Genomic DNA, 57671 nt, shown 5'->3' with positions numbered 1-57671 from the left:
ATTCCAGCCGGAAATCCCGCCTAATACAGGCAATGTGATCCGTTTATGTGCCAATACCGGCTGTGAACTGCATCTGGTCAAACCGCTGGGCTTCCCGCTGGACGACGCTAAGTTGCGTCGGGCGGGCCTGGATTATCACGAGTACGCTCGACTTGTCGTACACGAGAACTGGGACAGTTGCCTGGCGAACCTAAAGGGGCGTCGAATATTCGCCGCCACCACCAAAGGCGCGATGCGCCATGACCAGATGGTTTACCGAGCCGGGGATGTATTCCTGTTCGGACCCGAATCTCGCGGTTTACCCGGTGACGTACTTGCCGGATTCCCGCACGAGAGGCGGATTCGTCTGCCGATGCAACCCGAGTCACGCAGCATGAACTTGTCGAATGCTGTGGCCGTTACCGTTTATGAGGCGTGGCGGCAAATTGATTTTCTCGGAGGCGTTTAACAGTTCACAACCGTTGGCCAAACAGCATAAGGGAGGTATATGAAGCCTGCACTCCGATGGCTGTGGCTTGTGTTAGTCAGTCTAGTGCTTGTGGCCTGCTCCACCGTCAAGACAGCAAGTGCCACCAGTCAATCGTCGGCCTCGCCGATGAAGAAGTCGATGGCCAGAAACGGGGCTTATTTCCAGAATGATGGTCCGGCAGACCACATTCCGGTCAACCTGGATCTGGTTCCCAACGCGGTTCCGCAAGACGAACCGCTGATTAAGGCAGCCAATCTGCCGTACTCGGCAATGGGCATGAGTTTCCGCCCCGACACCAGCAACACCCCCTATAAGGTACGGGGGACGGCGTCCTGGTATGGCAAGCAGTTCCACGGCCGGCGCACCACGTCGGGCGAACGTTACGACATGTTCGCCATGACCGCGGCGCATCCGACCTTGCCGATCCCGAGCTATATCCGGGTGACCAACCTGAAAAACGGCAAGGCGGTGGTGGTTCGCATCAACGACCGTGGTCCGTTCCACCGGGGGCGCATCCTCGACCTGTCGTATGCCGCAGCGCATAAGCTGGGCTTCGTGGGTCAGGGCAGCGCCAAGGTTCTGATCGAACGCGTATGGCCGACTGTCGAGACCGCATCCAACCCACCGGCCAAGCCGATCGATGCGTCGCTCAAGCAGGAAGATGGACCGAGGTATCTGCAGCTAGGGGCCTTCGACCAGCTCTCGAATGCCGAGGCGCTGTTGAAGAAGCTGGTCGACAAGCTCGATACCAGCTACGACCCGAAGCTTGGGATCGTGAACCAGAAGGGTACATACATGGTTCGCCTCGGGCCGTTCGACTCCGCGGCAGCAGTACGCAATGCGGCGGAATCTCTGAACGTGGAAAACATCGTGATGAATTAATCGCGAACAGCTGACTGACACAGCCACCAAGGCGAAGGACTCCGGTCCTTCGCCTTTATTTTTGTGTGTCGCCGCGGCTATAGCACCAAATAAAAACCCCGGCAGCAAGGCGCTGCCGGGGGAAAATGCCTTTAGGTATCAGCAAAAGGCCCCGCTCAGGGAGGGAAGCGGGAGGCGTTGACAAGCGCCATGACTTTTTAGTCCGGGTCCTGTTGGCAAAGTTCCTGGCCATCCGTACAGGCATCGAACCACCCCACCACGACCTGCTCCACTTCGTCGGTACCGGTTTTCTTCAGGCTGGAGAACATCTGCACCGAAACGCCCGGATAATCCGCCAGCGCCTGCTTCACGGCGGCGAGCGTCTTATGCTGGTCTTGGCGGCTCAACTTGTCGGCTTTGGACAACAGGATATGCACCGGTTTCCCGGTCATCCGGAAATACTCGAGCATGTTATGGTCGAGCTCCTTGAGCGGGTGGCGCGCGTCCATGATCATCAGTAGCCCGATCAGGCTCGACCGGGTCTGCAGATAACGTCCCAGCAATTCGACCCAATGGCGGCGTACCGCTTCCGGCACCTCGGCGTAACCGTAGCCCGGCAGATCGACCAAGTAGCGCTCATCGCCCAAATCGAAGAAATTGATATGCTGCGTGCGGCCCGGCGTCTTGGAAACGAAGGCCAGTCGCGTGCGGTTGGCCAATGTGTTGATCGCGCTCGATTTGCCAGAATTCGAACGCCCGACGAAGGCCACTTCGGCACGCGTGGCCGGCAGGTCCTTCATGTGATTGACTGTAGTGAAAAAGCGCGCGTTCTGAAAAATCGTCATAGTAGTAGGGTCAATGCATTTGGTATAGAATAACAGATTCAAATTGCCGCGATTATAGGTTAATTAAACCAATACACGACGAGGAGCGACCATGAGACAAAAGGTGCTGTTGGCACTGGCCGCAGCCACACTGGCTGGCGGCGTATCGGCCCAAACCCAGGGAGACCCTGCAAAAGGGCAGGTGATCGTCCAACAGGTTTGCGCCGCCTGCCACGGGATCGACGGCAACAGCGTAGCGTCGACCAACCCGACGTTGGCAGGCCAGCACCCGGCTTATATCGTCAGCCAACTCAAGGCCTTCAAGAGCAGTCAGCGCAAGAATCCGATCATGCTCGGCATGGCAAGCGCCCTGTCCGATCAGGACATGCAAAACGTCGCCGCTTATTTCAGCCAGCAAAAGCCGAAAGAGCAACAAGCCGCCGACAAAACGCTGCTGAAGGCGGGCGAGACACTATACCGCGCCGGCAACCCCGTCACTCACGTTCCGGCCTGTATGGCATGCCACGGCCCGACTGGTGCCGGTATGCCCGATCAGTTCCCGCGCCTCGGCAGCCAACAATCGGCCTACATGCTCAAGCAGCTGAACGATTTCAAGGCGAACACCGACCGCAAGAATCCGGTCATGAACGACATCGCCAGCCGACTGTCGGACGCCGAAATGAAGGCCGTCGCGGAATATATTTCCGGATTGCGCTGATTTCTCGCCTTGCGCGCAATTCGAGTCCGCTATGATACGCGTATTTTAGCGTGACTCGATAACAGTATCTGGCAGCGCCCGCTGGGCGATGCCAGTTGCGCCCGGCGCCGCTTTGGCGCGCGCCTCCAGACAGCATTTTATGAAGACACACCGCCGATCCCCCGCCACACTGCGTGCGCTGCATGAGCTATTGAGCTCCATGCGATTTGCCATCGGGCTCTTGACCATCCTCGCCATCGCCTCGGTCATCGGCACCGTGCTCAAGCAAAACGAGCCTTACCCGAACTACGCATTCGAATTCGGCCAGTACTGGTTCCAGGTGTTCGCCAGCCTCGGCCTGTACGACGTCTACCATGCCGGTTGGTTTATCGCCATCCTGGCCTTTCTGATGCTGTCGACCACGCTGTGCATTATCCGCAATGCACCGGGCTTCCTGCGCGACATGCGCTCTTTCCGTAGCCGGGCGGGCGAACGCTCGCTGGCGGCGATGAAGCATACGGTGTCGATCGAGGGACAGGCCGACCTCGGTGCATTGAGCGGCTACCTGAAGCGCCAAGGCTTTCGTTTCAAGACCATTGCACGGGATGACGGTACGACGCTGATTGCCGCCAAGAAGGGTAGCGCGAGCCGGCTGGGTTATTTCTTCGCCCACGGCGCCATGCTCGTCATCTGCATTGGCGGTCTGATCGACGGCAATCTACCGTTGAAGGTCGGCGAATTGCTGGGCAGCGTGGCGGCGGAAACCCGCGATCTGCCGCAATCGCAGATTCCCGCCATAAGCCGCCTGACGGCAGGCAACCTGTCGTTCCGCGGCGATGTGACGATTGCCGAAAACAAAAGCGCGGACGTGGTATTCATCAATAGCGGGCCGGGCTACCTGGTGCAGGATCTGCCGTTCATCGTCACGCTCAGGCGCTTCAACGTCGATTATTACAGCAACGGCATGCCCAAGTTATTCGCCAGCGACATCGAAGTGACCGATAAGGCCAGCGGCAAAGTCACCCGTGCCCGGGTCGAGGTCAACCATCCGCTCGTCGTCGACGGCGTCGCCATCTACCAAGCCAGTTTCGGCGACGGCGGCTCGCCGTTGAAACTCAAGGCCTGGAACCTCGACAGCCCGCAGATGCCGCCGGTGGTCATCGATGGCCTGTCCAAGGCCAGCCAACCGCTGCGCGTCAACGGTCGCGATTACCGGCTCGAATTCAACGATCTGCGCGTGTTCAACATCGAAGACATGGGCAATGGCGGCAAAACCGACGCGAGCCTCGGCCAACGCATGAAAGATGCGCGCGAAGTCACGCGTCCGCACCAATTGAAGAACGTCGGCCCGTCCATCGACTTCAAGATCCGCGACAGTGCCGGCCAGGCACGCGAATACCTGACCTATATGGCGCCGATCCAGCAAGACGGCGCCAGCTATCTGATCAGTGCCGTGCGCCGCGAAGTCTCGCAACCCTTCGACTACCTGCGCATCCCGCTCGACGATCAGATGTCGATCGACACCTTCATGCGCCTGCGCGCCGCGCTGAACAACCCGGCACTGTATGGCGAGATCGCGGCGCTAAGCGGTGCCAAGGCCATGCAGGGCAACGCCATCAGCCCGGCCATGCGCCAGGAGTTCGAAGCCAGCGTGAAGTGGATCCTGGCGCGCTTCGCCGAGGGCGGTTTCGAAGGTCTGCAGACCTTCCTCGAACAGCACGTGCCGGCCGACAAGCGCGCCGAAGTCGCCCAGACCTATATCAAGATCCTGCAAGGCGCGGTGATCGACGTCATGACGGTGGCCAACCGCCACGCAGGCCTCGCGCCGATGGCACAGGATGCCGCCCACTACCGCTTCCTGCTCGACAGTCTGGTGGCGGTGGGAGCGCTCAAGAGCTATGGCGCCCCGGTCTTCCTACAGCTCGACAGCTTCCAGCAAATCCAGGCCTCCGGCCTGCAGATGACCCGCTCGCCCGGCAAGACCTTGGTCTACCTGGGCTCCCTGCTGCTGGTCGTCGGTATTCTGTTGATGTTCTACATTCAGGAGAGACGGCTGTGGTTGCTCGTCAAACCGGGCAGCCTGCGCCTGGCGATGAGCGCCAACCGCCATAACCCGGATCTCGATCGTGATTTCGCGCGTCATCAGGACGCGATTAAACAGCTAGCACGAGGTGAAGATGGACATCGCCCAACCGCATGAATTCCGCCGCCCGCATTTGAGCCTGAGCGGCTGGCTCTACACCCTGTTCATCATTGCGGCCGCGGCCATCGCGCTCGGCCGGTTCAGCCAGTATATGGATGTCTACGAACACGGCATCCTGGTGGGCGCCGCCATCGGCCTAACCGCCTTCGGCTGGTTCTGGCCGGCCTGGCGCCGCTTCTTTCCGCTGGTGGGGGCCATTGCGCTCGTCGCCATCAATCTGTACCACGGCGACCTCGCCCGCGGCCAAACGGCGTTCTGGCTCAAATACCTGCTATCCAGCCAGTCGTCGATCATGTGGATGTGCGTCTTGTTCTTCCTGGCGACCGGCTGTTATTGGTACGGGCTGTTGGCCCGCTCGGCCACGGGCGTCGCCCTGGGCAGCTGGTTGACCTGGTCGGCGGCGGCCATGGGCTTCGCCGGCCTGTTCATCCGCTGGTACGAGAGCTACCTGATCGGGCGCGACATCGGCCACATCCCGGTCTCCAACCTCTATGAAGTCTTCATCCTGTTCTGCCTGATCACGGCACTGATGTACCTGTACTACGAAGCCGGCTACCAGGTGCGACAATTGGGCGCCTTCGTGCTGCTGGTGATCAGCGCCGCCGTCGGCTTCATTATCTGGTACACCTTCGACCGCCAAGCCCACGAGATCCAGCCGTTGATCCCGGCGTTGCAGTCGTGGTGGATGAAGATTCACGTACCGGCCAATTTCATTGGCTACGGCGCATTCTCGATGGCCGCCATGCTCGGCGTGGCCGAACTGGTGGCGATGAAAGGCTGGCTGGCCGGCCGGCTGCCGAAGCCCGAGGTGCTGGACGAAATCATGTACCGGGCGATCACCGTCGGTTTCTTGTTCTTCACCATCGCCACCATTCTCGGCGCCATGTGGGCCGCCGACGCCTGGGGCGGCTACTGGTCATGGGATCCGAAGGAAACCTGGGCGCTGATCGTCTGGCTCAACTACGCCGCCTGGCTACACGTTCGCCTGGTCAAAGGCTGGCGCGGCAAGCCGCTGGCCTGGTGGGCGGTGATCGGCATCTTCGTCACCAGCTTCGCCTTCCTCGGCGTCAATATGTTCCTGTCCGGTCTGCACTCCTACGGTGGACTGTAGCCCGCCAAACGGCCGCCCCTGGTTCTTGTATGTCATCGCCTGCCGGGGCGGCAGCTTATACACCGGGATCAGCACCGACGTGGCGCGCCGCTTTGCCGTGCACCAAGCAGGCAAGGGCGCGCGCTACACCAAGAGCCACCCGCCGGAAAAACTCCTGCTCACCGTCGAGTTTCCCAATCGCTCGCACGCGTTGCAGGCCGAGTATGCGTTCAAGCAGCTGAGCGCAGCGGAAAAAAGAGCTTTCTGTATGCGACATGAAAATGTCAGTGACTAGGCCACTGGTTTCCGCTATGCAACAATAAACTATCCACCACTACCCCTGGTTCTGCATCATGGCTCTCCATTATCACGTCATTCCGGTCACGCCGTTCGCGCAGAACTGCTCGATCCTGTGGTGCGACGAAACGCAACGCGCCGCCGTCGTCGATGCCGGCGGCGACCTGAAGCGTATCCTGGACTTTGTTCAGACAAACGGATTGAAAATCGAAAAGCTGCTGCTGACGCACGGCCATATCGACCATGCCGGCGGCGCCGCCGAATTGGCGGACCAGCTGGGCGTCGAGATCGAAGGCCCGCAGGCGGAAGACGCCTTCTGGCTCGATCAACTGCCGCAACAAAGCCAGGCCTTCGGCTTTCCGGCGAGCACGGCACTCACGCCGCAGCGTTGGCTCAACGATGGCGACACCGTTAGCGTCGGCAAGCAGACCCTGCGCGTCATCCACTGCCCAGGCCATACCCCGGGCCACGTGGTGTTCTATAGCAGCGACGCCGGTTTGCTGGTCGCCGGCGACGTGCTGTTCCAGGGATCCATCGGCCGCACCGACTTCCCGCGCGGCAACCATCGCGACCTGCTCGACGCCATCCACAGCAAGCTGTTCATTCTGCCGGACGATACCACGGTGATTACCGGCCACGGCCCGTTCACCACCTTGGGCGACGAAAAGCGCAGCAACCCGTTCGTGATGAACGCCGGCTACCGCTAAGCGCTTCGAGGAGCGGTTTCAACCGCGATTGCGTGAGGCCGCTCCTACGATCTACCGCGACGGCAACGCCGTGCGATCCTCGTGCTGCTTTTGATGCGTCACGCCCAATGGCACTTTGCCCGCCATGACATCGCCGACCACTTGGCTCGGCAGCGTCGATAGCGTGCCACCGAAGTTGGCGCCATAGCGCTCCGAATCGAACTGCCCCGGCACCGGTTGCGCGACCACCGCCCCACCCGTTGCCACTGGGCCTTGCCCGCTGTGCAGTTGCCCACCCGTTAGCACCGTCTGACCACCGACCTGCGCGGCCAGCAGCTCGTGGCCATACAAGCCGCTGGCTTGACCCACCGCATCGAGCCGGCTCTGTTCGTACTGTGCGTTGACCCGCACGGCGTCCGCGCCGCTGATGAGCTGCCCCAGGTTCGGCGTCGTGAGGTTCGCCTCAAACGTGCCTTGGCGCAAGCGGTTATCGTCTTTGAGACTCTCGACGCGCATGTCGCCCCCCACTTGCGCCGCAACCGTTTCGCCGCTCACACGCGCACCGTGCAAGTGCAGCTCGCCCCGGCTTTCCAGAGAGACCTGTCGTGCATCGATCGTGCTCGGCAGGCCGCCATGGCGCGACTCGGCTCGCATCTGGCCCTTCAGCTCGGCCTGCCCCCCGGGGAGCTGCACACCGACAGATCCCTCGCCTTGGATCGTGCCGCTGATGCGCCAGCTTTCCTGCCGAGACGAAGTCTCCGCGGCCGCCAGGTCGATCGCTCCTCCGGAGGTAAGCGACACCGTCGCCGGGCGCTCTCGACCTTCGGCGGCGCCGATCTGCACCCCCGTCAGCGCCATGCCGTCGCCGGCTCGCAGTGCCACGCCGGCATCGGCGGACCAGTGCGCCGGCAGCGCTTCCTGGCGATTTTCCTGCTGCCGGGCCACGTCCACGCCGAGCTTGCCTTGACCGCCCATGCCCTGCGTACCAAGCGTCGGGTTCTGGGCAAGCTCTCCCGCAGCTTGGGGCAGGGTACGCACGCTGAGCACCAGAGAGCCGCCTTGACGCCCCTCGACCACAGACGCCGTCTGCTGGATCGCGTCGCCTCGCAGCACGCCACCGGCAGCCACCGCCAGTTGTCCCCGACCGCCGTCGAGCAGCGTGCCGCGGTAACTGGCGTCCCCCGCCACCGCGATATTCACCCCGCCGGCCCCATGGATCGCCCCGCTCTCTGCCTGCGCATCACGTTGCTGCCGCCATTGCATGCTGCCGTTGCCCGCGCCCTTGAGCTGCAGGTCGTGACCGGTGAGCGTGGTCGCTTCCACCATGGCACCGCCGCTGCCGCCGTCGCTGGCGTGCACGGCCTGGATCGCGGCGGCATCGAAGCGGTGCTCGCCGGCGGCAATCTCCACCTTGCCGCGAGAGGCGCGATACTGCGTTGCCTCGTCATGCAAGACGCCCGTGCTCTTCACATTCACTTCCGCCGCCTCGAAACGGCTGCCGGCCGCCGACTGGCTCGACGCCGACTCCTTCTGGCGCCGGCCGGCTATGTCGACCACCCCGCCGGCGCTGGGGGAGGCGACCTGCGTCACCACATCGCGCACGCCGGTCCAGTCGCCCTGCGCCGCCTTGTCCAGGCCGTCTTGCACCTTGTCCTTGATCTTGGCGGCTTCCCGCGCCGCTTCAAGCCACTGTCCGTTGCGCACCTTGTCGAGCACGGCCTCGACCGGTTTGAGCAGGCCGTTCAATTCCGCCACGCCCGCCACCTCACCGCTACCGCCGCCGCTCTGGCGCGACGTCACGCTCGACCCGAAGGCGGCGCGGTTATCGATCGTGTCGGCCTGTGCCGATAGCCGGCCGCCAGCGCCCAGTTGCGCGCCTTCGGTCTTCAACGTCCCTGCCGGGGCGTGCAAAACCAGATCGCCGCCGGCGCTCACCTGGCTTACCTTGGGCATGCGCACATCGGCGGCGGTGCGCTCGCTCGATTGGTCGTATGCGTCGCCGGCCCGTAGCTGATCGATGCTGGCCGCCACGAAAATGCCGCCGCCGGTACGGCTGGTCTGCTGCGCATCCTGCCGAGTTTCATAGGCGGCATCGAATGCCAGGTTGCTGCCATTCAATACGGCATCGCCTTGCCGAGCCGTCACCTCGCTGCCTTGCACCGACACGTCGCCGCCGGCATCCACCTGCACGCTGCCACCGGCCAATATCGCGCCGGTTTGCGTGGTGTGCGCCTGCGTGGTGCCCTCGGCGGTCTGCGCTAGGCCAGCACCGGCGCGATAGGCACCGGGGCGGCGGGCATCGGCAGCGGCCGTTGCTTCCCACGCCAGCCGGCTCTCATTGTGCTGTCGCCGCTGCTCGGTCGTGGCCGCGCCGACGCGAATGTCCCCGCTCGCCGACACCGTCAACGCACCGCCGGCCTCGACCTGGCTGCCATCGACCGCGACATCGGCGCCGCTGGCCAGCGTCAGGTTGGTATCGGACGTCAGTTGCGCACTATGCGCCACCTGCTGTGTCTCGCTGCCGTATCGGCGCTGTGTCTGGATATCGAACACGCCCCCGCGCCGCTCATCGATCTGCGATTGCGTCAGGTCGGTGGCATGCGCCACTTGAACGCTGCCTCGACGCGTGACGGCATACGCGCCGTGCTCGCCCTTCACCGTACTGCCGACAATCTGGATGTCCTGCCCAGCCTCCACACGTAATGCCCCTTGCGCCCTCACCTCGGAGGGCACGTTGAGCGCCTGCTGATCGCGGTCGTTGGCACGATTGCTGCCGCCGATGCCGCCCCAGTGGGAGGTTGCCGCAACATCGAGCGACGACTGGTTCACCACCTGCGTGCCGATATCGACGCGGTCCTCGCTATTGAGTACGAAGTCGCCGCCAGCCTGCAGTTTGCTCGACCGCAGCGCAATCGCGCCGGCGGCGCGCAACAGCAGATTGCCGCCGGCGTCCACCTCGCTCTGCCTGAGCTGTTGCCTTTCGCTGACGTTATTCCAATTGCCGCTCGATAGCGTTGCCCCCTCCAGATAGCGGTCGCCTCGATCCACCGACACGGTCTTTTCCGCGAGCCCGGATAGGACGATCTCTTTGCCTGCCGTCGCGCGCACCTCGTTCTTCGCGCTCAGCACCGCGCCTTGCGCTTCGATACGCCCTTGCGCGTTCAGTTCGAGATTGCGCTCGGCGGCCAAGACCACCCCTTGCTGGTCATAATGGCCGTTCTCGGTGTATTGATTGCGCCGCCACGAATTCAGCCACGCCACATGCTCGGTGCTGTAGCCATCGTGCGTTTCGATGCCGGTCAGCGCGATATCGCCGGCGTCCAACCGGATATCGCCACCGCGTACCTCGGCGGCTTTCAAATGCAGCCCTTCCTGGGCGCGCAGACTAACCTGGTCGCCTTCCAGCAGCGTGCGATCGACATAAGTCGTTCTCGTACGCTCGACCGCATCGGTTTCCCCGGTCTTCCAGATAAACCAGCTCTCGTCGTGCTGGCGTTGCGTCTGATCGTCGAAATACACCAGCGGTGTGGCGTCGATCGTTTTGGCGGCGAGCGCCAGCTGTTCGCCTTGCAGGTGAACGTTGGCCAGACCGAGCGGGCCTTGCGTATCCACCTCGATCCGGCCATCGCTGCGGATCGCGCCCACCAGGTTCACCCCCGCGCCGTCGTCGGTGCTGACAATGCTGATCCGCCCGGCTTGCATGCCGCCGAGAAAAGCACTGTCCAACCGTTCCGCTTGCGGTTCGCGTCGCACCGTCAACTCGCCCGTGTCGTCGTTGAGCAGTGCCTGGCCGATCACGGCGCGGATGCCGCTAGTAGCCACCAGCGCCCCCTGCGCATCGATACGCGGGGCAATCAGATCGAGCGCCGAATTCGCCGAGATCCCTCCCGCGCCAACCGTCAAGCGTGACGCGGCGGCCGCACTCGACAGCGCCTGCAGTCGACCGTCCTGCAGTTGCGGCGTGCCGACCAGCAAGGTGGCATGGCGGCTGTTGATGAAGCCGCAACCGTTGCAGGTAATGCCGTTCGGATTGGCCAACACCAAGTTCGCCGCCTGGCCGAAGACTTCCATTTGCCCAAGCAGCAGCGAGGGATTGCGGCTGATGACTTCATTGAGAATCACCGTCGCCGCGCGGCCGCCCAACTTGGGGTTCGCCGCCAACGGGCCCGCCAGTTGCGATTGGCCGGATTGCACCGCGTTGTTGTACACCGCGCCGGCGGGGCCGACATCGTGCGCGTTATAGCGGTTATGCGACAGCCCGTGTGGATTGGCGCCGACGATCTGCACCACCTCCGCGCCGCCGCCCGCCTCGCGTACCTCGACGTTCGAACCGGGGGCCGGCACGATGCCTCCTGCCCACAGATGCGGTGAATAAATTAAAGACAGCGCCAGTGCCGCGGACACATGGCCGTGGCACGACAATCGGAATCGATTTTTCATTTTGTGATCTCTTTGTTGAGTGAGGTTGCAGTGTTCCGCGCTAAATGCGCGTGTCGTTGTCGGTCACGGGGGTCCGGGCCCTTAAAATTGCCAAGCGAACCGCAGCAAGAGTTGATGAGATTCGCCGGCGAACGCGTTGGGTTGCTTGAGGGGGCGGTTGTATTCGGCATCCAGCGAGAGCGGGCCACGCCCGACCTTCAGGCCCACCCCCCAGCCGGAGAGCCACTGATAGCCGCCCTCCTCTTGCGCTTGCCAAATACCGCCGGCGTCAAGCGCCAGGCGCGGCTGCCAAAGCCAATCGCCGGTGCTGGCAAGGTACTGCAGCGTATTGCGCCAGCCCCAGCCTTTTTCACCCGCGAGCGAGTTATGGCGGAAGCCGCGCACCACGCTACTATCGGCCAGCTCCAGTTGCTCGACCGCCGGCAAACGCGCTGGACTGGTCTGCGCACTCAGACGGCTGTCCAGCTGCCAACCCGCCGCCGGCAGGGCATGGCGCAGCGTGGCGCCGAACTGCCACTTGCCGAAACAAGACTGCGGCATGCCGCCTGGCGCACAGGCGGCGCCGAGCCAAGGCCGGCCCTGCTCCCGCGTCGCTTCCAACGTCAGCGTCCCCGCCGACAGCAGGCGCATATAGTCAACGCCGAGTCCGACAACGGTCAGGGTCGGGCTGCTGACGGTCTGTAAGCTGCCGAGAAAGTAGTTTTCCACCCGCTTGTGCGCCAGTTGGCCATGCATGCTCCAGATACCGGCATGATCGCGGGCCAACACCCGATCGACGCGCAGCCCGGCCTGCGACGAGCGGCCGCGCAGGTCGACCGTGGCGTATGGCAATCGCAGGGTATTCAAGTACTCGGATTGGCCGCCGAACAGGCTGTAACTCCAATAACCGTTCGGCAGCGAATAGAACAACGAATGTCGCCGGCTGAAACGCGCGCGTTCGAGGCTGTGCTCCATCGACAGGCTGAGGTAGTCGTAACGCCCGCTTAAGTTGTCGCGCGCCACGCTAAGCCCGGCCACGCGCCGCCCGGTGGCGGCATAACCCCAGTTATCCAGCGACAGGCGGCCATGCCAGCCTTCATTCGCGTCGGTCAGCAGGCGAATGGTCGACCCGCCAAGCAGGCTGCCCGGCAGAACCTCGGCCCGCATCGACGACGACTGCAGCCGATTGGCCTGATCCAACCCCTGCTCCAAATCGCGGATATTCAGCGCTTTGCCCTCCATGCCGGGGAACAACCAGCGAACCGCCGGACTGGCGCCTTCGATCCTCTCCACCCGCCCTTCCAACACATGCAAGGTCATCACGCCGTCCTGAGCGATCTCCGGTAGTACGCGTGCAGCGATATAGCCACGTTGTACATACAGCCCGGTCAGGCGTTGCAAAAGGCGCTGCAGCCGGGTGCCGTCCAAGCAGCCCGCATGCCGTTCGAGCAGCGGCGCCAGTTCATGCGCGCTCAGCAACGTCACGCCAGCCAAGCGCAGCGCATGGATCGGCAGACAATCGCTTGGAGCGATGCGGCTGACGGCCGGTGATTGGCGGATCTCGCCGCCGCGTTGCAACTGCCGCAGGCGTAACGCCTCATACTCTTCGCGCAAGTGCGTTTTGTTGTCCTGCAGGAAAAACCGGCCGTCGCTGCCCGGCAGGGCGATCGGCTCCGCCAAGACAAACCCAGGTTGCAAGCCAAAACCGATCGCGGCACACCAGCGGCGAGCCCGCACGAGTACTGTTCGCGTAGCCATTTCTTCTCAAATCGTTTTGTCGAATTGTCTGACAAAATACATAAATGAAGAAATGGTACCAATGTGCCTAAAGGCCATCGACCATTGGGATGGTGGATAGGGAAAATGCCAAGAGAATTGGCAAAAATAGCCAAAAAATTCGCAAGTAAGGCGCTGATAGCGGCAGATCCTGCGCCTGGGCGTCGCCGCGCCGGACTGCGCGCGCTTAACCACATCCCGCCCATTCTTTAATACAGTGTCATTGCGAATAACGATGTACTAACGCAAACAACTTACCCGCTTGCCAATGCAACAAGGCCCCGCAGGGCCTTGTTGTCGTACCAGACAAGCGCTCAGTTCTGGTTGTACTGGCGGTAGCGCTCGATCAGACGCGTGGTCGAGCTGTCGTGCGTGGCCTTGATCTTCTTGCCGGAGAGTTCGGCATGGATGGTCTTGGCCAACTGCTTGCCGAGTTCCACGCCCCACTGGTCGAAGCTGTTGATGTTCCAGATCACGCCTTGTACGAAGATCTTGTGTTCGTACAGCGCAATCAGCGACCCCAGGTTGCGCGGATCGAGTCGAGACATCAAAAGCGTGTTGGTCGGCCGGTTACCGCCGAATACCTTGTGCGGCACCAACTGCTCCAGCGCCTCGCCCTGCAGCCCCTGGGCCGTCAGTTCGGCACGGGCCTCATCCGCCGTCTTGCCGCGCATGAAGGCTTCGGCCTGGGCGAACACATTGGCCAACAGGATTTCATGGTGCCCCGGCAGCGACGAGCGGCGCTCCAAGGAGGCGATCAGATCGATCGGCGAAATATGCGTCCCCTGATGCAGCAGTTGGAAGAACGCATGTTGACCGTTGATGCCGGTCTCGCCCCAGATGATCGGCGCGGTCTCGAAGTCCACCGCGGTGCCGTCCAGCATCACCTGCTTACCGTTGGACTCCATATCCAGTTGCTGGATGAAAGCCGGGAAACGGTGCAGATATTGGTCGTATGGCGCGATCACATGGCTACCGCCGCCGTAGAAGTTGATGTACCAGATGCCGATCATGGCGAGCAGCACCGGCATGTTGGCGTCCAGCGGCGCATTGCGGAAATGCTGATCCATGATGTGCGCGCCGTTGAGCAACTCGGCGAAATTCTCCTCGCCGAGGTAGAGCATGATCGGCAAACCGATGGCCGACCACAGGCTGTAGCGTCCGCCCACCCAGTCCCAGAACTCGAACATATTGGCCGGGTCGATGCCGAAATCGGCGACCGCCTTCATATTGGTCGATACCGCCACGAAATGCTTGGCCACCGCCGCTTCGTCGCGGGCGCGCGCCACGAACCATTCGCGTGCGGTCAGGGCGTTGGTCAGCGTTTCCTGAGTCGTGAAGGTTTTGGATTCGATGACGAACAAGGTGGTCTCGGAGTGCACCTTCTTCAGGGTCTCCTTCAACTGCGCGCCGTCCACGTTGGAGACGAAGTGCATGTTCATGCGCGGATGGCCGTAGGGCTTGAGCGCGCTACAGACCATCAGCGAGCCCAGGTCGGAACCGCCGATGCCGATGTTGACGATATCGGTGATCGGTTGATTGGTGTAGCCCAGCCATTCGCCGGAACGCACCGCATGGCAGAAACGCCCCATGCGCTCCAGTACGTTGTTGATCTGCGGCATCACGTCCACGCCGTCGACCAGGATCGGCGAATTGGTGCGATTTCTCAGCGCCACGTGCAGTACGGCACGGTTTTCGGTGGTATTGATCTTCTCGCCCTTGAACATTGACTTGATGCGGGCGGGCAGGCCGGCCTGGCGCGCCAGATCCATCAATAGCGGCAGGGTTTCCTCGGTAATACGATTCTTGGAATAGTCGAGAAACAGATCGCCGACTTCCAGCGAGAAATGTTCGGCGCGTTCGGGGTCCGCGGCGAACAGGTCGCGCATATGCTTCAGACGCGACAGCGAATAATGCTGCTCCAGCGCCTGCCAGGCAGGCAGTTGGGTGAGGGCACTCATCGTTATTCTTCCTCTTGTTCCTGCATGCGCAATCGCTTGCCACGCAGGCTCTGTTTGGATTTCTCCAGCTGCGCGATCAACGCCGGACCCTGACGCAAGGCCACGCCGACGGCGAGAATGTCGATCAGTACCAGATGCACGATCCGGGAGATCATCGGGCTGAAGGTTTCAGTATCTTCACGGGTATCCGCGGCCAGCGTGACCGTCGCCATGCGCGCCAAGGGCGATGTGCTGGCGGTAATCGCCACCACGCTTGCACCGGCGTTCAGCGCCACCTCGACCGCGCCCAACAGTTCGACCGTGCGCCCCGAATTGGAGATCGCCACCATCACGTCGCCCTGGGTCAGCACCGACGCCGCCATGGTCTGTATGTGCGTGTCGGCGTAAGCCACGGTCGGAATGCCGAAGCGGAAGAACTTATGCTGCGCGTCGGCCGCGATAATGCCGGAGTTACCCAAGCCGTAGAACTCGATGCGCCGGGCATGCGACAACAGATCGACCGCCTGCTCGACCGCCGCCGGGTTGACCTCGTTGCGGCACTTGATCAGCGCCGTCACCGTATTGTCGAACACCTTGGCGGCGACTTCGGAGGTCGGATCTTCCGGTCGCACACTCGAATGCACGTAGGGCACGCCGGTGACCAGGCTGCCTGCCAACTTCAGTTTGAAATCCGGCAGGCCGGCACAGCCCATCGACCGGCAGAAGCGGATCACCGTCGGCTGACTGACGCCGGCACTGGCGGCGATGTCGGCCACGGCGGCCTGCATGACGGTATATGGTTGGGCCAGCGCCAGCTCGGCGACTTTTCTTTCGGCTGCAGACAAATCCAGCAGCTGAGCGCGAATTCGCTCAAGCATGGTGGGGTTCCCGTAAATGGGCGGCCAGCGCGGCTTGTGCGCCGATCAGGCCGGGATACTGACTGTGGATCACATAGGTCGGCATTGCGGCCAAAAAGCCGGAAAGTCGACCCGCCTGCTCGAAACGACGACGAAACGGCGAACGGACGAAGGTTTCACCCAGCCGCGGCACGATGCCGCCGCCGATGAACACTCCACCGCGCGCGCCCAGCGTCAGGGCGAGCGCCCCGGCCGCACTGCCCAATATGGCGCAGAAGCGGTCGAGGCTGGCCATGCACTCGGGCGACTGCCCGCCCAGCGCCTGCCGCGTGATGTCCGCGGCAGACAGCCCGGCATCGGGCAACCCTCGCATCGCCAGCCGGGCCTCGTGAATCAACCCGAGCCCCGAGCCGGACAGGAAGCGCTCGGTCGACACGTGCTCGAAACGCGTGCGGGCGAAACGCCACAACTCGACCTCTTCCTCGTCCTCCGGCGCAAAACCGACATGCCCGCCCTCCCCCGAAAGCGGAATCGGTCCTTGCGCCCCATACACCAAACCCGATACGCCCAGCCCGGTTCCCGGGCCGATCAGCGCCATCGGATAGCTCGAAACCGGTGCGCCGCCGCCGACCTGAATCAACTCAGTGCTCGGCAAATGCGGCAACGACCAGGCCAGCGCCGTGAAATCGTTGAGCACGACCAGCGAAGCCAACCCCAAATCGCGCTTAAGCGCTGCGATGGAAAAGGCCCAACTATGGTTGGTCATGCGCACCGAATCGCCGGTCACCGCCGTGGCGATGCCGATGGCGGCATGCGCTACCTGTTTGGCACCGGTCTGCCTCAGGTAGTCGCGTGCCGCCGCCAAGAGCGTCGGAAACTGCGCGCTGGCGCGAACGTCCACCTCTTCGATCACCCCGGGGGCGGTTTCCAACGCAAAACGCGCGTTGGTGCCGCCCACATCGGCGAGAAGACGCGGGAAAAGGCTATGCGGCCCAGTAGACATCGAGCGGTGTCTCATCCTGTTTAACGAAATAGCTGATCGGCCAGCGACGATCCGCCTGCGCGCTCGCGCGTTCGAAGACTTCGCGCTTGCCGTTCCCCTGTATCGACAGATACAACTTGTCGCATTTTAACAGCGCCTTACGGGTCATGCTCAGGCGTCTATGCGGCGCCGCGGGCGGCGTCACACCGATAATCGCCTGCTTTTGGCCTAGATCAAGTCCCGCGTCCAGTTCCGCCGCATCGGGGAACAGCGATGCGGTATGCCCGTCGTCGCCCATTCCCAGCACGGCCACCGTCGGCCAGGTAAAGGCACGGCAAGCGTCGTCGATCGAGCGCGCCTCGTCTTCCGGGTGTGTCGCCAGCGGCTGGAACGTCGCGTCGGCAGCCTTGCCCTGCAACAGATGTTCGCGTACCAGCCGGGCATTGCTATCGGCGTGGTCGGCCGGCACCATGCGCTCGTCCACCAAGGTGACGGTCACACGCTGCCAAGGCAGATCGGCCTGCGCCAGACGCTCGAAAAGCGCAATGGGCGATCGGCCGCCGGACACTGCCAGCACCGCTCGCCCATTCTGTTCGACCGCCTGTTTCAAGTCGGCGGCAATCGCCGCCGCCAGGGCATCGGCCTGCGCCCCGGGTGATTCGAATTCCAGCCACTGCATGTTCTGTTCTCCGTTTGTGCTGTTTCCGTGTGCGTATCAATACAACGTGAATCGGACGAAAACCCATGGTAGCGTGCATTCGCCGTAGGCAATGCACGGATCACACAGGTTTCACATCCGATTCATTTCGTCTGATTAGCTCTCTTCGTGCCAGGCGATGCCGTCGCGCGATAGCAGGGCGGACGAGGCGGCGGGCCCCCAGGTGCCGGCGGTGTACTGCTTCGGCGCCGTGGTGGAGTGATCCCAGGCATGCATGATCGGCTCGACCCAGCGCCAAGCGGCAACCAGTTCGTCGCTACGCATGAACAGGCCCAGGCGGCCGCGGATCACGTCCAGCAACAGACGTTCGTAAGCATCGGCGCGACGAACCTTGAACATGGCGTTGAAGTCCAGGTTCAGGTAGGCCGGCTGCAGGTTCATGGTGTCGCCCGGCTCCTTGGCCAGGAAATACAGACGGATGCTTTCGTCCGGCTGCAGGCGGATCACCAGGCGGTTGGCCGTCTGGCCGACCGGGCTCGGGAACAGGTGGCAGGGTACGTCGCGGAAATTGATGACGATTTCAGCCACGCGTTCCGGCATGCGTTTGCCGGTGCGCAGGAAGAACGGCACGCCGGCCCAACGCCAGTTGTCGATCTCGGCCTTGATCGCCACGAAGGTTTCGGTGGTCGAAGTCGGCGGAATGTCCGACTCTTCCAGATAACCCGGCACGGCGCCGCCGACGATGGCGCCGGCTTTGTATTGACCGCGCACGGTCTTGGTGGCGACATCCTGCACTTCGAACGGACGCAGCGCCTTGAGCACCTTCAGCTTCTCGTCGCGGATGGCGTTGCCTTCCATGCTGGCCGGCGGCTCCATGGCGACGATGCACAACAGTTGCAGCAGATGGTTCTGCACCATATCGCGCAGGGCGCCGGTATGGTCGTAGAAACCGCCGCGGCCTTCGACACCCAGTTCCTCGGCGATGGTGATTTGCACGTTGTGCACCCATTCGCGACGCCACAGCGGTTCGAACAGCGCGTTGCCGAAGCGGATCGCCATCAGGTTCTGTACCGATTCTTTACCCAGGTAGTGGTCGATCCGATACAACTGATGCTCGTCGAAGAACTTGGCGACGGCGTCGTTGATTTCATTGGACGAAGCCAGGTCGTGGCCCAACGGTTTTTCCAGGACGACGCGCACATTGGGATGGTTCAGGCCGACCGTCGCCAGGTTTTCGCAAATCGGCGTGAAAAATTCCGGCGCGGTGGACAGGTAACAGACCACGCTGCGACCGGGAACCATGCCGCCCAGCTTCTCGGCCAGCGGAGGGAAGTGCTCGGGATGGCCGGCGTCGACACGCAAATAATCGATGCGATCGCAGAACTGTTGCCAATCCGCCTCAGTGAAGCACTCTTTGACGTGCTTGCGCGAATGATCTTCCACATAGGCCAGGTATTGTTCCCGGTTCCATTCTTTGCGGCCCAGCCCAAGGATACGGCCATCCTTATTCAGTAGGCCCGCGGCATGCGCCTGATAGAGCGACGGCAACAACTTGCGCATCACCAGGTCGCCGGTGCCACCGAACAGCACCATATCAAATGCAGGGGTTTGATCAGCTTCGTTTCGCATAGCGACATCCATCCCAAGTGGTTAAGATGTAATTATATTACCACCACAAAATTCTGCGCAGATTGGATTTGCATCAAGTTAACCGGCATTTTTTCCAAGTAAGCTGACGGCCGACAAACTCAATTAAAGCCGTTCTGTCAGCTGGATAGAGCGACAACGACCCGCAAAACCACGACAGCGCCGCGGGAATCGTCTTGATTTTTGGTTGTAGTAAAATTACCATCATTACACATTCTTGCGGGAGTCCAGACATGACGAAACATCCCGTCCTCGTCGAGGTCACAGAGCGAATCATCCAGCGCAGTCGCGTTCAGCGCCAGGCATACCTGAACCGCATTCGCACCGCGACCCACCAGGGCAAAGTCGAGCGTAGCCAATTATCCTGCACCAATCTGGCTCACGCCTTCGCCGCCATGCCTGGCGACGCAAAACTACGCATTAAAGAGAGCGCCCGCCCGAACTTGGCGATCGTCTCGGCCTACAACGACATGTTGTCGGCGCACATGCCCCTGGAACACTACCCCGCGCTGATCAAGGAAGAAGCCTTCAAGGCGGGCGCCACCGCGCAATTCGCCGGCGGCGTGCCCGCCATGTGCGATGGCGTGACCCAAGGTCAAGCGGGGATGGAACTGTCGCTGTTCTCGCGCGACGTGATCGCCATGAGCACCGCCGTTGCCCTGTCGCACCAGATGTTCGACGCGGCGATGTACCTCGGCGTGTGCGACAAGATCGTGCCGGGTCTGATGATCGGCGCGCTGTCCTTCGGCCATCTGCCGGCTGTGTTCGTACCGGCCGGCCCGATGACCACCGGCCTCAGCAACGACGAAAAAGCCAAGGTTCGCCAGTTGTACGCCGAAGGCAAGGTGGGGCGCGACGCCCTGCTGGAAACCGAGTCCAAGTCTTATCACGGCCCGGGCACCTGCACCTTCTACGGCACCGCGAACTCCAACCAGATGCTGATGGAGATTATGGGCCTGCACCTGCCGGGCACCGCCTTCGTCAATCCGGGCACACCGCTCAGAGAAGCGCTGACCCGCGCCGCCGCTCGCCAAGCCGTGCACATTTCCGCCGAGGGCGAAGCCTTCACGCCGATCGCCGAAATCGTCGACGAGAAGACCATCGTCAACGCCATCGTCGGCCTGATGGCCACCGGCGGCTCGACCAACCACACCATGCACTTGGTGGCGATCGCCCGCGTGGCCGGCATCGACATCAACTGGGACGACTTCGACGACCTGTCCGCCGTGGTGCCGTTGTTGGCCCGCGTTTATCCGAACGGCAAGGCCGACGTCAACCAATTCCATGCCGCCGGCGGCCTGGGCTTCGTCATCCGCGAGCTCTTGGATGCCGGGCTCCTGCACGAAGACGTGCAGACCGTGGTCGGCAAGGGCCTCTACGCCTACACCCGCGAGCCCTGGCTCAACCAAGGCCAACTCGACTGGCGCGACGCGCCGGCCAAGTCGCTCGACCTGGATCTGGTACGCCCGTACAGCGAGCCGTTCTCCGCCAACGGCGGCCTGCGCGTGCTGTCCGGCCAGCTCGGCCGCGCGGTGATCAAGGTCTCGGCCGTCAAACCGGAACACCGTCTGGTCGAAGCGCCGGCGGTGGTCTTCCATAGCCAGGACGAGATGCTGGCCGCCTTCAAGCGCGGCGAGTTGGAGAAGGACTTCGTGGCGGTGATCCGCTTCCAGGGTCCTCGCGCCAACGGCATGCCGGAACTGCACAAGCTGACCCCGTCGCTGGCGATCCTGCAGGAGCGCGGCTTCAAGGTGGCGCTGGTGACCGACGGCCGCATGTCCGGCGCCTCGGGCAAGGTGCCGGCCGCCATTCACGTCAGTCCCGAAGCCGCTCAGGGCGGCCCGATCGCCAAGGTACGCGACGGCGATCTGATCCGTGTCGACGCGGACAACGGCAGCCTGCAAGTCCTGGTCGATCCGGAGGAATGGGCGTTGCGAACGGAAAGCGACGCCGATCTCCTCCATAATGAATACGGCGTAGGCCGCGAACTGTTCTCGGTCTTCCGCAACACTGCCACTACGGCAGAAGAAGGCGCAACCAGCTTTGCCCTTCCTCAATGGGAGAAAATGTAATGGATGCAATTACCCTGCTGCGTCAGGGGCCGGTCGTACCGGTCATCGTGGTCGACGATCCGGCGATTGCCGTCGATCTGGCGCACGCGCTGGTCGCGGGCGGTATCCGCGTACTGGAAGTGACCCTGCGCACCAAGGGCGCACTGGCCGCCATCCGCCGCATGCGCGACGAAGTACCCGATGCCATCGTCGGTGCCGGCACCCTGCGCACCCGTGCACAGGTCGAGGCATGCGTCGATGCCGGCGCCCAGTTCGGCATCAGCCCGGGGTTGACCCCGGAACTGGCCGCCGCCGCGCGTGCCGCCAACCTGACCTTCCTGCCCGGCGTCGCCACGCCCTCCGAGGCGATGCGCGCCGAAGACGAAGGCTTCTCTGTGCTGAAGCTGTTCCCGGCCGAGGCTGTCGGCGGCATCAAATTGCTCAAGTCGCTCGCCGGCCCGTTCCCCAATCTGCGCTTCTGCCCGACCGGCGGCATCGACCTGGCACGCGCCAGCGATTACCTGGCGTTGCCGAACGTCTTGGCGGTCGGCGGCTCCTGGCTGACCCCGAACGATGCCTTGGCCGCGCGCGATTGGAGCCATATTACCGAACTGGCCCGCGCCGCGAGCCAGCTTGGCGGCGGCAAATAACGCAGCAGCGCTTTATCGGAAGGTGGCCGTCGGCCACCTTTTTTTATGCTTGATCGGCGCCTGTCGTTCGGGCCATCCATATGCTGTTTGGTTTGCATTCGGCACTTACTCTCCTAATCTAAATAGACACACGTCCATAAATAATTAGTGGAGAGGCATGATGCAGGTGTCAGAGGTCTTCGAGAAGGCATCCGGCAAGTTGCCGATGATTCCCAAAGTCGTACAAGAGTTGGTCAATAGTTTCAACCGCGCGGATGTCGTCAACAACGAAGAGATCTCCAAAACGGTCGGCCACGACCAGGTGCTGACGGCGCGCGTGCTGCGACTGGCCAATACGGCCCGCTTCGGCGGCAGCCGGCGTGTCGGCTCGCTCGACGATGCGCTGATCATTCTAGGGTTCGATACCTTGCGCGTCCTGGTCATCGCCTCGGGGATCACCGGCACCACCGCCAATATTCCCAACTTCGACCTGAAATCCTTCTGGAAGGGATGCTTCGAGATCGCCAACACCACCAAGGTGCTGGCGCGACTCTCGCACCAAAACCCGCAGTTGGCTTTCACCTGCGGCCTACTTGCCCGCATTGGCGAGTTGGTGCTGCATTTGGCGGCACCGGGCGTCACACCGGAAATAGAACGCAAGGTGGGGGACAGTCCAAACCGTATCGATGTCGAACGCGCACTGCTCGGGGTCGATTCGGCGCAGGTGGGCGCCGAACTGGCCTGGCGCTGGAGTTTCCCGGAAGAAATCGTCACCGCCATCGGCCAGCAATACCCGCTCGACGGCAAGGAAGGCAAACCGGAATTGGCCACGCTCATCGGGCTCGCCAAGCAGATCGTGCGCGATTTCAACCAGCGACTCGACGCCGAGACCGTCTTCGCCCATCTGCCGCCGCCGGTATTGACCCAACTCGGCCTGACCATGGCGCAATTGCAGGACGCCGCCGACGAACTCGCCGAAGCCAGTACCCAGGTCGACGATCTGTTCTGATGTGCCCGTGCGGTGCGGCGGGTTGGTGCGTTGCTTCGCGAACGCACCCTACGCCGTGGTAGCACGTCCGACGACTACTCCTCGTCCGCGGGCGTGTCGGTCGCCGCTCCCTCGACCTGGCCGAGGTAACGACATTCGATCTCCTGCATCAACTCGTCGATGCGCGCAATCGCCAACCGGATGTGCGTGCCTGTCGGCATCTCGGGCAAGCCGCCGACGCGCAGGCGCATCGGTACACCATCCACCCGAACCAAATCTTCTTTGATATAGGTCGCGGTCACGTCGGCGATGCCCTCCTGGTTGAACCAGCGCAGGCACCAGAAATACTCCATACGATCCTGGAAACCCAGATAGGCCGAGTAGGCGGCATCGAAATCGCGCAGGATGGCGAACAGCATGGCGTCGTTCTGCTCGAAGGCCGGCTTTTCGCCACGGATCATCGCCACCAGCTGACGCTGGTTGACGAAGTCGGATGCGCGACGCAGCGGCGAGGTCGACCAGGCATATTGCGCCACGCCAAGCCCGATATGCGGCTCCGGCCGCGTGGTCATGCGTACCTTGCCCATGGTCTGGGCGCGATACAGCCCCGGAATGCCCGCTTCACCCAGCATGCGACCCCATTCGCTATTGGCCAGGATCATCAATTCGGACACCAGCTTGTCCATCGGCGCGCCACGCTTGCGCGGGGTGATCTGCACCTTGCCGTCGACAACGGCGAAGTTGTAATCCAGCGGTTGCACCCGGGTCGGGTCGTATTTGCCGCGGCGCTTTTCCAGCGCATTGGCGAAATGCCACAGCCAGGTCAGCTCCTGCTTGAACGGATAATCGACGCCGGGGTCGTTGATCAGCGTTTCTTCGTTGAACTGCTTTTCCAGTTCGGCGTGGCGCAGGTTGGCGGCGATCGGCACCCGCTCGATGCGGTTTTCGAAGCCGACCGGCTCGAAATCGGGCGTAACCTCGACATACAGGCTCAAGGCCGGGCAGTCCTGCCCTTCGCGCAGCGTATAGGCCTGCACCACTTCGTCCGGCAACATGGTGATCTTGTCGCCGGGGAAGTAGACCGTCGACAGGCGGCTGTAGACGATGCGCTCCAGTTCCGAGTCCGGCGCGATACCGAGCGTCGGCGCGGCGATGTGGATGCCGACGCGCACGTTGCCGTTAGCCAGGGTACGCAGCGACAACGCATCGTCGATCTCGGTGGTGGCGGCATCGTCGATCGAAAAGGCGCGCACATCGGCCAGCGGCAACTCGTCGGCGACGATGGCCTGAGCCGGCTCGCTGACATGAAAGCCGGTGCCCTTGGGGAAATGCTCCATCAAAAAACCGGCAAGCAGGTAGTCCGGCACCGAACGAATACCGCCCACCTTGTCCGCCAATCTGAGCGGCGGCAGGCCGGACTGCTTGCAGGCCTGGTCGAATGCCTTGTATTCCAGCGAGTTTTTATCCGGACGGAACAACAGCTCCATCAAACGACCGCCCACCGCCTCCGGCAATCGGCCGGCGGCCAACTCCGCCGCCCACAGCGTCACCTGCTCCTGCTCGCGTTTCTTGCGCTCAAGCCCAGCCAGCGCGGCTTTGAGCGCCTCTTCCGGCGCGGCTTTGAATCGACCGCGGCCCTTCTTGTAGAAATACATCGGCGCGCCGGACAGACACTGGACGATGGCCGCCGCTTCGACGGCGGACGGGGCGTGGCCCCAGTACTCGCGCGCCAGATCCTCGTAGGCGAACTCGTCGCCGCCACAGCATTCCCACAGGAAATCGAGATCGATGCCGGCCGACAGGGCGTCGGCCTCGGTCAAGAAGGCATCGAGCGGACTCGCGAACTCCAGGATGACGTTGGCAGCCTTGATCTTGGCCCGCTTACCATGCTGGGTATCCACCTGGAAGCTGGCATCGCTTTTGGACACAATGCTGCCGACTTTGAAACTGCCACTCTCTTCGTAAAAAACGTTCATCCGCGCGCCAGACTGTTGCAATCAGTAAAGCGGGGATTATAGCAGGATGTGGCGCCCTAGCTCTCGGCCATCACCAGCCGCACATTGTGCTGTTCCAGCAGTTTGGACAGCGCCTCGGGCGGACGGGCGTCGGTGAACATGACGTGGAATTCGCTGATGTGGCCCATGCGCACCAGCGCGTTGCGGCCGAACTTGCTGTGATCCGCCGCCAGGTAGCGGTGACGCGCATTGGCCATCATCGCTTGCGCCACCCTCACTTCGCGATAGTCGAAATCCAGCAGCGAACCGTCGGCTTCGATGCCCGACACGCCGAGAATCGCGTAGTCCACCTTGAACTGGTTGATGAAGTCCAGCGTCGCCACCCCGGTAATGCCGCCGTCGGAGGCGCGCACCACACCCGAGGTGATCAGCACGTTGAAGTCCGGGTTGGCCGACATGGTCGAGGCCACATGGATGTTGTTGGTGATGACGCGCAGCCCCTTGTGGGTCGCCGACAGCGCCTGCGCCACCACTTCGATGGTGGTGCCGATGCTCATGAACAGCGAGGCATGGTCGGGAATGCTGGCCGCGATCATGTCGGCGATGTGCGCCTTTTCGCTTTGCAACTTGCCCTTGCGCGCGAAATAGTCCTCGTTTTCCACGCTGGAGCCCAGCGCCGCGCCGCCGTGATAGCGTCGCAGCAGATTATCCTCGCACAACTGATTGATATCGCGCCGGATGGTCTGCGGGGTGACGGCCAGGATGCGAGCCAACTCTTCGATCGGCATAAAACCGTTCTCGCGGACCAGTTGCAGAATTTTGTCGTGACGGGGTGAGCGGCTCATATTGGATTCGATTTCGAAAATCAATTGGAATTAATTAACATATTATCGAGCTTCCCGGCAACTCGAAGCGCGATTCCGCACTTGATTGGTCGCAAACTGATAAAGAATTCCTACAGATAACGACACTAGCAAACATCATTCCATATAAATAGAATGGTATTCCTGCCTCTCAAAGCACGACAAGGCGCTATGACCCTGCCCCGGCTACTGCTGTCCTTCGTTTTACGCCACCGGCGCGCTTACTGCCTGGCGGCCGCCATGCTAGCCACCGTCGGCGCGCTGACCGTGATGATCCCGCGCCAGGTGGGGCATATCGTCGATGCCCTGGCCGACCACCGTCTGTCGGGCCCGGTGTTGCTGCGTCAATTGGGCGAATTGCTGCTGATGGGGCTGACAATCTACGCGCTGCGCGTCGGCTGGCGGCTGCAACTGTTCACCGCCTCCTACCGGCTGGGTGTCGAATTGCGCACTCGGCTCTATCGACAGTTGGCGCGCCAGGGCGCGGCCTTCTTCCAGCAGCAACGCACCGGCGACCTGATGGCGCGCGCCACCAACGATATCGACTCGGTGGAAATGGCTGCCGGCGAGGCGATGCTGGCCGGTTTCGACGGCCTGCTGACCCTGGTGCTGGTGCTGTCTATGATGACGTTGGCCATCGACTGGCGGCTGGCGGCCGCGGCCCTGCTGCCATTTCCGCTGATGGCCTTCGCCTTCAGCCGCATTTCCAACCAGATCCATCGCGCCTGGGGCGATGCGCTACGCCACTTCGGCCGCATGAACGATCACGTGCAAGAAGCGTTAAGCGGCGTGCGTACCTTGCGCGCACTGGGCCTGGAAGCACTCAACGACCGCCAGATGAGCCGGCTGGCGGCGGCGGCCTCCAACAGCAGCCTGGACGCCCAACGCTGGGAAGCCGCCTTCGACCCGGTCGTCGGCCTGGCGCTGGTCAGCGCCAACGTCATTACCCTGGCGCTCGGCGGCTATCTGGTTTGGCAAGGCCAACTCACCATCGGCGCACTGACCAGTTTCAGTATGTACCTGGTGCAATTGATCTGGCCGATGTTCGCCGCCGGCTGGGTGCTATCGCTGCTCCAGCGCGGCGACGCCGCCTGGCAACGCCTGCGGCCGATCCTCGAAGTCGCGCCGTCCGTGCCCGACGACGGCACCCTGCCCGATCTACGACCCGGCGCGCTGGTCTTCGCCGATGTCGGTTTTCACTATCCGGGCCAAGCCGCGCCCGCGCTGACCGACATCCAGCTCAGTATTCCGCACGGCCAGACCCTGGGCGTGGTCGGCCCGACCGGCAGCGGCAAATCGACCCTGTTGCGGCTCTTGATGCGCCAGTACCCGCTGGTTCAGGGCCGCATCGATTGGCACGGCGTGCCGATTGCCGACTACCGGCTCGACGCCTTGCGCGGCGCCATCAGCTGGGTGCCGCAGGAACCGTTCCTGTTCTCCGCCTCGGTCGCCGCCAATATCGCCCTGGTGCGTCCCGAGGCCAGCCGCGACGACATCGAACAAGTGGCGCGGCTAGCGGCCGTACACGAGGACATCCTGCGCTTGCCGCAAGGCTACGACACCCCGGTGGGCGAAAAAGGCGTGGCCCTATCCGGCGGCCAGCGGCAGCGACTGGCGATCGCCCGGGCACTGTTGGCCGATACCCCGCTGCTACTGCTGGACGATGCCTTGTCGGCCGTCGATACCCAGACCGAGCATCAGATCCTGCAACATTTGCGCGAGGCGCGGCGCGGCCGCAGCGTGCTGATCGTCAGCCACCGGCTGTCGACCGTGGCCGATGCCGATCACATCGTGGTGCTACAGGGCGGGCGCATCGTCGAACAAGGCGACCACGATGCGCTATTGGCGCGCGACGGCTGGTATGCCGGCCAGTGGCGTTATCAACAACTGGAGGCCAGCCTGGATGAAGTCTGAATCGTCCCAACTCGACCGGCGCGCAGCGATCGGGCTATTGGTCGAGGCCGCCGCACCCGACCGCCGCCATCTGTGGCTCGGCGGTTTGTGGCTGTTGCTGGCCGCCCTATTGGAAGCTGCCGCGCCGTTCCTCGGCAAGATCTTCATCGACAATTTCCTGCTGCCGCGCCACTTGGCCTGGGGGGCGATGGTCGGTCTGCTCGCCGCCTCGCTCTTGCTCGGCTACAGCGCGGCGGCACTGCGCTACCTACAGCTCACGCGCTTGGCCGGCGTGGCCATGCGCGCGGTGCAACGCCTGCGCGAACAAGTCTTCGCGCATGTCGTCCGCTTGCCGATGGCCTTCTTCGACCAGGCGATCACCGGGCAGTTGGTCAGCCGGGTCACGAACGACACCGAGTCGGTCAAGGCACTGTACGTACAGGCGCTGTTCGTCATCCTCAACAACAGTATCGTGGTGCTGGGGGCGTTGGCCGCCATGGCCTGGCTCGACTGGCGGCTGATGACGGTCTCGTTGTTGCTGTTCCCGGCCACCCTGGCCATCGTCTGGCTATACCAGCGCTTGAGTGCGCCATCGGTGGCGCGTTCCCGCGCGCTGCGTAGCGACATCAACGCCCAAATGGCCGAATCGATCGCCGGCATCAGCGTGCTACAGGCAAGCAATGCCGAGGCGCGCTTCATCCGCCGCTTCGACGATACCAACCAGCGCTACTATCAGGCCCGGCTCGGCGAACTGCGTGCCAATGCCTGGCTGCTGCGGCCGGCGCTCGACCTGCTCAACGTGCTGCTGTTGACCGTGGTGATCTACCGCTTCGGCCTACGCGAATTGGGCGGGCGCGAAATCGGCGTGCTGTACGCCTTCGTCAGCTACATCGGCCGCGTGGTCGAGCCGCTGATCCAGATCACCATGCAATTCGGCCAACTGCAGCAAGCGGTGGTGGCCGCCGCGCGCGTCCAGCAGTTGCTGAACGAGGCGCCGATGCAGGCCGATCTCGGCGATGGCCATATCGCGGCCGGCGAAGTCCGCTTCGAACAAGTCGACTTCGCCTACCAGCCGGGCCACCCGGTATTGCACTCGCTGGACCTGGTCATACCCGCGGGCAGCTTCGTCGGCATCGTCGGTCACACCGGCAGCGGCAAATCCACCTTGTTGTCGCTGCTGTTGCGCTTCTATCAGCCGCAACACGGCCGCATCCTGATCGACGGTCAACCGCTCGACGCCATCGGCGGCGAAACCTTCCGCGCCGGCGTCGGCCTGGTGCCGCAAGAACCCTTTCTGTTGGCCAGCAGTGCCTACGACAATATCGACATGGGCCGCGGCCTGCCGGTAGAGCGCATCGAAGACGCCGCGCGCGCCGCCGGCGTGCACGAACTGATCCTGTCGCTGCCGCAAGGCTACCGGACCGACATGGGCGAAAGCGGCGGGCGGCTATCGAGCGGGCAAAAACAGTTGATCGCCATCGCGCGCGCGCTGGCCGGCCGGCCGCGCATCCTGTTGTTGGACGAAGCCACCTCGCACATCGACAGTGCCACCGAACAACTGGTGCAACAGGCACTGGCGCGACTGACCGGCAAGATCACCCTGATCTCCATCGCCCACCGGCTGTCCACCATCCGCGACGCCGATCGCATCATCGTGCTCAGCCACGGCCGTATCGCCGAATCGGGCCGCCACGACCAACTGATGCAACAGGCCGGCATTTACCAACGTCTTTATTTGCTGCAACAACTGCAGTCGGCCGACGCCGACTGAGGAGCCCGCATGCGTTTCTTGCTACCGCTTTGTCTGCTAATCGCCGCAATGCCCTGTCTGGCCGACGACCCATCCCCCAGCCTGTCGGTGACCGGCGCCGTCGTCACCCACCAGACAGGAGACGGATCGACTTCGCAAACCCAGCTCGGCATCGAAGCGCTCTACCCCACCCGCTACGGCGCAGCCTATTGGCAGGACGGCGAAGGCGGCTGGCTGGTGCCGGCGCCAGGCGGCTGGGCCGCGCTCGGCGTAGCCTTCGAACCCATCTGGTCGCTGGGCGGCCATGTGTCGCAAAGTCTGGGCGTGGCGCGCTACGGCTTCGACCTGCCCAACGACGGCAGTCTGTCGTTCGGCTACGGCGCGCGTCTGGGCAACAGCAACCCGGGGCACTTATTCGTCGCCAACCTGGAAGCGCCGATCGCCAAGATCGGCAGACACACGCTCAATCTGTGGGGTTGGGCCAGCCTGGCCGACCGCAAACGGCGCCAGTCGCTCGACCATCAAGACGCGCAGGACAACGGCTGGCAACTGGAACAAAGCAATCTGATGCTGGTGGTGACGCATCCGCTGGTAGGGCACTGGACGCTGGACGGCGGTGTCGGCGGCCACTGGCAGGCCGACCAGGGCGGCCACCATACGGCCGGCTGGCAGACGCTGGTCGGGGTGACCTGGGATTGGCATAAATAAGGGAGTGGGTCGGTGAGGAGGGTGCGTTGCCGGCAACGCACCCTTTGCTCTATCGGCTGCGCCAGCGCGCGATCTGCGCGCGCACCTGGTTCGGCGCGGTGCCGCCGACATGATCGCGCTGTGCCAGGCTGCCTTCCGGCGTCAATACGGCATAGATATCCTCGGCCACCAGCGGGCTGAACGACTGCAGGTCGGCCAGCGGTAAATCGGCCAGATCGACGCCGCGCTGCTCGGCATGTCGTACCGCGCGCGCCACGACCTCGTGGCTATCGCGGAACGGCAGTCCCTTCTTCACCAAGTAGTCGGCCAGGTCGGTGGCGGTGGCGAAACCCTGCAGTACCGCGCGGCGCATCGCCGCCGGCTTGACGGTGATGCCGCGCATCATGTCGGCGTAGATGCGTAGCGTATCGACCAGCGTGTCGGCGGTATCGAACAGCGGTTCCTTGTCTTCCTGGTTGTCCTTGTTGTAGGCCAACGGTTGCGACTTCATCAGCATCAGCAGGCCGACTAGATGGCCGCTGACCCGGCCGCTCTTGCCGCGCACCAGTTCGGGCACATCCGGATTCTTCTTCTGCGGCATGATGGAACTGCCGGTGCAGAAGCGGTCGGCGATATCGATGAAACCGACGCTCGGGCTCATCCACAACACCAGCTCTTCCGACAAGCGCGACAAGTGGGTCATCACCAGGCTGGCCGCTGCGCAGAATTCGATGGCGAAGTCGCGATCGGACACCGCGTCGAGCGAGTTTTGGCAAACGTCGTCGAAGCCCAGCAGCTCGGCGGTGTAGTGCCGGTCGATCGGATAGGTGGTGCCGGCCAGCGCCGCGGCGCCCAGCGGCAGGCGGTTGACGCGTTTTCGGCAGTCGGCCAGGCGTTCGGCATCGCGTGCCAGCATCTCGACATAGGCCAGCAAGTGGTGGCCGAAAGTCACCGGCTGCGCCACCTGCAGGTGGGTGAAGCCGGGCATCGCCGTTTCCGCGTGCTGTTCGGCCAGGTCGAGCAAGGCCGTCTGCAATTCGCCCACCAAGCCGCCGATCAGGTCGATCTGGTCGCGCAACCACAGACGGATGTCGGTCGCCACCTGGTCGTTACGGCTGCGACCGGTATGCAGCCGTTTGCCGGCGTCGCCGATCTTGTCGGTCAGTCGGCGCTCGATGTTCATGTGCACGTCTTCCAGATCCAGCCGCCATTCGAAGCGGCCGGCGCGGATGTCGTCCAGGATTTCAGCCATGCCTCGTCGGATTGCCGAAAGATCATCGTCGGACAAGACGCCGGCGCGATGAAGCATGGCGGCGTGGGCCAACGACCCATCGATGTCGAACGGTGCCAGCCGGTAATCGAAACCGACCGAGGCAGTGTATTTCTTGACGAGTTCCGACACGGGCTCTGAAAACCGGCCGGACCAGGCATGGGTGTCTTGCATCGAACTGGACTCCTGGGGTGGCGAACTATGAAGATTGAATATAACCCGAAGCGGGTGCGGCCGGGGACGAAAATCGCCCTCGGCCGCGCACGCTCAGCCGCTGTTACGCAGACCGGCGGAAATACCGTTGATGGTCAGATGGAGGGTATACAGCGCATCGGCGTCGTCTTGCTTGTCGCGCAATCGGCGCAGCAGTTCGACTTGTAGCAAGTTGAGCGCATCCAGGTACGGCAGGCGCGTGGCCAAGCTACGAGCCAGCGTCGGGTTGTTTTCCAGCAGATGCTTTTGGCCGGAGATGGCGAACAACGCGTCGACCGTACGCTGCCACTCGGCTTCCAGCAAAGCGAACAATCGGTCGGCCAGCGCGCGGTCCTCGACCAGGTCGGCGTAGCGGCGCGCAATGCGCAGATCGGCCTTGGCCAGCACCTGCTCCATATTGGACAGGATCACGCGGAAGAAGCCCGAGTCGCGCGCCATTTCCTGTAACCGCAGCATGCCGTCGCGGCCATGACGGCCGATGAAAGCCGAAACCGCCGAGCCGAAGCCGTACCAACCCGGCAGCATCACGCGCGATTGCGACCAAGAAAACACCCAGGGAATCGCCCGCAGGTCGGTAATCGAGTTCAGGCTCTTGCGCGAGGCCGGCCGGCTACCGATGTTCAGCTTGGCGATGGCATTGATCGGCGTGCCTTCCAGGAAGTACTGCATGAAGCTCGGCGTTTCCACCAGTTGGCGATAGGCGGCATAGGCATCGCGCGACAACTCGTCGAAGGCCGCATGGTCGATATTTTCGCTGTGCGCCTGGCTCAGCGTCGCTTCCAGCGTGGCCGCCACCAGTGCCTCCAGATTGCGCAGCCCAATGTCCGGATCGGAATACTTCGAGGCGATCACCTCGCCCTGCTCGGTAATGCGGATGCGGCCGGCCACCGACCCGGCCGGTTGCGCCACGATGGCCTCGAAAGCCGGACCGCCGCCGCGGCCGACCGAGCCGCCGCGACCGTGGAACAGCCGCAGGCGCGCACCGGCGCGGGCGAAGCACGCCACCAGCCGCGCTTCTGCCTGATACAGCTCCCACTGGCTGGTCAGATAACCGCCGTCCTTATTGCTGTCGGAGTAGCCGAGCATGATTTCCTGCAGATCGCCTCGGCTTTTGAGCAAGGCACGATACCAGGGCAGAGCGAACAACTGATCCATCACCCGGTCGGCGGCGCGCAAGTCGGTGATGGTCTCGAACAGCGGCACCAGGTTCAGCGACGACACCGGCGCACCGTCCACCAACCGGATCAGCCCGCACTCCTTGAGCAACAGCGCCAGCGCCAGCATGTCGCTGACCGAGGCGCAGTTGGAAATGATGCTCTGGCCGATGGCCTCGACGCCGAAATCGCGCTGGATGCACGCAGCCTGGCGGAAAATCGCCAGCTCCTTCTGCGCCAACTCGCTGTACTCGGCATAGGGCGAGAACAGCAGCCGCGGCGAGGACAATTCGCGCAGCAGCAATGCGACACGCGCCGTGTCGTCGGCTTGGTCGTAGTCCTCCAACCCGGCCTGGGCGAACAGCTCGCCCACCACCTGCTGATGCATGCCGGCGAACTGACGCAGGTCGAGTGGCATCAGGAAGAAACCGAACACCTCCAGCGTGCGGATCAGACGGCTCAAGCGGCCCTCGGCCAAGCAAGCGCTGTTGTGACTGCGCAGCGATTCGCCGATGGCGCGCAGATCGGCCAGGCAAGCTTCGGCGTCGGCATAATCGTCCGGGCCGTGCCAGCGGCTATGCACCTTGGCCCCGAGCCTGCGCGCGGTATTGGCCAAGCGCGCCTGCACGGTCGCCAACGCACGGCGGTAGGGCTCTTCCATGCGGCTGACTTTGTCGTCCGGCGAGAGCGCCGACAGGGCCGCCACCGCCTCGCCGACCTCGACGTGGCGCGAGGACAGCGACAGCTCGCGGTACAAGGTGGCCAGTTCCTCCAGATAATGCTCGAAGGCCGCTTCGGCCTGATGGGTGATGGCGCTGGCAAGCACCTCGGCGTCGACGTTCGGATTACCGTCGCGGTCGCCGCCGATCCAGCTTGCGACGCGCAAAAACGGCTTGAGCTGCGGCGTTTGGCCCCATTGCTCGCCGATCAGTTGGCTCAGATGTTCATACACCTTGGGCAGCGCGCTGAAGAAAGTCATCGGATGGTAGGCGACGCCGTTCTTGATCTCGTCCAGCACCGATAGCTTGAAATGACGGATCTCGGCGGTCTGCCACAGCGACAGAATCACGCGCTTGAGCTTGGACTCCAGGTCTGCCTTTTCTTCCGGCAGCAGCGCAGGCTGATTCAACCGGTGCAGAAAACGGCGCACCGCGCGATGGCTGTCCAGCACGCTTTGGCGCTGAACCTCGGTCGGGTGCGCGGTCAGCACCGCTTCGACCGAGGCATCCGACAGCATGCCGGACAGTTGTTCGAAACTGACGTTCTCCTGGCGCAATTGATGCAGCGCGCGCTCCAGGCTGCCCTGCTGCGGCGCCGAACCGGCCAGCCGGTGAGCGCGGCGCCGGCGCGTGTGATGCAGATCCTCGGCGATATTGAATAACTGCGCATACAGACCGCAGGCGCGCACCAGCGCGCTGTCGGCGTCTTCCGGCAAACGCGCCGGCAAGCTGCCCTGCTGCTGCAACTGCTGCGGGATCGCACGCATTTCCTGGTACAGCGTCGGTCCCGCCTGTTCGCTGAGCACTTCGCCCAGCAACCGTTCCAGCCGTGCTAAATCGTTCTTTAGCGGCAAGTCCTTTTCGAATTGATGCTTGTTGTCCACCCTTGTCACCCGGTTCGTATGTTTTTAGATAGTATTTTTCATTCTGCCTCAATTCCTACGGCCTTGGGGCGCCAATTTTTGCAGCGCAAAACCACCCGGCTTGCATGGTAGAATCGGCGGGTCGTCACCCAAATCACATATAAGCGCTTCATGGATAAAATCGTCATCGCCAGCCGCGAAAGCCGCCTGGCCATGTGGCAGGCCGAACACATCCGCGCCCGCCTGCAAAGCATGCATCCCGGCCTGACCGTCGAGATCCTCGGCATGACCACCAAGGGCGACCAGATTCTCGACAAGACGTTGGCCAAGATCGGCGGCAAGGGCCTATTCGTCAAAGAGCTGGAGGTGGCGCTGGCCGAAGGCCGCGCCGACTTGGCGGTGCACTCGATCAAAGACGTGCCGATGGTGCTGCCCGACGGTTTCGCGCTCGCCGCCATCTGCACCCGCGAAGACCCGTGCGACGCCTTTGTCAGCAATCGCTACCAAAGCCTTGCCGAGCTGCCCGACGGCGCGGTGGTCGGCACCTCCAGCCTACGGCGCGAGGCGCAGTTGCGCGCCCGCTTTCCGCGTCTGGTCATCCGCCCGCTGCGCGGCAATGTGCAGACCCGGCTGGCCAAGCTCGACAACGGCGACTACGACGCCATCATCCTGGCCGCCGCCGGCCTCAAGCGCCTGGGCCTGGTCGAGCGTATCGCCGCGACCATCGCGGTCGACGACAGCCTGCCGGCCGCCGGCCAAGGCGCGCTCGGCATCGAGATCCGCGCCGACCGTACCGAACTCGCCACACTGCTGGCCGGCCTCAACGACGCCGACACGCACGCTTGCGTCAGCGCCGAACGCACACTGGCACGCGAAATGGGCGGCAGTTGCCAACTGCCGCTCGGCGCTTTCGCCACGCTGCAAGGCGATGTGCTGCACCTCACCGGTCTGCTGGCCCACCCGGACGGCTCCGTGATGCTACGCGCCGACGCCGCCGCGCCGCGCGAATATGCCGAGGCGCTCGGCCGCGCGGTGGCCAAGAAACTGTACGAGCAAGATGCCGGCGCCCTGATCGACGACATCTTGCGGCAACAGCCATGAGCCTGGCCGGCCGCGCCATTCTGATCACCCGCCCGGCGGCGCAAATCGCCGAGCTTGCAACGCTGTTGCGGTCGGAAGGCGCCGAGCCGGTCGACTTTCCCATCATCGATATCCAGCCCGACCCGGCCGCGCTCGCCGCGTTGCCGGCGCAAGCGGCGGCAGCCGACTGGCTGATCTTCGTCAGTCCCAGCGCCATCGACCTAGCCTGGCCGATGCTGGCCGAGCTGCCCGCTCTACCGCGCCTGGCCTGCGTCGGCGCCGCCAGCGCACAAAAACTCGGCAAGCTTGCGCGCCGTCCTGTACTCTACCCCCATGCAGGCAGCGATAGCGCAGCGCTATTGGCCGAACCGGAACTGCAAGCGCTGCGGGATCGGACCGTACTGATCGTGCGCGGCGCGGACGGCCGGGCCGAACTGGGCGACCGACTGTCGGCTCGCGGTGCAGAAGTCGGTTACGCCGACATCTACCGCCGCGTCGACGCCGCCCCCGATTGGACGCACTTCGACCGCTTGCACGCCGCCGGCAGACTCGACGGTTGCATCGTCACCTCGGGAGAAATTGCCGAACGTTTGTTTCGGCTCGCTGGCAGTGGCAGAGCCCGGACGCTACAATGCCTGCAATACTGTGTGCCACACCCTCGTATCGCTGAGCGACTGGCGGCACTAGGCGTGGCGCGGATCGTGACAACCCGGGCGGACGACGCAGCCATGGTCGCCGGCCTCAAAGAATGGTTCTCCCGTCATCCATGAGCGAAACCCAGCACCCGGACGCAGAAAAGTCCGAACAACAAATCCTGCCGCCCCAAGAGAAGAAACCCTTCAACTGGGCGCTCTGGCTGGCCTTGGGCGCCTTGGCCCTGTCGGGCTGGCAGCTCTACAACACCGAGCTCGAACTCTCGTCGATCCGTCGCGCCCTGCCCTCGCACACCGCCGACCCCGCCATCAAGGCACAGGGCGAGCAGTTGCGAGCCACCGACGGCAAGCTGGCGCTACTTGAAGCCAAGTTCAACCAATCGACCAGCCAGTTCGCCACGCTCAGCAGCATGTATCAGGATCTGAGCAAGGTACGCACCGACTGGCTGCTGTCCGAGGTCGGCCATGCGCTGGCGCTCGCAAGCCAGGAACTGCAGCTCGCCGGCAACGTCCCGGCGGCGATTTCCGCGCTGCAAGCGGTCGATGCCCGTCTCGCCACCTTCGATCGCCCCGAGCTCATCGGCGTCAAGAAATCGGTGGCGCACGACCTGGAAGCGCTCAAGGCGCTGCCCTTCCTCGACATCATCGGCCTGTCGGCACGCATCGACAGCCTGAGCCAGGGCGTGGACACGCTGCCGCTGTCGGTCGACATCCAGCGCCAGCCGCAGACGCCGGCCGCCATCGATCGTAACGCCCCATTCTGGAGCCGGTTGATCCGCGACATCTCGCAAAGCTTCGGCGAACTGGTGCGCATCCGCCGCATCGATAAACCCGAGGCGGTGCTGCTGACGCCGGAGCAATCGTTCCAACTGCGCGAAAACCTCAAGCTGCACCTGCTCGACGCGCGCATTGCCCTGCTGCAGCGCAATGCCGCGCCGTTCAAGGCCGACATGGTTGAACTGCAAAGCTACGTCGACCGCTACTTCGACCACAGCGCGCCGACCACCAAGCAATGGCTCGCCGTGCTGGACGAACTCAAGGCGGCGCCGATCAACAACGCCCTGCCCGACTTGTCCGATAGTCTGAAAGCGGTCAATAGCGCGCAGGCCGCGCCGGAGGTCAAGCCGTGAAATTCGTGATCTGGATCACCGGCCTGTTCGCGCTGGCGGTACTGGTCGGTCTGGCCGCCACGGTCAACAACGGCTATGCCATCCTCTATCTGCCGCCTTGGCGCATCGAGTTCTCCTTCAACTTGCTGATCGTCGCCACCATCGCGCTGATTGCCGTCACCTACGGCGCGTTGCGCCTGATCAGCCTGGCGGCGGGGTTGCCGGCCGAAGTACGGCGCTTCCAGCGCCAGAAGCATCTTCGGGAAGCACGCCACGCACTGCGCGACGCCGGCATCGCCTTTTTTGAAGGCCGCTTCCAGAAGGCGGAGCGCGCCGCCATCAAGGCCACCGGCAACGAACATGCGCCGGAAAACAAGGCGCTGGCCCTCTTGATCGCCGCCCGCGCCGCGAGCGCCCAGCGCGACTACGACAAGCGCGACGCGTATCTATCCGGACTCGACGCCCTGCCCGAATCGCTGCAATTGGCGCGCCATATGCAGGAAGCGGAGCTGCGCCTCGAAGCCAAGGACGCCTTGGGCGCGCTGGCCGCCATCGAACGCGCGCGCTCGATCTCGCCCAACCTGACCAACGCTTTGCGGCTGGAACTGAAGATCCGTCTACAGCAAAAGCAGCCCGAGGCCGTGCTTCTGCTGACCGAGAAGCTGCTCAAGGCCGAGGCGCTGGAACCCGAGCAGGCACGGCGCTACCGCCAAGCCGCCTATGGCCAGCAACTGGACACGCGGATCAACGGCCCTGAAATTTTGGAATGGCTGCGCAAGGTGCCGGAAGCCGAGCGCAGGCTGCCCGGCCTGGTGTCGCGCGTCGTCGCCCGCCTGGCCGACGCCGGCGAAGCCGATCAGGCCGCCGCACTGTTGGCCGAAACGCTGGCGGACGAAGACAGCGCCACGCCGGAGTTGACCCGCGAATTGGCCCAACTGGCCGATCAACTGACCGAAACGCGCCGGCTGGCACTGATGAAGGCCGGCGAGGACTGGCTCAAGCAGCGGCCTCGCGATCACATGCTGCTGCTGGCGCTGGGCCGGCTGGCACTGTGCCAACAACTGTGGGGCAAGGCGCAGAACTACCTCGAGGCCAGCCTGTCGATCCAGCCCACGCTGACCGCCCACGCCGAGCTGGCTCGCTTGTTCCAGCAGATCGGCAAGGAGGAGGAGGCCGCGCAGCACTATCATGCCAGTCTCGAACTGGCGTTGAGCCAGGGCCTCTGATACCGACCTACGAACCCGCCGCCCGGCGGGTTCGCTTCATTCCACCGCCCTCTTCGCCAGCATCGCACCGGTCGTCACCTGGAAACTACCGTCCGCCTCGATGGCAAGCGCCGTCCGCACCTCGGCCGGCGCGCCATCCTGCAGCGCGCGGATCGCCTGTACCTGCACAGGCGGCGTGCGCATGCGCGTCACCCAAGCCTCGAACGCCAGACGCGTCGGCCATTGCCGGTGCGATGCCACGGTAAACCCGGCAAGCGTCAGCAGGCGGCGCCATTCCGATGGCGCGCGGTTGCGGATATGCGATCGATCGCGCAGCAGCTCCATCGCCTGCAAATGCGTATCCACCAGCGCCGTCTCGTCCCCTTCGACATCGATCATCAAGAGCATGCCGTCCGGCTTCAGCACCCGGCGCATCTCCGCCAGCGCGGCGGGCAAGGCTTCCCAGTGGTGCGCGCTATAACGGCTCGCCACCAAGTCGAACTGCCCATCGGCGAACGGCAAACAGTGCGCCAGACCCTCGACGGTATCGATCTGGCTCAAACCGCGCGCAGCCGCCTCCCGACTCACCGTATGCAACATCGACGGCGATGGATCGAGTGCCGTCACCCGCGCGCCGCGCTCGGCCAGCGCAAACGCCAAATGGCCGGCGCCGCAGCCGATATCCAGCACCGCCGCCTCGGGCGGCAGAGTCGGCAATACCTGCTCGCGCACCCAGGCCAGATCCGGCCCCTGGGCATGCACCTGACTCGATAGATAGGCTTGCGCCTGCGGATCGAACTGCTGCTGAACCGTTTCTACATGCGCTTTCATGACAATCCTCCTGTAAGAAACCTCAGCCTAGGCGTGCATAATGACAGTTACAAGTTGAGTGCTTATCCTATTATCAATAGCAACAGCCAACAGGATATTTTCGATGCCCGCCACCGCCGACCACCCGCTTGGCCATTTTTTGCGTGCCGTACGCGAACGTCTGCAACCGCAGGACGTCGGCCTAGCGGCGGGCCTGCGGCGGCGCACCCCCGGCCTGCGGCGCGAGGAAGCCGCCGGCCTATGCGGCATCAGCCCCACTTGGTATACCTGGATCGAACAAGGCCGCGCCCAGGCGCTATCGGCGCCGACCCTGGTCGCCATCGCCGATGGGCTGCGCCTATCGCGCGCCGAGCGCCACTACCTGTTCCAACTGGCCGCGCGCGCCGATCCACGGCCCGATGCCCCCGACGCCGACCCGCATGAATTGGCGCCGCTACTGGCCGCCATGCAGTGCCCGGCTTATTTGCTCGATCGCCATTGGGACATCGTGCAGAGCAACGACGCGGCACGTCGGTTGTTCGCCGGCTGGCTCGACCAGCCCGCGGCACAAGGCCACAACCTGCTGCGCTTCGTGTTTCTCGATGAGCGCGCGCCTCGTTGGATCGTCGACTGGCCGGAGCGCGCCCGGCGGCTGGTGGCCGAATTTCGCGCCGATAGCGCGGCACAGCGCCACGACCCGGTGCACTGGATGCTGGTGGAAGAATTGAACAAAGGCAGCGGCGAATTCCGCCGCCTGTGGGCCGCACAAGAGGTGTTGGATCGAGAAGGGGGGCTACGTCGCTTCCATGGCACGGATGGCGAGCGCAGCTATCGGCAATTCACGCTGCAAGTCGCCAAGCATCCCCAGCTCAAGCTGGTGACCCTGGTCGAACAAGCCGGCTGACGCCGCCTCAACCGGCAGGCTGACGCGGCTCGAACTTGGCGCAGTGCGTGGCGAAGAAGGCGCGTACATTGCGCACGCAAGCCTCGGCCGTCAGCAGGCGGTGCGCCAAGCGGTGATAGGCCGCCATATCGGCCAAGGCCAGGATCAACACCATATCCGGCCCGGGCGAGACGCGATAGCACTGCACGACCTCCGGCTCGTTCGCCACCAGCGCCTCGAACGCCGTCAGCGCCTCGGCCGATTGGCGTTCCAGCGAAACCTCCACCACCGCGGTCAGACCGAGCCCCTGTGCAGCCGGTGCCACCAGAGCCACCGTGCGCACAAGCACGCCGGCATCCTTCAGGCGCCGTACCCGCCGCAGACAAGTCGGCGCCGAGGCGTGCACGCGTTCGGCCAACTGCTGATTGCTCACATCGGCATCCTGCTGCAATTGCTGCAGAATGCGCCGATCCAGCTCGTCGAGCTGCAGCATATTTTCACCTTTTCCAAACAAATGAAATATTATTTCATAATGACTTTGTCGTAGTGAATTATTTCAGATATGAAATGAATATGAAAGCAAGTTTTGTCGTGCCGGCTCTAGCATAGCCTCATCACCTGATACGGAGTTCAACCATGTGTGGCATCGTCGGCGCCGTCGCGCAACGCAATATCCTCCCCATCCTGATCGAAGGCCTGAAACGGCTGGAGTACCGCGGTTACGACTCCTGCGGCGTGGCGCTGTACCGGGACGGCCAATTGCAACGGGCGCGCAGCATGGCGCGCGTGGCCGACCTGGCGCAGGCCGCTCGGACAGAGGCGCTCGAGGGCTACACCGGCATCGCCCATACCCGCTGGGCCACCCATGGCCGGCCGGAAACCTGCAACGCCCACCCGCATTTCTCCCCGGCCGACGGCCCGGCGCGCATCGCCGTCTCCCACAACGGCATCATCGAAAACCACGATGTGCTGCGTAAAGAGCTCCAGGCACGCGGTTACCACTTCGCCAGCCAGACCGACAGCGAAGTCATCGCCCACCTGATCGACGACCTGTACCAGGGCGATCTGTTCGAGGCCGTGCAACAAGCGGTGCAACGACTCAACGGCAGCTATGCCATCGCCGTCATCTGCCGCGACGAGCCGCACCGCGTGGTCGGTGCGCGCCAGGGCTCTCCGCTGGTGGTCGGCTTGGGCGACAACGAACACTTTCTGGCCTCCGACGCCATGGCGCTCGCCGGTGTCACCACACGCTTCGTCTATCTGGAGGAAGGCGATGTCGTCGATATCCAGCTGCAACGCTATTGGATTTGCGATATCGATGGTCGCCCAGTCGAGCGTCCGGTGCGCACGCTCAGCGGCCATGACAGCGCGGTCGAACTCGGCCCGTATCGCCACTACATGCAAAAGGAAATCTTCGAGCAGCCGCGCGCGGTGGCCGACACCCTGGCCGACGTGCTGGGCATCATGCCCGAGCTGTTCGGCGACGGTGCCTACCAGGCCCTGCGCCAGACCGGCCGCGTGCTGATCCTGGCCTGCGGCTCCAGCTACTACGCCGGACTGACCGCCAAATACTGGATCGAAAGCCTGGCGCGCGTGCCGGTGGAAGTGGAGATCGCCAGCGAATACCGCTACCGCGACAGCATCCCGCACCCCGACACCCTGGTGGTGGCGATTTCGCAAAGCGGCGAAACCGCCGACACCCTGGCCGCACTGCGCTTCGCCCGCGAACAAGGCATGCCGCTCAATTTGGCGATCTGCAATGTCGCCACCAGCGCGCTGGTGCGCGAGTGCCCGCTGCACTTCCTCACCCGCGCCGGCATGGAAATCGGCGTCGCATCCACCAAGGGCTTCACCACCCAATTGGTAGCGCTCTATCTGCTGGCGCTGTGCCTGGCGCAAGGGCGCGGCCGGTTGGACGACCAAGCGGAATTGCAGCAATTGAAGGCCCTGCGCCACCTCCCCAAGGCGATGGGCGCCGTGCTGGCGCTCGAACCGCAGATCATCGCCTGGGCCGAACGCTTCGCAGGGAAAGAACATGCGCTATTTCTCGGCCGTGGCCTGCACTACCCGGTGGCACTGGAAGGCGCGCTCAAACTCAAGGAGATCTCCTACATCCATGCCGAGGCCTACCCGGCGGGCGAACTCAAGCACGGCCCGTTGGCCCTGGTGAGCGAAGACATGCCGGTGGTGGCGGTGGCTCCCAACGACAAGCTATTGGAAAAACTCAAATCCAACCTGCACGAAGTCGGCGCGCGCGGCGGCCAACTCTACGTGTTCTGCGACCGCGACAGCGCCATCGAACCGGCGGACAACATCAGCGCCATTCGCCTGACCGAGCATTACGGCGCGCTATCACCGATCCTGTACACCCTGGCCATGCAGCTATTGGCCTACCACACCGCCGTGGCGCGCGGCACAGACATCGACAAACCGCGCAACCTGGCCAAGAGCGTGACGGTGGAGTGAACGACCTCAGGCGCGGCCGTTCTGCCGCCGGCCGCGCCTCCGGAGTCGTATAATCGCGATCAATTCCGCCAACCGGTCAGCCTCCATGGAAACGCCGCATCCCTCGATTCAAACCAGCAGCGACTTTCTGCCGTTGGATACGCTTTATGCCTTCGTCGTCGCGGCCGAACAGGGCAATCTCAGCCACGCCGCACTACAGTTGTCGCTCAGCAATGCCAGCATCAGCCAGAAAATCAAAAGCCTGGAGCAGGCGCTGGGCGTGACGGTCTTTCGTCGCTCCACACGCGGGGTGACGTTGACCACGGCGGGCGAGGAGTTGTTGCCGTTGGCCCGGGAAACCGTGCTGGCCAACCAGCGGCTGCTGGCGCGCGGCAAAGCATTGAATAGCCATATCGAGGATGGCCAGTTGCGCATTACCTGCCCCAGCGATTTCGGCGAACGCTACCTGTCGACCATCGTCGCTTCTTTTGCCGAGCAATACCCCGGGGTCGCCATCGACCTGGTGCTCGACAACCAGAAACATGCGCTGGGCTCTTCGCCTTACGACATCACCTTGCGCGGCTATCAACGTTTCACCGACCAACCGCTGGTCGAAGACAACGTCAAAATGCGGGCGATCGCCCAACGGCCGCTTGCCCTTTATGCCTCGCCGAACTATTTGCGCCGCAAAGGTGTGCCAGCCAGCCCCGGCGCCCTGGCGGAGCACGACTGCATCGCCTACCTGCCGAACAACGCGCAGGCGCCTTTTGTCGGCCAGCGGTTCTGCGCCTTTTCCTGGACGATGCGGCGCGAGCGGCAATGGCACGATGTGCCGGTCAGCGGAAAAATCGTCACCAATCACCGCGGTGCGGTCATGAACCTGCTGCTCGGCGGCCAGGGGATCGGCATGTTGTTCATGGATATGGCAGAAGCGCTAGAGCAAAGCGGAGCGCTGACGCACGTGCTACCGGACTGGCGCCAACCGCCGGTCACGCTGTACTTGATCCCGCAAACGGGCGGGCGTACCGCGCTATGCAATCGGTTCATCGACTATCTGCAACAGGCACTCGCCCGCATCCCGGCGCTCGACGTCGCCGGCTATGGTGCCGACTAAAGCTGGGTCAGCAGCGCCCAGCCGGGCAGTGGGACAAGAAATGGATACGGTTGATCAGGCGGCCAGCAGCTTCTCGACATGCGGTCGGGGTCGCTGCGCTGCTTGCCACAAATCCCAAGCGGTCTGCATGTTGAGCCACAGCTCTGGGCTGGTTCCCAACGCTTCGGCCAAGCGAAGCGCCATATCGGCGCTGATGCCCGCATGACCATGTAGGATGCGCGACAGCGCTGGGCGTGTCACACCCAACTTACGTGCGGCATCGGTAACGCTAATACCTTCCAACCAGTCTTGCAGCACCTCGCCAGGGTGTGCCGGGTTATGCATACGGCTCATGTTGAGGTCTCCTAGTGGTAATCCTGGTAATCGACCAGTTCGGCATCGCCATTGGGTAGAAAGCGAAAGGTCAGCCGCCAGTTGGCATTGACCGTCACGGCATCAAGATGTTCGTACCAGACCTAGCTCAATAACACCAGTCCCACCAGCGCCAAAGCCGATGCCATGACCCTGGACTGGGTTTTAGGCGTCGTGCGCCGCTGCAGGAAATCGATCAATTTCGAGCCGAAGACGACATAGACCAAGCCGCTGGAGAATTGAATCGCCAGATACGACAGGCCCAGCACGATGAATTGCTCGCTGTAAGGGGCGCCTGGGCGGATGAATTGCGGAAACAGCGCGCCGAAGAACACGATCGACTTAGGATTGGTGGCGGCGATCGCGAAACCCTTGGCGAAAGTGCCGGGTATACTCGGCCGGCCCACGCCGCGCGCCGAGAGGTCGAAACCGCCCGATGCGATCTGCCGGTACGCCATCCAAAAGAAATAACCCGCGCCCGCCAGCTTGACCGCATGAAACAGCCCTTGCGACTGCGCCGCGATCCACCCCAGGGAAAAGTAGGTCACCGCGATCTGCAGGCAGTAAGCCACCGTTCCCCCGGCAATACCGGCCAGGGAGACATGCCGCGGCAGCGCGATGCCGTTGGATAACGAAAACATCGTCATCGGCCCCGGGCAATACACCACTAGAAAAACCACCCCGCAATAAAGCAGCCATTGATCCATGATACGCATCGGTCAGTTGAGATGGCCAGATTCTATGGCGTGCGGGTCGTACCGGTTAGCCGCACCGGCTAACCGCGGCTGTTAGAAAAACTGAACGTGCGCCGTTGATGGCCACACCGCGCCTCGCGCCGTGCCACCGCCCGCCACCAGCGGCGGTTGTTGTCGGCGCGCCGGATAACCACCGTCTCACCCATGCGCGGTGTCGCCAACGGTACGCCGTGAGCCTCGGCCAGTGCGACGATGTGCTCGAACGGCGCGTCCCAAGCATGCAGCGCCAGGTCGAAGGTGCCGTTGTGGATCGGCAGCAGCACGCGGCCCTTCAAGTCGAAATGCGCCTGCAAGGTCTGTTCCGGCTGCATGTGCACGGCCGGCCAGTTGACGTCGTAGGCACCGGTTTCCATCAAGGTCAGATCGAAGGGGCCGTAACGGTCGCCGATGGTTTTGAAACCGTCGAAATAGCCCGAATCGCCGCTGAAGAACACGCGCAGATCGCCTGCCAACATGACCCATGACGCCCACAACGTGCGGTTGCCGTCGAACAACCCGCGACCGGAGAAATGCTGTGCCGGGGTGGCGACGAAGCGCACGCCGGCGACCGCCGTCTCTTGCCACCAATCCAGTTGCCGCACTTTGGCCGGATCGATGCCCCAACCAATCAACCTTTCGCCCACGCCCAGCGGGGTCAGAAACCATGCCGTCTTGCCCGCCAGCTGCATGATCGCCGCACGATCCAAGTGGTCGTAATGGTCGTGCGAGAGAATCACCGCCTGGATCGGCGGCAACTCGTCGATGCCGATCGGCGCCGGATGAAAGCGGCGCGGGCCCGCCCACTGCACCGGTGAGGCGCGTTTGGCGAACACCGGATCGGTCAGCCAAAAGACGCCATGCAGCTTGAGCAGCACCGTCGAGTGGCCCAAGCGCCACAGCGAGCCGTCCGCGGCGGCATCCAGTTGCGCTCGCGTCAACGACACCAGCGGGATCGCCCCGCCGGGAACCGTGTCGACCGGCTTATTGAACAGAAACTGCCACATGAGACCAAGCATCTTCCATCGCCCTCCTTCTGGCGGGCCGGCCAGGCGACGCGATTGCGCCGCGCGCGATTCGGCGGATTGACGAGCAACAGTGGCGGAGGCGGCGTTTGGCATGGTGAGGTGGCCAGAAAAATGTATACTACACAGTGTAGTTTCTGTTTTGAGAAAAGTAAACTCATCAGTGTAAAATGCAACATCCACTCGATGCCGATACTCATGACGCCCGCACAACGACTCACCGACCGCAAACGCGCGGCCATCCTGCAAGCCGCCACCGCCGAATTCCGCGACAACGGTTTCGACGCCACCAGCATGGACAAGATCGCCGCGCGCGCCGAAGTCTCCAAGCGCACGGTGTACAACCATTTCGCCAGTAAAGAAGCGCTATTCACGGAAATCCTGCTGCAGCTGTGGCACAGCAGCCAGGAGCGGATGGCGTGCGACTACCGCGCCGACCAACCCGTGGCCGCACAACTGCGCGCGCTGCTGCAATCGAAAATGGCTTTGCTCGCCGACGGTAACTTCATGGATCTGGCACGCGTCGCCATCGCCGAAACCATCCACGCCCCCGAACGGGCGCGGGAAATGGTGGCGCGGATGGACGAGCGCGAGGAAAACATCGTCGGCTGGATCCGTGCCGCGCAAACGGACGGCAAACTCAAAGCCGTCGACCCCGTCTTCGCCGCCAACCAATTGCATGCGCTGGTCAAGGCATTCGCCTTCTGGCCGCAGATCACGCTGGGACAACCGCCCTTGTCCGACGCCATGCAACGTCAGGTCGTGGATAGCGCGGTGACGATGTTCCTCGCGCAGTACGCCGTGCCCGAGTCGCAGGCAATGCACGGATTTTAGGGGTGTGGAGAATTTGTGCGTTGCTTCGCGAACGCACACTACCGAATGCAAACTACCCGTAGTCAGATCAAATCCATTGCCGTCATCCCGTTGTAATGTCTTCATATAAAGCTACTTCCTTGCATACACCTCAGGAATTGCCGCAATGGACCATCTTGACCTTGCCACCTTCCGGCCCCACCACTTCGATGCCTGCCGCGAAGACTTTGCCGGCAACGGCGATATCGGCCGTTATGTGATCATTCCCGGCTCCAACGGCCGGGCCGGCGAAATCGCCGACCGTTATTTTCACAATGTCACGGTCAAACCCAGCCCGCGCGGGCACCACCTCTACCTGGGCGAGATGGTGCGCGACGGCCGCACCATCCAGATGGCCGCCATCGCCACCGGCATGGGCGCGCCCAGCGTGGATCTGATCTTGAGCGAGCTGATTTTCCTCGGCGCACGCCGTTTTCTACGCATCGGCACGGCCGGCGGGATGCAGCCGGACGTACGTGTCGGCGATGTGGTGTTCGCCACGGCCGCCGTGCGCGACGAAAGCACCAGCGGCAACTATGTACCGCCCTGTTTCCCGGCGGTGGCGGATCTGGAGATGGCGCTCGCCGCGCGCCAACTGGCCGCCGGTCGCGACCACGCGGTGAAGTTCGGCATCGTGCACTCCAAGGATTCGCTGTATGCGCGCGAATTCCTCTGCGGGCCGATGGCGGACGAACACCGCGCCTTCATGGCCAAGCTACGCGCCTATGGCGTGGTGGCGTCGGAAATGGAGGCCTCGCATCTATTCGTGCTGTCGCAGGTCTACGCTCGCCAAATGGGCCAAGCGATCCGCAGCGGCTGCGTGCTGGGCGTGATCGGCGACGACAGCCCGTTCGCCGATTCGGCGCTGTGCACCCAGGCCATCGAACGTGCGGTGGACTTCGGCGTAGAGTTGGTGGGCCGGTTGGCGCTGAGCGAAATGCCCTGAGCAAACGAAAACGGCCCGCCCCCCCGAACGGGGAGCGGGCCGCCTCGAGCGATCATCCTTAGATACTGACCCAGTCGATCGCCCGGCAATCGGGCAGGCCGTCCTTGTCCCACGGCACGGCCGCGGGGCCGGCCAACAATGGCCGCAGATAGTCGAGATAAGCCGGCGTGACCCACAAGTTGTCGGCGTCGATGAATTCGGCCGGCATGCGGCGTTCGCGGTCGCCGATCGATGCGAGCGGCACCGGTTCGACCTCCCAAGAGGGCGTGTCGGTCGCCCGGCGCGCGAAGGCGGTCATCACGCCCTGCTTGCCGTTCACCGCCCACTCCACGGCGGTACTGCCGGCCTGGTGGGCCAAACGCAGGTCGACGGCCGACGCCAGATGGCGTGCCGCGCGCTGCAAGCAATCCACCTGGGCCACATGGCTCGTCATGCCCAACTCGCGCTTGACCAAGCCCGCCAGCCAAGTGCCGACGCCGCCCAATTGTTCGTGGCCATAGGTCGCGTCGGGACGGAACTCGGCCAGCGGCCGGCCGTCGGCGCCTTCCAACCCCTCGGCCACGGCGATCGCGCAGTGGCCATGCTCATCCAGGCTTTGCCGCACCTTCCGCAAAAAGCGCTCGGCGTCGAAAGTCGCCTCCGGCAGCAGAATCAGTTGCGGGGCGTCGCCGGCATATTGCGCCGCGGCGGCGGTCGATGCCGCTAGCCAGCCGGTGTGGCGGCCCATGGTTTCCATGATGAAGATGCGTCGCTGCGCCATGCTGGCCATGTCCACGGCCACTTCGCGCATCTGGGTCGCCAAAAAACGTGCGGCGGAGGGGAAGCCGGGGCTGAAATCGGTGCCGACCAGGTCGTTGTCGATGGTCTTGGGAATGCCGATCACGCGTAGCGGGTAGCCGGTGTGTTGTTCGAACTCCACAAAGCGGGCCGCGCAGCCGATGCTACCGTTGCCGCCATTGATCAGCAGGTGATGGATATCGTGCCGCTCCAACACGTCGCGCAGCGCCAGCCACTCCTGCGGCGCTTCTTCCCAGGTCGGCAACATGTGCCGGCTGACGCCGAAGCTGGCGCCGGGCAAAGTCGATAGCCGAGCGATTTCCGCATCGGTGGCGCGCGTGGTATCGACCAACTCGCCCTTCACCAAGCCAGCCAGACCATCGCGCGCGGCGTAGAGCGGCAGATCCAGCCGGCGGGCGGCTTCGATCACGCCCTGGGCCGAGGCATTGAGCACGGCGGTCGGGCCGCCGGATTGCAGGTACAACAGAGGAGAGGCCGTCATGGTGTCGCTTTCCGCTCCGAACGGTATCGTCATTGGCGATGTGCCAGCACCATTTCAGCACACCACAGACCGCACAGCCACCCGTAGTTGGCGACAAGATTTGACGCTGGACAAGGAAAACCCCGCGAATAACTCGCGGGGCGGATCGAGACGAGGCTAGAGCGACTCCTTGGATTCACCCCAGCCGGAACCGCTTGAGGATTTGCAGCTGTTGCTCCGACACCTGCTTCAGGTCCTGTGCGGTTTTCGAGGTATTGGCGGCGCTATCGCTCACCTGACTGGCCATCTCGGCAATATTGGCGATTTGCTTGGTAATGCTCTGGTTGGCGACGCGCTGCTGGTCGAGCGCATCGGCGATACTGGAAACGGAATGCGCCGCGCTACTGGAAGCGTTGCCGATGGCCTTGATCGACTGGTCGGCTTGATCCGCGCGCTCCACGCTGCCAGTCACCAGTTGTTCGGCTTCGTGCATCTGACTGACCGCCTGTTGCGCCGCCTCTTCCATGGCGCGCAGATTCTCGCCGATCTCCCGCGTCGAGGCCGCCGTGCGCTCGGCCAGCTTGCGCACTTCATCCGCCACCACCGCGAACCCCCGGCCGGCTTCGCCGGCGCGCGCGGCTTCGATCGCGGCGTTGAGCGCCAGCAGATTGGTCTGATCCGCCACCTCGCGAATCACCTGCACCACGCCGGTGATCTGCGAGCTTTGCGCACTCAAATTAACAATGGCATTGGCGGTATTGGCCACCACGCTGGAGATCTGGCGGATATCCTGGATGGTGTGCGAAATGATGTCCGATCCGGATAGCGCCAATTCACTGCTTTCTTGCGATTGAACCTGCACTTGCTGAGTCTGATCGGCGATCAGGCTGACACTGCCGGCCACCTCCTCCACGCGACCGGCCACCTCTTTCGAACTGCTACCTTGCTCGGACGCCGCATGCAGGATATTGTCCGCGGCCACATTGACTTGGGTGGAATGTTCGAGCACGGTCATCGCGCGTGCCGAGAGATCGAGCAAATCCTTCTGCAAATGCGCAAGCAACGCATTGAAAGCCTCGGCGGTCTGCCCGATCTCGTCTTGTCCCGTCAACGGCGCCCGCAGCGTGAAGTCATTGCGCTGGCTGACCTCGCGCATGGTCGAGCGCATCGACTCCAATGCACCCAGCAGCTTTTTGCCCAAGAAGGTCAGGCCGCCGATAATCAGTAGCAACGCCACCAACAGCGTCGCACCGATGACGATACGGATGTGTAGCTCGGTATCCTGCGACTCGGCTCGCACTTGATCGGCATCCTGGACAACTTGGGTGATGAATTGCTCAAGCTGGGTCTGAAACGGCTGGAAGCCGCCATGGTAGAGCGTCACCACCTGATCGTTGGCGCTTTTGGCATCGTGGGTCGCCAGCTGTATCAGCCCTTGCGAACGCGTGTCGTAATCCTTCCACATCGCCAGCAAGCGATTGCGGGTTTCGACACGTTCGGGATTGTCCTGCAGGGTCTGCAAGCGTTCGGACCAGCGACCGATATTCTGCTCGGCATCGGCGAAGATTTTCTTGGTGTCGGCGCTGGTCGGATCGAGCTCGATGGTCGACAGTGCGCTACCTTTGATTTCCGTCACACCTTGGATCGCAAGTTGCTGGCGGTGAACCGAGCCCGCTTCGCGGCTCAAGGCATCGAGACCGACCCAGGTCACCGCCATGCAAGCAAGCATGGCCAAGAAAACGATGCCCGCAAACAACTGCAGTTGCCGCTTGATGGTCAACATCGTGCCCCCTGACAGCCCGCGTCTTGGCGATATCAAGGGTGCGCGAGCAATTGTTAGTGTTTTACTCTGTCATAGTAAATCATTATAAATATGTCAATTATATGGCACAAAAACCGACCTCCCCGTTAAACCCAACGCCCCCCGCCATCCACGTGCAACACCTCCCCGGAAATGAAGCCGTTGCTCATCAGTAGCAAGATGGCGCGTGCCACATCGTCGGCGTGGCCGATGCGCTTGACCGGCAACGATGCCGCCACGGATTCGCTCACCTGCGCCTTGCTGTCGCCGAGTAGCACATCCAGTAGCGGCGTGTCGATCATGCCCGGCGCCACGGCGTTGACGCGAATCGGCGCCAACTCCAGCGCCAGCGCGCGTACCAGTGACTCGACCGCGGCGACTGCCGCCGCCATGATCGCGCCGACCCCGAGCGGTCGAGCCGCCAGTTGCGCCGACATCAGGGTGATCGAGCCGGTCGGCGCCAGGCGGGGCGCCGCGGCCTGTATAGCCAACAGCGGGCCGATCAACCGTTCGTCCGATACCCGCTGCAAATCCTCGGCACGGCTATCTTGCAGCGCGGTAAGACGAGCCGTGCCCGCCGTGACGATGAGATGGTCGATAACGGGTAGGTCGCGAAATGCCGCGCTCAGCGTGGCAGGCGCCAGCAAATCGGCGCACAGCAACCTGGCCCCCTCGACCGCTTCGGCGGCTTGCTGCAGTTTGGCGCGCTGACGCGCCACCAAGGTGACCTCGGCCCCCAAGTACCGGGCACAGCGAGCCGTGGCCAGACCGATACCGGACGAGCCGCCAAGTACCACGACATGCTGGCCTTCCAGCGCCGGGAACAAAGAAGCGCCCGGTGCGCTTTGCAATGCGATTGCCATGTTCTCTCTCCTTTCGTCAACGATGCGCTATCGTCAGCTATCGGCAATGTTTTGAGAACGCCGGCAATACCGATTACATTCATCGGTAAATTTGATAAATTGCAGTATGGATCTCTTCTCCGCCATGCGCATCTACACCCGAGTGGTCGAATGCGGCGGCTTATCGGCCGCGGCGCGCGACCTCGGCATCGGCCAGCCGGCGGTGAGCGAGCGCATCCGCCAATTGGAACGGCATGTCGGCGCGCGCCTGCTCGACCGCACCACCCGCTCGGTGCAGCCGACCGATGCCGGCGTGCGCTTTTATCAACAAGCCAAAGCAGCCTTGGAAGCCGCCGAAGCCGCACTGGCCGGCGTCGCCGCCCAAGATGCCGGCTTGAGCGGCACGCTGCGCATTGCCGCACCGCATGGTCTGGGCGAACTGCTGCTGCCGCCCTTGTTGGTCGCACTGCAACAACAGCACCCGGCATTGACGGTCAACCTGGTGCTCAACGACCGCTTCGTCGATCCGGTCGCCGAAGGCGTCGACTTGTCGCTGCGAGTCGGCGCGCTCGGCAATGGCGGCTTTATCGCCTGCCCGCTGGGCACCGTGCGCCGGGCGATTCTGGCCGCCCCTCGCTACCTGGCACGGCATGGCACCCCCACGACACCCGGCGAGCTCGTCGCCCACCCCTTCATCCGCATCGCCGGCCTGACAAGCAACGAGACCTTGCCGTTGCTCGACCGCCACGGCGCGCCCTGCGAGGCGCCGATTCGCACCGCCTGGCGCTGTAATCACTGGCGCCCGCTATTGGAAGCGCTGCTGGCCGGCGCCGGTATCGGTGTCCTGCAGTTACCCGCCTGCCAAACAGCGCTGGCCGATGGGCAATTGCGGGAAATCCTGCCCGATTACCGGCTGGCGCCGCTGCCGGTTCACGCCATCTACCCCGCCGGGCGCCATACCCCCGCCAAGACCCGGGCCTTGCTGGCCCTACTGCAAGAACGATGGCCTCAGACGCCGCAGCCGGCCTAGACCGTCCCCAAGTCGCAGTCCTCCCTTTTTCAACTTTGTTACATATCGATAGAGCAGCGTGGCCGCCATGCCGCTCATGCTCACGTCATCTCAAGCGATTGATTAATCGCCACTAAAAATCGCCGGCGGCATGCCTCGGCGGATGGAGCCGGTATTTAGAACAGGCTGGCATTGCAATACATTTGCATATATTGGCTAGAGCTGCCTTTACGGTGACATAAAAATGCCGTGCGGGTTTGCCTCCGGATTCACCCCATCTCGATGAATATACTGACGAGGACAGCAAGCCGATGAAACGAAAATTCCTGTCTGGTCTGGCCGGGGCGGCGCAAATCGTCGCACTGACATTCTGCGCCCCATACGTCCTGGCGCAACCGGCTCAACCAGCGACGATCAAGGCCGCGCGCACCCTGGCCGACCAACCTTATCATGACAACACCGTCTATAAATTCGGCGCCAACGATTTCCTGCCGATCAGTCAGGTAACGGAAAACGCCGCCATCACGCACGGCCAAGCGAAGATCAAAGGCCAAACAATCGCCTACACGGCGACCGCCGGGCACTTGACCGCCACCGACCCGCAGAGCGGACAGCCGAAGGCGTCGGTTTTCTACGTGGCTTACACCGCTGACGGGAAAAAGGCCGCGAACCGGCCGGTCACCTTCTTCTACAACGGCGGCCCGGGCTCTTCGTCGGTCTGGCTGCACCTCGGCGCCTACGCCCCCAAGCGCATCGTCACGGGCGATCCCGCCACCGACAAGCCCCAACCGTTCCCGTTCGTCGATAACATGCAGAGCCTGATCGACACCACCGACATGGTGTACGTCGACGCAGTCGGCACCGGCCTGTCCGAAGCGATCGCACCGCATACCAACAGCGCATTCTGGGGTGTGGATGCCGATGCGTCGGTATTCCGCGACTTCATCACCCGCTACCTGCAGGTCAACCAGCGCGCCGCCTCGCCCAAGTATCTGTTCGGCGAGTCATACGGCACGCCGCGCTCCGACGTGCTTGCCAACCAGTTGGAAGTGGCCGGCACCCACCTCACCGGCGTGATCCTGCAATCCGCCATCCTGAACTACAACTCGAACGCGGACATGGGCACCGGCTCCTTCAGCGGTTACATGCCCGGCTATGCCGCGGTCGGCGCGTTTTTCAACATGGTGACGCCGCCGCCCACACAACTGGCACCGTTCCTGAGCAAAATGCGCAGCTTCGCGGCGGGCAAATATGAACCGGCGGTTCAGGCGTTGCTGACGTCGCACACTCAACCGTCGCCTGCTTTGCTGGCGCAACTTCAGGCGAACACCGGCTATCCGGCGGCACAGTGGGGCGCCAACTTCAACCTGGACGAAACCACCTTCCGTTCGAACCTGATTCCGGGATACCTGCTCGGCCGCTATGACGGCCGCGTCATCGCCGCCAACGGTAGCCCCTTGGCCGCCGACGGCGACCCGTCCGATACGCTGATCGCCAAGCCGTTCGCCGACCGCATGAAGGACTATCTGCCCAACGGCTTGAAGTACTACGCGGCCACCGCCTACAACATGGTCAACGACGACATTATCAACGCCTGGGTCTGGACCCACGACGGGCTGGCGATGCCGGACACCATCCCCGACCTGGCCTCGGCAATGTATCTGAACCCCAAGTTGAAGGTGTTTTCGATCAACGGCTACCACGACCTCGCTACACCGTTCTACATCACGGAGCAAGATCTTGGCCGCCTCGGCACGGTATCCGGCTTGCAGATCGGTCACTACCCCGGCGGACACATGACCTATCTTTACGACCCGGCGCGCCCGAGTATGAAGTATGACCTGGTCAAATTCTATGAACGCCAGATGTGATGCGTGCCGTACGCGCATCCGTTATTCGCACTGATACAGGGACTGATATGAAACACATTGCCCCCTTTTCCACGCTGATTGTTTCGCTGCTGATCGCCCTGCTGGCCGGCACGGCTCAGGCCCAGACCGCCAATGCCACCTCCGCACCGCACTCGCGAGCCGGACTGGCGCAACTAGGCGATCCTTACGTGCCGCCGCGCGTCAAGGCAGCGGCGCGCGCCATGGCCGTGGCGCCGACCACCAGCGGTGCCAGCTTGCAAGCCCAGGCCCTGGGCAAACTGCAACAGAAGTTCAATCAGGCCGACCTAGACCACACCGGCCGCATCACCAAGACCCAAGCCAAGCAAACCGGCTTCGGTTTCGTGGCCAATCACTTCGAGCAGATCGACGCACAACATCGCGGCAGCGTGTCGTTCGACGAGCTCAAAACGTTCATGCGCGCCAACGGCGCGAATTTCTAACGCGCCTCGCCGCCGGCCGTGCAACGGCCGGCGGTATTCATCGCTCGAAACCATACGCCCGCTCGACACGACAGATCCGTGTGCGATAGGCCGCATACCACTTCTCCCGCCCCAGCCGTTGCGCCAGCAAATGCTCGACATCCGCCTTCCAGCGTTGGATAGCCGCCAAGTCGAACCAATAAGACACCGTGATGCCCCGCCCTAGCGAATCGCGCGCGCTTTCCATACCGAGGTAACCCGGTATCTCGGCCGCCAGTGCCGCCATGCGACGCGCCATATCGTCATAACCGTCGTCGTCGCTGGTACGCAGGCTGGTGAAAACCACCGCGTAATACGGCGGCGTTGGCGTATCGGCAAAAAAATCGGCCATCATGTCGTCAGTCCGCGCGCCGCAGCGGCCGAGGGCGCTTCGGTATGCAAAAATACCGTCAGCGTGTCCTTGGGCGGCGTCGCGCCGGCGGCGGCCAAGATGCGGCCGACCATGCCGCGATGATGACTGCTGTGGGTCACCAGATGGGTCAACATCTCGCCGCGCGTCATGCGCCCCGGCCGACCATCGACAAACACGAAATCCAGCTTTTGCGCCAGCGTGTCCGGCGACTGTGTGGCCAGATAGTCGACATACCAGCGTTCGCTGGCGCGCTGGGCTTGCAACAGCTCGGCCAAGTGTGGGGTTGCCGGCGTATTGAGCGCCTGGTAGCCATGCCGCACCCCCTGCAGGTTGGCCTGAAAAATCTGCTCCACCACCCAGACATGATTGAGAATGCGGCGCGCCGTTTCATCGTCGGCGGGCGCCAATCGCGCCTGGTGCGCCGCCAGCGCGGCAAACAAGTTTTCGTTGGCCCAGGCCTTGTAGCGCCATAGGGTGTGCATCAATGCCAGCATGGTCGTCCTCCTTGTCATGCCCGCAGTCTATTGCACACCGATCGCCAAATAATCCCGGTTACTGGAAATCGATTAATGAAATAAAATCAGCAATATGATCAGCACACAAACCGCCGAGCTGCTGGCGGTGCTGCAATTGCAGCAATGCGGCAACTTCACCCGCGCCGCCGAAGCGTTGGGGCTGACAGCCTCGGCACTGTCGAAAACGATAGATCGGTTGGAAAAGCGGCTAGGTACGCGTCTGTTCGAGCGCAGCACCCGCCGTGTCGTGACGACCGCCGACGGCGAGCGCTTTATCGTCCATGCACGGCGGATTGTCGAAGACCTGGCGGAAGCCGAGGCCGACCTGCGAGCCGGCCGCAATGTGCCGCGCGGCACCTTGCGCATCACGGTGGGTACCGCCTTCGGCAATCAGTTGCTGCTACCCGTCTTGCCGGACTTCATGGCGCAGTACCCCGAGGTGAGACTGGCCTTGTCGGTCACCGATCATTTGGTGGACGTCGCCGAGGCGGGCTTCGACCTGGCGCTGCGCCTCGGGCCGCTCGGATCGGTCGATCGGTTGGTGGCGCGGCAGATCACCGCGCTGCCGCGCAAGGTGTGCGCGGCGCCATCCTATCTTCGCCGCCATGGCACACCGGCGCACCCGGCCGAGCTGACGCGCCATCAGTGCCTGACGGTGGCCGATAGCGAAAGCGCCGACCAATGGCCGTTCATGATCGACCGGCAACGATGCTTGATCGACGTCGGCGCGCGCTTGAGCGTCGATAGCGCCGAATCGCTGCTTAGCCTGGCGCTCGCCGGTGGCGGCATCGTGCGCCAATCGGCTTTTCTACTGCAGCCGGCGCTCGATGACGGCCGGCTGTCGGAAATTCTGCTGCCCTGGCGCGCCGACGACACCCTGCCGCTCACCGCCTTGTATCCGCCGGGTCGGCAACATCAGGCCAAGCTCACCGCCATGCTCGATTTTCTGTCGGCGCGCTTCGGGACGGAAACGACGCGGTGTACGGATCGTCGTACGCCAAGTAGCTAGTGGGCGGACGCCAGGTATCGCGCGCCGAGGACATGCGGGAACATCAATCGAGAAAATCGCTGAAGGCGGCGGTCCGGGTCTGATTGCGACCGCTGGCCTTGGCTTGGTATAAGGCCTTGTCCGCCGAGCCATACAATTGCTCTGCGGTGCCGATTTCGGCATCGGTCGTCGCCAGTCCAATGGAGATGGTGACCTGCCCGAACGGCGAATCCTCGTGTCGAATCGCCAATGCCTCCACCGCCACGCGCAGCCGCTCGCCCACTTCGAACGCTGCGTCGGCATCCGAGATCGGCAACAGAACGGCAAACTCCTCGCCGCCGAAGCGGCACACGCAATCGGGCGCCCTTCTGACGGTATCGGCCAAAGCATTGGCAACCGTGCGCAGACATTCGTCTCCAAAAAAATGGCCGTAGCGGTCATTGTATTTTTTGAACCAGTCGACATCGATCAAAATCAGCGACAAGGGTTTACCGGAGCGCAGATGCCGCAGCCACTCCTGCGCCAGGATTTCATCGAAACGACGACGGTTGCCGACCCCGGTCAAGGCATCGGTTTTATTCAAAATCGCCAACTCTCGATTCGAGATCTCCAGCGCCTTGGCGTTCAGCCGCAGCGCCCGGTGAGCCGCAACCCAACTAAACACCAGTTGCACCAGCACAAAGGCGAATAAACCGACGCCCAACGCCATGCAGGCCCGCGCCGACCGACCGGCGAGGTTCACCCCGACCAGATGCCAACTACCCTGGGGATCCATCCAATCGACCGGAAAAACGACCAGCCGGCCCTGCCAGCCATCGCCTTCGACCCTGCCCAGCCGATCCACAGGCAGCACCTTGGGCCGGCTGTTCTTGAAGGCCGCCGCCGAACGT

Annotated in this window: 49 protein-coding genes (2 of these 49 running past the window's edge); 26 read left to right on the top strand and 23 right to left on the bottom strand. The window is 63.2% G+C overall.

The features are described from left to right. Both trmL and DFP86_RS13980 read left to right on the top strand, forming a co-directional pair. A protein-coding gene (gene trmL / locus DFP86_RS13985; RefSeq protein WP_133682365.1) for a tRNA (uridine(34)/cytosine(34)/5-carboxymethylaminomethyluridine(34)-2'-O)-methyltransferase TrmL crosses the window boundary here: on the top strand, positions 1-448 show its 3' portion. The gene continues 17 nt to the left of window position 1, outside the view; 448 of the gene's 465 nt are visible here — the last part of the coding sequence; the start codon falls outside the window, past its left edge; it ends in the stop codon at positions 446-448. Positions 449-487: 39 nt separating this feature from the next. Beyond that, positions 488-1351 carry a septal ring lytic transglycosylase RlpA family protein gene (locus DFP86_RS13980; RefSeq protein ID WP_133682269.1) on the top strand — a complete coding sequence of 288 codons (864 nt, stop codon included), beginning with the start codon at positions 488-490 and terminating at the stop codon, positions 1349-1351. A 197-nt stretch (positions 1352-1548) separates the two neighbouring features. On the opposite strand, the gene yihA is transcribed toward DFP86_RS13980, so the two are convergent. After that, positions 1549-2175, bottom strand: coding sequence for a ribosome biogenesis GTP-binding protein YihA/YsxC (yihA, locus tag DFP86_RS13975; protein WP_133682267.1), 627 nt, complete (start codon positions 2173-2175; stop codon positions 1549-1551). A gap of 91 nt (positions 2176-2266) precedes the next feature. On the opposite strand from yihA, the gene DFP86_RS13970 reads away from it, so the two are divergent. The 5 genes from DFP86_RS13970 to DFP86_RS13950 all read left to right on the top strand — a co-directional run bounded on the left by DFP86_RS13970 (position 2267) and on the right by DFP86_RS13950 (position 7148). Continuing rightward, the gene (locus DFP86_RS13970) at positions 2267-2872 is read left to right on the top strand and encodes a c-type cytochrome (protein ID WP_133682265.1); all 606 of its coding nucleotides are present in this window, start codon (positions 2267-2269) and stop codon (positions 2870-2872) included. A 199-nt stretch (positions 2873-3071) separates the two neighbouring features. Next, entirely contained in the window at positions 3072-5051 is a 1980-nt protein-coding gene (locus DFP86_RS13965) for a cytochrome c biogenesis protein ResB (RefSeq protein WP_243729403.1), read from the top strand. After that, positions 5029-6165 (top strand): c-type cytochrome biogenesis protein CcsB, encoded by a 1137-nt coding sequence (gene ccsB, locus DFP86_RS13960; RefSeq protein ID WP_133682261.1) that lies wholly within the window; start codon positions 5029-5031, stop codon positions 6163-6165. The genes DFP86_RS13965 and ccsB overlap by 23 nt, the downstream gene beginning before the upstream one ends. 25 nt (positions 6166-6190) lie before the next feature. Continuing rightward, a complete protein-coding gene (locus tag DFP86_RS13955; RefSeq protein ID WP_243729402.1) occupies positions 6191-6439 on the top strand; it encodes a GIY-YIG nuclease family protein in 249 nt (82 codons plus the stop codon). A 58-nt stretch (positions 6440-6497) separates the two neighbouring features. Beyond that, positions 6498-7148: an MBL fold metallo-hydrolase gene (locus DFP86_RS13950; RefSeq protein ID WP_133682257.1), complete on the top strand. Its 651-nt coding sequence runs from the start codon at positions 6498-6500 to the stop codon at positions 7146-7148. 51 nt (positions 7149-7199) lie between these two features. On the opposite strand, the gene DFP86_RS13945 is transcribed toward DFP86_RS13950, so the two are convergent. The 7 genes from DFP86_RS13945 to zwf all read right to left on the bottom strand — a co-directional run bounded on the left by DFP86_RS13945 (position 7200) and on the right by zwf (position 19388). After that, on the bottom strand, positions 7200-11567 hold the full coding sequence (locus tag DFP86_RS13945; protein ID WP_133682255.1) for a hemagglutinin repeat-containing protein: 4368 nt from the start codon (positions 11565-11567) through the stop codon (positions 7200-7202). An 81-nt stretch (positions 11568-11648) separates the two neighbouring features. Then, positions 11649-13304 (bottom strand): ShlB/FhaC/HecB family hemolysin secretion/activation protein, encoded by a 1656-nt coding sequence (locus DFP86_RS13940; protein ID WP_133682253.1) that lies wholly within the window; start codon positions 13302-13304, stop codon positions 11649-11651. A gap of 332 nt (positions 13305-13636) precedes the next feature. After that, the gene (pgi, locus tag DFP86_RS13935; RefSeq protein ID WP_133682252.1) at positions 13637-15283 is read right to left on the bottom strand and encodes a glucose-6-phosphate isomerase; all 1647 of its coding nucleotides are present in this window, start codon (positions 15281-15283) and stop codon (positions 13637-13639) included. A gap of 2 nt (positions 15284-15285) precedes the next feature. Then, positions 15286-16140 carry a transcriptional regulator HexR gene (gene hexR / locus DFP86_RS13930; protein WP_133682250.1) on the bottom strand — a complete coding sequence of 285 codons (855 nt, stop codon included), beginning with the start codon at positions 16138-16140 and terminating at the stop codon, positions 15286-15288. Further along, positions 16133-17122, bottom strand: a complete 990-nt coding sequence (locus tag DFP86_RS13925; RefSeq protein ID WP_133682248.1) for a glucokinase — start codon at positions 17120-17122, stop codon at positions 16133-16135. Before DFP86_RS13925 ends, hexR begins: the two co-directional genes overlap by 8 nt. Continuing rightward, on the bottom strand, positions 17103-17780 hold the full coding sequence (gene pgl, locus DFP86_RS13920) for a 6-phosphogluconolactonase (RefSeq protein ID WP_133682246.1): 678 nt from the start codon (positions 17778-17780) through the stop codon (positions 17103-17105). Before pgl ends, DFP86_RS13925 begins: the two co-directional genes overlap by 20 nt. A gap of 135 nt (positions 17781-17915) precedes the next feature. Beyond that, positions 17916-19388 (bottom strand): glucose-6-phosphate dehydrogenase, encoded by a 1473-nt coding sequence (zwf, locus tag DFP86_RS13915; RefSeq protein ID WP_133682244.1) that lies wholly within the window; start codon positions 19386-19388, stop codon positions 17916-17918. Between the two features lie 251 nt (positions 19389-19639). On the opposite strand from zwf, the gene edd reads away from it, so the two are divergent. The 3 genes from edd to DFP86_RS13900 all read left to right on the top strand — a co-directional run bounded on the left by edd (position 19640) and on the right by DFP86_RS13900 (position 23095). Then, on the top strand, positions 19640-21478 hold the full coding sequence (gene edd, locus DFP86_RS13910; RefSeq protein ID WP_133682242.1) for a phosphogluconate dehydratase: 1839 nt from the start codon (positions 19640-19642) through the stop codon (positions 21476-21478). Further along, positions 21478-22107 (top strand): bifunctional 4-hydroxy-2-oxoglutarate aldolase/2-dehydro-3-deoxy-phosphogluconate aldolase, encoded by a 630-nt coding sequence (eda, locus tag DFP86_RS13905; RefSeq protein ID WP_133682240.1) that lies wholly within the window; start codon positions 21478-21480, stop codon positions 22105-22107. The genes edd and eda overlap by 1 nt, the downstream gene beginning before the upstream one ends. Before the next feature lie 157 nt (positions 22108-22264). Then, positions 22265-23095 carry an HDOD domain-containing protein gene (locus DFP86_RS13900; protein WP_243729401.1) on the top strand — a complete coding sequence of 277 codons (831 nt, stop codon included), beginning with the start codon at positions 22265-22267 and terminating at the stop codon, positions 23093-23095. A 74-nt stretch (positions 23096-23169) separates the two neighbouring features. On the opposite strand, the gene DFP86_RS13895 is transcribed toward DFP86_RS13900, so the two are convergent. Together DFP86_RS13895 and DFP86_RS13890 are read right to left on the bottom strand one after the other, a co-directional pair. Beyond that, positions 23170-25050: a ribonuclease catalytic domain-containing protein gene (locus tag DFP86_RS13895; RefSeq protein WP_133682238.1), complete on the bottom strand. Its 1881-nt coding sequence runs from the start codon at positions 25048-25050 to the stop codon at positions 23170-23172. A 56-nt stretch (positions 25051-25106) separates the two neighbouring features. Further along, the gene (locus tag DFP86_RS13890) at positions 25107-25874 is read right to left on the bottom strand and encodes a DeoR/GlpR family DNA-binding transcription regulator (protein WP_133682236.1); all 768 of its coding nucleotides are present in this window, start codon (positions 25872-25874) and stop codon (positions 25107-25109) included. A 189-nt stretch (positions 25875-26063) separates the two neighbouring features. Here DFP86_RS13890 and DFP86_RS13885 point away from each other — a divergent pair, with 189 nt between their 5' ends. The 3 genes from DFP86_RS13885 to DFP86_RS13875 are packed head-to-tail and all read left to right on the top strand — an operon-like array spanning position 26064 to position 30243. Further along, positions 26064-27806 (top strand): ABC transporter transmembrane domain-containing protein, encoded by a 1743-nt coding sequence (locus DFP86_RS13885; RefSeq protein ID WP_133682234.1) that lies wholly within the window; start codon positions 26064-26066, stop codon positions 27804-27806. Then, positions 27796-29556: an ABC transporter ATP-binding protein gene (locus DFP86_RS13880; RefSeq protein WP_133682232.1), complete on the top strand. Its 1761-nt coding sequence runs from the start codon at positions 27796-27798 to the stop codon at positions 29554-29556. The genes DFP86_RS13885 and DFP86_RS13880 overlap by 11 nt, the downstream gene beginning before the upstream one ends. 9 nt (positions 29557-29565) lie before the next feature. Beyond that, positions 29566-30243: a hypothetical protein gene (locus DFP86_RS13875; protein WP_133682230.1), complete on the top strand. Its 678-nt coding sequence runs from the start codon at positions 29566-29568 to the stop codon at positions 30241-30243. A 49-nt stretch (positions 30244-30292) separates the two neighbouring features. On the opposite strand, the gene argH is transcribed toward DFP86_RS13875, so the two are convergent. Continuing rightward, complete coding sequence (gene argH / locus DFP86_RS13870; RefSeq protein ID WP_133682228.1) at positions 30293-31666, bottom strand: argininosuccinate lyase; 1374 nt, start codon at positions 31664-31666, stop codon at positions 30293-30295. A 93-nt stretch (positions 31667-31759) separates the two neighbouring features. Next, the gene (gene ppc / locus DFP86_RS13865; RefSeq protein WP_133682226.1) at positions 31760-34462 is read right to left on the bottom strand and encodes a phosphoenolpyruvate carboxylase; all 2703 of its coding nucleotides are present in this window, start codon (positions 34460-34462) and stop codon (positions 31760-31762) included. A 150-nt stretch (positions 34463-34612) separates the two neighbouring features. Here ppc and hemC point away from each other — a divergent pair, with 150 nt between their 5' ends. From hemC to DFP86_RS13845, 4 genes are read left to right on the top strand one after another with little or no spacing between them, the layout of a single operon-like run. Further along, positions 34613-35542 carry a hydroxymethylbilane synthase gene (hemC, locus tag DFP86_RS13860; RefSeq protein ID WP_133682224.1) on the top strand — a complete coding sequence of 310 codons (930 nt, stop codon included), beginning with the start codon at positions 34613-34615 and terminating at the stop codon, positions 35540-35542. Beyond that, complete coding sequence (locus tag DFP86_RS13855; protein ID WP_133682222.1) at positions 35539-36291, top strand: uroporphyrinogen-III synthase; 753 nt, start codon at positions 35539-35541, stop codon at positions 36289-36291. The genes hemC and DFP86_RS13855 overlap by 4 nt, the downstream gene beginning before the upstream one ends. Continuing rightward, on the top strand, positions 36288-37304 hold the full coding sequence (locus DFP86_RS13850) for a uroporphyrinogen-III C-methyltransferase (RefSeq protein ID WP_133682219.1): 1017 nt from the start codon (positions 36288-36290) through the stop codon (positions 37302-37304). Before DFP86_RS13855 ends, DFP86_RS13850 begins: the two co-directional genes overlap by 4 nt. Beyond that, the gene (locus DFP86_RS13845; RefSeq protein ID WP_133682217.1) at positions 37301-38509 is read left to right on the top strand and encodes a heme biosynthesis HemY N-terminal domain-containing protein; all 1209 of its coding nucleotides are present in this window, start codon (positions 37301-37303) and stop codon (positions 38507-38509) included. Before DFP86_RS13850 ends, DFP86_RS13845 begins: the two co-directional genes overlap by 4 nt. Positions 38510-38545: 36 nt before the next feature. Here the strand turns inward: DFP86_RS13845 and DFP86_RS13840 are convergent, their stop codons facing one another. Beyond that, complete coding sequence (locus DFP86_RS13840; RefSeq protein ID WP_133682215.1) at positions 38546-39319, bottom strand: class I SAM-dependent methyltransferase; 774 nt, start codon at positions 39317-39319, stop codon at positions 38546-38548. A 103-nt stretch (positions 39320-39422) separates the two neighbouring features. On the opposite strand from DFP86_RS13840, the gene DFP86_RS13835 reads away from it, so the two are divergent. Next, on the top strand, positions 39423-40202 hold the full coding sequence (locus tag DFP86_RS13835) for a helix-turn-helix transcriptional regulator (protein ID WP_133682213.1): 780 nt from the start codon (positions 39423-39425) through the stop codon (positions 40200-40202). Positions 40203-40209: 7 nt separating this feature from the next. Here DFP86_RS13835 and DFP86_RS13830 read toward each other — a convergent pair whose 3' ends face one another. Further along, positions 40210-40674: an Lrp/AsnC family transcriptional regulator gene (locus DFP86_RS13830; protein WP_133682211.1), complete on the bottom strand. Its 465-nt coding sequence runs from the start codon at positions 40672-40674 to the stop codon at positions 40210-40212. Positions 40675-40817: 143 nt separating this feature from the next. Between DFP86_RS13830 and glmS the strand changes: the two genes are divergently transcribed. Then, a complete protein-coding gene (glmS, locus tag DFP86_RS13825) occupies positions 40818-42647 on the top strand; it encodes a glutamine--fructose-6-phosphate transaminase (isomerizing) (RefSeq protein WP_133682209.1) in 1830 nt (609 codons plus the stop codon). Between the two features lie 85 nt (positions 42648-42732). Further along, complete coding sequence (locus DFP86_RS13820; protein WP_133682207.1) at positions 42733-43740, top strand: LysR family transcriptional regulator; 1008 nt, start codon at positions 42733-42735, stop codon at positions 43738-43740. Positions 43741-43794: 54 nt separating this feature from the next. Here DFP86_RS13820 and DFP86_RS13815 read toward each other — a convergent pair whose 3' ends face one another. From DFP86_RS13815 to DFP86_RS13805, 3 genes are all read right to left on the bottom strand, one after another. Continuing rightward, the gene (locus DFP86_RS13815; protein ID WP_133682205.1) at positions 43795-44073 is read right to left on the bottom strand and encodes a HigA family addiction module antitoxin; all 279 of its coding nucleotides are present in this window, start codon (positions 44071-44073) and stop codon (positions 43795-43797) included. 122 nt (positions 44074-44195) lie between these two features. Next, positions 44196-44798, bottom strand: coding sequence for a LysE family translocator (locus tag DFP86_RS13810; RefSeq protein ID WP_166642278.1), 603 nt, complete (start codon positions 44796-44798; stop codon positions 44196-44198). Positions 44799-44866: 68 nt separating this feature from the next. Then, positions 44867-45841 carry an MBL fold metallo-hydrolase gene (locus DFP86_RS13805; protein ID WP_243729400.1) on the bottom strand — a complete coding sequence of 325 codons (975 nt, stop codon included), beginning with the start codon at positions 45839-45841 and terminating at the stop codon, positions 44867-44869. A gap of 204 nt (positions 45842-46045) precedes the next feature. Between DFP86_RS13805 and DFP86_RS13800 the strand changes: the two genes are divergently transcribed. Then, complete coding sequence (locus tag DFP86_RS13800; protein ID WP_133682199.1) at positions 46046-46681, top strand: TetR/AcrR family transcriptional regulator; 636 nt, start codon at positions 46046-46048, stop codon at positions 46679-46681. 145 nt (positions 46682-46826) lie between these two features. Further along, positions 46827-47645, top strand: a complete 819-nt coding sequence (locus DFP86_RS13795) for a phosphorylase family protein (protein WP_133682197.1) — start codon at positions 46827-46829, stop codon at positions 47643-47645. 58 nt (positions 47646-47703) lie between these two features. On the opposite strand, the gene DFP86_RS13790 is transcribed toward DFP86_RS13795, so the two are convergent. The 3 genes from DFP86_RS13790 to DFP86_RS13780 form a co-directional block, all read right to left on the bottom strand. Further along, complete coding sequence (locus tag DFP86_RS13790; RefSeq protein ID WP_133682195.1) at positions 47704-48924, bottom strand: 6-phosphofructokinase; 1221 nt, start codon at positions 48922-48924, stop codon at positions 47704-47706. A 175-nt stretch (positions 48925-49099) separates the two neighbouring features. Next, positions 49100-50686 carry a methyl-accepting chemotaxis protein gene (locus tag DFP86_RS13785; RefSeq protein WP_133682193.1) on the bottom strand — a complete coding sequence of 529 codons (1587 nt, stop codon included), beginning with the start codon at positions 50684-50686 and terminating at the stop codon, positions 49100-49102. 125 nt (positions 50687-50811) lie between these two features. Continuing rightward, the gene (locus tag DFP86_RS13780) at positions 50812-51567 is read right to left on the bottom strand and encodes an SDR family oxidoreductase (protein WP_208108345.1); all 756 of its coding nucleotides are present in this window, start codon (positions 51565-51567) and stop codon (positions 50812-50814) included. Between the two features lie 106 nt (positions 51568-51673). Between DFP86_RS13780 and DFP86_RS13775 the strand changes: the two genes are divergently transcribed. The 3 genes from DFP86_RS13775 to DFP86_RS13765 all read left to right on the top strand — a co-directional run bounded on the left by DFP86_RS13775 (position 51674) and on the right by DFP86_RS13765 (position 54887). Then, positions 51674-52576, top strand: a complete 903-nt coding sequence (locus DFP86_RS13775; RefSeq protein WP_133682190.1) for a LysR family transcriptional regulator — start codon at positions 51674-51676, stop codon at positions 52574-52576. A 290-nt stretch (positions 52577-52866) separates the two neighbouring features. After that, positions 52867-54426: a S10 family peptidase gene (locus DFP86_RS13770; protein WP_133682189.1), complete on the top strand. Its 1560-nt coding sequence runs from the start codon at positions 52867-52869 to the stop codon at positions 54424-54426. Positions 54427-54473: 47 nt separating this feature from the next. Continuing rightward, positions 54474-54887 carry an EF-hand domain-containing protein gene (locus DFP86_RS13765; RefSeq protein ID WP_133682188.1) on the top strand — a complete coding sequence of 138 codons (414 nt, stop codon included), beginning with the start codon at positions 54474-54476 and terminating at the stop codon, positions 54885-54887. Positions 54888-54924: 37 nt separating this feature from the next. Here the strand turns inward: DFP86_RS13765 and DFP86_RS13760 are convergent, their stop codons facing one another. After that, positions 54925-55260, bottom strand: coding sequence for an antibiotic biosynthesis monooxygenase family protein (locus tag DFP86_RS13760; RefSeq protein ID WP_243729399.1), 336 nt, complete (start codon positions 55258-55260; stop codon positions 54925-54927). Continuing rightward, the gene (locus DFP86_RS13755) at positions 55257-55772 is read right to left on the bottom strand and encodes a DinB family protein (protein ID WP_133682186.1); all 516 of its coding nucleotides are present in this window, start codon (positions 55770-55772) and stop codon (positions 55257-55259) included. The genes DFP86_RS13760 and DFP86_RS13755 overlap by 4 nt, the downstream gene beginning before the upstream one ends. Before the next feature lie 94 nt (positions 55773-55866). On the opposite strand from DFP86_RS13755, the gene DFP86_RS13750 reads away from it, so the two are divergent. Then, positions 55867-56802 (top strand): LysR family transcriptional regulator, encoded by a 936-nt coding sequence (locus tag DFP86_RS13750; protein WP_133682184.1) that lies wholly within the window; start codon positions 55867-55869, stop codon positions 56800-56802. A 43-nt stretch (positions 56803-56845) separates the two neighbouring features. On the opposite strand, the gene DFP86_RS13745 is transcribed toward DFP86_RS13750, so the two are convergent. Beyond that, positions 56846-57671 carry the 3' portion of a GGDEF domain-containing protein gene (locus tag DFP86_RS13745; protein ID WP_133682182.1) on the bottom strand. 710 nt of this gene lie beyond the right edge of the window, so 826 of the gene's 1536 nt are visible here — the last part of the coding sequence; its start codon lies beyond the right edge, outside the window — the gene reads right to left on this strand; its stop codon occupies positions 56846-56848.

It is taken from the genome of Paludibacterium purpuratum (genome assembly GCF_004363805.1).
Taxonomy (GTDB): Bacteria; Pseudomonadota; Gammaproteobacteria; order Burkholderiales; family Chromobacteriaceae; genus Paludibacterium; species Paludibacterium purpuratum.
The sequence above is the reverse complement of the archived record's forward strand: the minus strand, read 5'-3'. Positions and strand labels throughout refer to the sequence as shown.

Excerpts from the sequence above, each read along its gene's own strand:
- DFP86_RS13980 (WP_133682269.1), top strand. The coding sequence starts at position 488 with ATGAAGCCTGCACTCCGATGGCTGTGGCTTGTGTTAGTCAGTCTAGTG.
- yihA (WP_133682267.1), bottom strand. The coding sequence starts at position 2,175 with ATGACGATTTTTCAGAACGCGCGCTTTTTCACTACAGTCAATCACATG.
- DFP86_RS13970 (WP_133682265.1), top strand. The coding sequence starts at position 2,267 with ATGAGACAAAAGGTGCTGTTGGCACTGGCCGCAGCCACACTGGCTGGC.
- DFP86_RS13965 (WP_243729403.1), top strand. The coding sequence starts at position 3,072 with ATGCGATTTGCCATCGGGCTCTTGACCATCCTCGCCATCGCCTCGGTC.
- ccsB (WP_133682261.1), top strand. The coding sequence starts at position 5,029 with ATGGACATCGCCCAACCGCATGAATTCCGCCGCCCGCATTTGAGCCTG.
- DFP86_RS13950 (WP_133682257.1), top strand. The coding sequence starts at position 6,498 with ATGGCTCTCCATTATCACGTCATTCCGGTCACGCCGTTCGCGCAGAAC.
- DFP86_RS13945 (WP_133682255.1), bottom strand. The coding sequence starts at position 11,567 with ATGAAAAATCGATTCCGATTGTCGTGCCACGGCCATGTGTCCGCGGCA.
- DFP86_RS13940 (WP_133682253.1), bottom strand. The coding sequence starts at position 13,304 with ATGGCTACGCGAACAGTACTCGTGCGGGCTCGCCGCTGGTGTGCCGCG.
- pgi (WP_133682252.1), bottom strand. The coding sequence starts at position 15,283 with ATGAGTGCCCTCACCCAACTGCCTGCCTGGCAGGCGCTGGAGCAGCAT.
- hexR (WP_133682250.1), bottom strand. The coding sequence starts at position 16,140 with ATGCTTGAGCGAATTCGCGCTCAGCTGCTGGATTTGTCTGCAGCCGAA.
- DFP86_RS13925 (WP_133682248.1), bottom strand. The coding sequence starts at position 17,122 with ATGTCTACTGGGCCGCATAGCCTTTTCCCGCGTCTTCTCGCCGATGTG.
- pgl (WP_133682246.1), bottom strand. The coding sequence starts at position 17,780 with ATGCAGTGGCTGGAATTCGAATCACCCGGGGCGCAGGCCGATGCCCTG.
- zwf (WP_133682244.1), bottom strand. The coding sequence starts at position 19,388 with ATGCGAAACGAAGCTGATCAAACCCCTGCATTTGATATGGTGCTGTTC.
- edd (WP_133682242.1), top strand. The coding sequence starts at position 19,640 with ATGACGAAACATCCCGTCCTCGTCGAGGTCACAGAGCGAATCATCCAG.
- eda (WP_133682240.1), top strand. The coding sequence starts at position 21,478 with ATGGATGCAATTACCCTGCTGCGTCAGGGGCCGGTCGTACCGGTCATC.
- DFP86_RS13900 (WP_243729401.1), top strand. The coding sequence starts at position 22,265 with ATGATGCAGGTGTCAGAGGTCTTCGAGAAGGCATCCGGCAAGTTGCCG.
- DFP86_RS13895 (WP_133682238.1), bottom strand. The coding sequence starts at position 25,050 with ATGAACGTTTTTTACGAAGAGAGTGGCAGTTTCAAAGTCGGCAGCATT.
- DFP86_RS13890 (WP_133682236.1), bottom strand. The coding sequence starts at position 25,874 with ATGAGCCGCTCACCCCGTCACGACAAAATTCTGCAACTGGTCCGCGAG.
- DFP86_RS13885 (WP_133682234.1), top strand. The coding sequence starts at position 26,064 with ATGACCCTGCCCCGGCTACTGCTGTCCTTCGTTTTACGCCACCGGCGC.
- DFP86_RS13880 (WP_133682232.1), top strand. The coding sequence starts at position 27,796 with ATGAAGTCTGAATCGTCCCAACTCGACCGGCGCGCAGCGATCGGGCTA.
- DFP86_RS13875 (WP_133682230.1), top strand. The coding sequence starts at position 29,566 with ATGCGTTTCTTGCTACCGCTTTGTCTGCTAATCGCCGCAATGCCCTGT.
- argH (WP_133682228.1), bottom strand. The coding sequence starts at position 31,666 with ATGCAAGACACCCATGCCTGGTCCGGCCGGTTTTCAGAGCCCGTGTCG.
- hemC (WP_133682224.1), top strand. The coding sequence starts at position 34,613 with ATGGATAAAATCGTCATCGCCAGCCGCGAAAGCCGCCTGGCCATGTGG.
- DFP86_RS13855 (WP_133682222.1), top strand. The coding sequence starts at position 35,539 with ATGAGCCTGGCCGGCCGCGCCATTCTGATCACCCGCCCGGCGGCGCAA.
- DFP86_RS13850 (WP_133682219.1), top strand. The coding sequence starts at position 36,288 with ATGAGCGAAACCCAGCACCCGGACGCAGAAAAGTCCGAACAACAAATC.
- DFP86_RS13840 (WP_133682215.1), bottom strand. The coding sequence starts at position 39,319 with ATGAAAGCGCATGTAGAAACGGTTCAGCAGCAGTTCGATCCGCAGGCG.
- DFP86_RS13835 (WP_133682213.1), top strand. The coding sequence starts at position 39,423 with ATGCCCGCCACCGCCGACCACCCGCTTGGCCATTTTTTGCGTGCCGTA.
- DFP86_RS13830 (WP_133682211.1), bottom strand. The coding sequence starts at position 40,674 with ATGCTGCAGCTCGACGAGCTGGATCGGCGCATTCTGCAGCAATTGCAG.
- glmS (WP_133682209.1), top strand. The coding sequence starts at position 40,818 with ATGTGTGGCATCGTCGGCGCCGTCGCGCAACGCAATATCCTCCCCATC.
- DFP86_RS13820 (WP_133682207.1), top strand. The coding sequence starts at position 42,733 with ATGGAAACGCCGCATCCCTCGATTCAAACCAGCAGCGACTTTCTGCCG.
- DFP86_RS13815 (WP_133682205.1), bottom strand. The coding sequence starts at position 44,073 with ATGAGCCGTATGCATAACCCGGCACACCCTGGCGAGGTGCTGCAAGAC.
- DFP86_RS13810 (WP_166642278.1), bottom strand. The coding sequence starts at position 44,798 with ATGGATCAATGGCTGCTTTATTGCGGGGTGGTTTTTCTAGTGGTGTAT.
- DFP86_RS13805 (WP_243729400.1), bottom strand. The coding sequence starts at position 45,841 with ATGCTTGGTCTCATGTGGCAGTTTCTGTTCAATAAGCCGGTCGACACG.
- DFP86_RS13800 (WP_133682199.1), top strand. The coding sequence starts at position 46,046 with ATGACGCCCGCACAACGACTCACCGACCGCAAACGCGCGGCCATCCTG.
- DFP86_RS13795 (WP_133682197.1), top strand. The coding sequence starts at position 46,827 with ATGGACCATCTTGACCTTGCCACCTTCCGGCCCCACCACTTCGATGCC.
- DFP86_RS13790 (WP_133682195.1), bottom strand. The coding sequence starts at position 48,924 with ATGACGGCCTCTCCTCTGTTGTACCTGCAATCCGGCGGCCCGACCGCC.
- DFP86_RS13785 (WP_133682193.1), bottom strand. The coding sequence starts at position 50,686 with ATGTTGACCATCAAGCGGCAACTGCAGTTGTTTGCGGGCATCGTTTTC.
- DFP86_RS13780 (WP_208108345.1), bottom strand. The coding sequence starts at position 51,567 with ATGGCAATCGCATTGCAAAGCGCACCGGGCGCTTCTTTGTTCCCGGCG.
- DFP86_RS13775 (WP_133682190.1), top strand. The coding sequence starts at position 51,674 with ATGGATCTCTTCTCCGCCATGCGCATCTACACCCGAGTGGTCGAATGC.
- DFP86_RS13770 (WP_133682189.1), top strand. The coding sequence starts at position 52,867 with ATGAAACGAAAATTCCTGTCTGGTCTGGCCGGGGCGGCGCAAATCGTC.
- DFP86_RS13765 (WP_133682188.1), top strand. The coding sequence starts at position 54,474 with ATGAAACACATTGCCCCCTTTTCCACGCTGATTGTTTCGCTGCTGATC.
- DFP86_RS13760 (WP_243729399.1), bottom strand. The coding sequence starts at position 55,260 with ATGATGGCCGATTTTTTTGCCGATACGCCAACGCCGCCGTATTACGCG.
- DFP86_RS13755 (WP_133682186.1), bottom strand. The coding sequence starts at position 55,772 with ATGCTGGCATTGATGCACACCCTATGGCGCTACAAGGCCTGGGCCAAC.
- DFP86_RS13750 (WP_133682184.1), top strand. The coding sequence starts at position 55,867 with ATGATCAGCACACAAACCGCCGAGCTGCTGGCGGTGCTGCAATTGCAG.